We start from the raw sequence: 57,671 nt of genomic DNA, 5'->3' as shown, positions 1-57,671 counted from the left end.
TTCAGTTTCTTGTGAAGCCAACCGTGGGGGGCGGGGCTAAGGCCACTGACGTTAGTGTTATCGGGGCTTAATAGCTGATACGACGTTGATGCCTTGGTTTTGATCGTTCCAAATACCTTGATAAGGGAGTACCTGTGGCGAGGGAGCAAGCTCCTTCGCTACGACTGATCTCTATTGCATCGGCATTTTTGCTTGGGGAGGTAGTGGCATTTTGGTAGAGTCCGCTGCATTGGCTACATGGACGAAATCAAGAAGGGAGTCTGGCGTTGTGAGTTTCGGCAAAAAGATTTTGGGGCTGACGGCATTCCTGCTGATGCTGACCCTGTGGGCGGGTTACATCTATGTGTTCCAGGAAAATCGTGGCGGGCAGTTGGGCGGCGCCTACGACAGCACCGCCTGGTGCGGTACGCCGCCATCAGCCGACGCGCTGTCACTGGGCAAGGATCAACTGACCCTGCGCGTCACCAACAACCTGCGCGGCGAGTTCATGGTTGGCGGTTCTGTGATCGTTTCCGAACGTACCTTCAACCGCTATGACCTGGGCCGCAACGAACTGCGCCTACGCTTGGAACCGCTGCAATGGTCGTTCGGCGCCACGCCGATTTTCCTCGAACAGGTCAGGATCAAACCCCTGAGCCGCAACCTCGCCGCTGACAACAAAAGTGCCTACGCCGAACTGGAGTCGCGCCCCATCAGTGTGCAGGGCCGTGCCACCGAGTTTCCCTTCGACACCTATCGCTACGGCTATAAACCAGTGCTGTATTACCTCAAGGGCAACGAGCGCATCGACCTGCGTTTCCGCCACATCACTACCGTGATGGAGATGTCGAATACCTTCACGCCGATCCAGAAATACAACCGCGCCGAGTACATCAACGAGAAAAGTCCGCTGGTGCGCGATGAGGATTACAAGCCTTACGCGACCACGGAATGCGCGTTCAGCGTCGAGCGCAAAGGCTCGTTCAAGGTGATCGTTCTGCTGCTGTTGCTGGTGATTTGCCTGCCGCTGATGCATGTGTTTTATCGCGATGAGCCGGGGATCGACTTTCTCGCAACGCTGGTGGGGGTTGCTGCGGTGCGGGTGTTGCTGGTGGGGCCGCTGGAGGATTTCCAGCTGTACACCATCGACTTTTTGTTTGGTGCGGCGATTTTGCTGGTGGGGACGGTGTCATTGGTGAAGGCGATGCGGGCTAACAGTCGGCGGGCATTGGCAGCTCAGAGTGGGTCGACCTGGTAAACCAAGGGCAGGATTTTCGTGGCGTGTTACGCCGCCTTCGCGAGCAAGCCCGCTCCCACAGTAGATCTGGTCGGTCGCACATTCTGTGTACACCAGAAAACCACTGTGGGAGCGGGCTTGCCCGCGAAGGGGCCCTCGGATCAGCCCCCCATCATTTCAACGCCGGATCCCCCATGTTCATTTTCTTCCAGCCCTGCAACAACACCTGGGCTTTCGGTTCCTTGCCGTTCTCCAGGTAATACTGGATCAGCGACAACCGTGCATTCCGATTCGCCGGCTGCACCTTCAACAACCTTTCCAGCTCCTCGCACGCCTCATCCACCTTGCCACTGTCATGCAACGCCACCGCCAGCACATACCCGTACTGCGCGCTCTGGGGTTCCAGGGTGGCGGCTTTGTGCAGCAACGGCATGGCTTGCGCGGTTTTCCCGGCTCGAATCAGCGACAGACCCTGGGTGTGCAGCAATAGCGCGGCATCCGGGTGATCCTTGACGCTCTGCTCCAGCAGCGCTTGCGCCTCTTGCGCGCGCCCACTGGCCTCCAGCCATTGCACCAGCGTCACCAGCGCCGGGTAGAAGTCCGGATCCCGTTTCAGGGCCGTGCGCAGCAGTGGTTCGACTTCTTCCGTACGGCCGCTGGCCTGATACAGCATCGCCAGGTTGAGGTTGGCTTCGGCCCGTTCCGCCAGGCTTTTCTGCACGTCCTCGTATTCGGCGATGGCCGCGTTCCAATTGGCCTGGGCGTTGCCCAAACCGTTGCGGGCCACGCTCAGCAGGTCCCGGGCAGCGACGATCCGTACGGCCTTCACCGGATCCCCGAGCAACGGCGTCAGCAGCGGCGCGCGCTCGGGTGGCGGCAGGAACGCACTGATTGCCCGCACCGCGCTTTCCCGCACTTGTGGCGCCGGGTTGTTCAAGTCCTGGGTTGCCAGTTTCAGCGCTTGGTCGCTCGGGTACAGCGGCAGTTCGGCCAGCAGGGTCGCGCGCTGGATCGCTGGCAGGTTGCTGCGCTGTAACTGCTCGTACAAGGCTTGTGCCGCGCCTGGTTGACCATTGCGGATCAGCCACAGGCTTTCGTCGTAGCGCGGAGCCTGAACCGGTGAAGCGTTGGCGGTGTTCCACAGTTTGAACTGCTCGGTGACCTTGTTCCCGGCCTTGCCCTGATGACACGTCAGGCAAGCGTCCGGCGTGCCGAGTTTCGTTGCCCGCTCAGGGTTGGGAATGCTGAAGCTGTGGTCATGCCGGAAGTCGTTGCCCATGTAGAACTTGCCCGGCATGTGGCAATCCACGCACTGCGAACCCGGCTGGCCCATGGTGTGGCGGGTGTGTTCGATGGAATCGTAGTTCTTCGCTTGCAGGCCTTTGCCGTCGACGCCTTCCACTGCTGTCTTGCCGGCGGTGTTGTGGCATTGCAGGCACACGCCGTTGCCCGGCGCCTTGAGTTCGGTGCTGTGGGGGTTGTGGCAGTTGCTGCACCGCACGCCCTTGTCGAACATTTTGCTCTGGGTGAAGGAGCCGTGTTCGAACACTTCGTCCTTGATCTTGCCGTCCAGTGCATACAGTTCCCGGGTGAGGGTGCTTGGCAAATAGTCGTCCATCAAGCGCTTGCCGACGGTGTAGCCATCGCCCAACGGTGCGCGGCGCGAGTGGCAGCGGGAGCAGGTTTCCAGCTCGACGGTGGCGTTCTTGTCCTTGAGATCGACGGCAAAACCAGCGTGGATCAAATCACCTTTCTTCGCGGTCCATTCCAGGTGATTGGAGGCTGGACCGTGGCACGCCTGGCAGCCGACACCGAGGCTGTTCCAGTGACTTTCAAAGGTGTTTTTTGCCGCATCGAAATTGCGCTTGTAGCCGGTGGTGTGGCACTCGACGCACATGAAATTGGCGTTCTGGCTCGGTTTGCTCCAGTGCAACGGATTCTTGAAGTTCACGCCCTGGCCTGGATACAGATGAAACCAGCGGTGCTTCTCGGTATCCCAGGCCACGCCGAGGGCTTGCAACCGACCTTCGCCGACCTCGATCAGGTATTGCTGCAGCGGCGCGATGCCGAAGGTGTAGGCCACCTTGAAATCCGCATTCTTGCCGTCGATCCCCGGCGTGTTGACCCAGAAATCCTCGTCCTTGCGCGAGAACACCGTGGTCTCTTTTTCGGCCTTGAAGGTAACGTTGTTGAAGTCCCCCAGCATCGTCTCGGCGGTGGCGGGCTGCATCGCCAATTGGTGATGGGAACCTTGCCAGTCCTTGACCTGCTCGGTGTGGCAGCCTTGGCATTGTTGTTCGTCGACCATCATCGCCGGCGCCGCAGCCACCACAGGTTTAACTGGTTGCACGACCGGCGCGCTGACCGCCACAGGCTTGGGCGGGGCCGGCGTGCTGCTGCTGAAAAGAAACCAGCCAATCGCCGCCACGGCCAGCAGCAAGACGCCGATGGTGACGGGAAACAGGTAGCGGTTAATCAGGGGCGGTTGCGAATCAGGGTTTGGGTTTACAGCTTTATTTTTATGCTTCGGCATTGCGACTTCCGTAGTCCGAGTGCGTTGGCCATTCAGGGCGCGCTTTGAAGCTTGATGCAGCTTTGCCGGATGGCACGCGTCTGTCAAATAGGCTTTGTGCGGTGAGCCACAGCCTTAGATGAATCTTCCGTGATGATGGCGGCAGATGATGGATATTTGGCTATAACTACCTAGTCCCGTTGCGTTACCGATCCTCTTACAGGAGTTACAGCATGAAGCTTGCGTTAATGATGAGCACACTGTGCATCGCCTCGATCGGGGTGGTCGGCTGCTCCAGTAAAGTGGTCGAACCTGACCAGTATTCGGGGTTTCTCAAGGACTACAGCCAGCTCAAGGAAGCCAAGTCGCCGTCGGGCGCCGAGGTCATGCGCTGGATGGACCCTAAACTCAAAGTCGATAAATTCACCAGCGTCTACATCGAGCCGACCCAGCTCTACCCCAAGCCGCAAGCGACGGTGAAAATCCCCCAGGCCACGCTCAATGGCATCACCGGTTACTACGATCAGGCGCTCAAGCGCGAACTGGGTAAATCCCTGCCCTTGGCCGCCGGTCCCGGGCCAGGCGTGATCGTGGTGCGTGCGGCCATCACCGCTGTCAGCAGCAAGACCGAAGGCCTTAAGCCCTACGAAGTGATCCCGATTGCCCTGGTGGCTGCGGCGGTGAGTACGGCCAGCGGGATTCGTGATCAGGAAACTACCCTCGCCACCGAAGCGGTGTTTCTCGATGGCGGCAACAACAGCGTGGTGGCCCAGGTCGTGCGCAAAGGCACCGGCAAACCGCTGGAGAACGATACCCAGGTGATGAAGGCTGATGACGTCAAAGGCGTGATCGATGGCTGGGCTTCGGATTTGCATCAGTCGTATCTAAAACTCAAATCCAAGTAAAAGCCTAGAAGCTTCGCGAGCAAGCCCGCTCCCACATGGGATCTCTGGTGTACACAAAATGTGTGATCAAAACAGATCCACTGTGGGAGCGGGCTTGCTCGCGAAAGCGGTCTATCAGGCAAAGCATCACTCCCCGACAAACCACCGGTAATACGGATTCCCCCCATCCCCGCGCATCACCTCGCCAATATCCCTGGCCCAGGCATCACGATCCCCGTCATAGGCATGCAAACTCGCTCGATAAAACTGCATCAGGCGCTGGCGATGGGTGTTCATCCGCTCATTGAAACCCGCATCGGCATTCACCAGGGTTGGCGCAACGTGCAGGTCCAGCAATGCCGGTAACACGCGGCTGATTTCCTTGGAACGCACCCACGGCGCGTACTCGATGCGCGGTTGATCGTCGGTCACCGGTGCAGCGTCAGCGGCAAAACGTTCGAGGCCCGGGCGGTCGGTTACCCAAGTGGCAAGCAACGCGGCGGCGGAGCCAATGCCCACGTCCTGCAAGGTGCTGCGAACGCTGTCCTGCTGGAAGCGCTGGGTGATTTTCGCCGCGTCCAGTTCGATCGGCTGCATCGAGCCCACCAGCAGCATTTCGTGGAACTCGCTGGTCCACAGGGTGGCGTAGGGGTAGACGTCGAGGAAGCTGCGCACCAGTGAGCGCGAGTCGTCGATGTTCTGGGTCGGCAGCGGCAGCCACTGGGCGACCAGGCCGTTTTTCTCCAGGCGACTGGCGGCCAATTGGTAGAAGTCCCGGGAATACAGGTTCACCACCCCGGCAGCAGAGGGCGGTGGTGGTTCAAGGGTGATCAGGTCGTAGGTCTGCGGGTTGCGCAGCAGTTCCTGACGGCCATCGCGCAGACGCACGTCGACGCCCGGATTGGCGGCGGCATTGAAGTTGCCCTTGAACAGCTGCGCAGCCTTGACCACCGACGGCAGCAACTCGGCGACTACCCGGTGTTCCAGCCCCGGATAGCGGGTCAGGGCACCGGCGGTGATGCCCGTGCCGAAACCGATCACCAGCGCCGAACGCGGCTCGCCGTTGTGGATCAGCAGCGGCAACAGCGCCTGGATGCGCATGTAGCGCAGGGATGGCATGGCGTCGCCAGTATTGGAGACACCTTGGATATACAAGCGCTGGAAGGCCTTGTTGCCCTTGCCTTGGGTGACCACCGCCACGGTGCCGCCGCGACCTTCTTCGTAGAACGCCAGGGTTGCATTACGCGCGCCGGGCAGCAGGCTCGCGAGTTTGTTGACCGGGGTGAAAACCGCCAGCGCCACGGACAACAGACCAATGGCGACGACAGCCTGACGCCGGCCCTTCTTCACATGATGACCTTTGCGCACCGCGAAATAACCGATCCCGGCGGCAACAATCGCCAGCAAACCGAGGGTGCGTACCAAGCCCAGCAACGGGATCAGCAAGAAACCGCAAAGCATCACCCCGACAATCCCGCCGAGGGTGTTGAACGCCACCACCGCGCCGACATCCTGGCCGACGCGTTCGCGACCCACGCTCAAGCGCAACGCCAATGGAAACGCCGCACCCAGCAGCAGGGTCGGCACAAACACAATGCTCAACGCCGCCACCGCAAACCGCGTGCTCATGCCCAGCAGTTCACTGGCGCCGAACGACAACACCCAGGCTTCGGCGACGCTTTGCGCGACGATCAGCCAGCGTCCGAGCAGGGCGATTTCCAGCAGGGCGATCAATCCAGCGCCAGCAATCAGCAAGCCGAACACGCCCCAGGGATCGCGAATGCGCTCGACCCGACGGGCCAGCAATGCGCTGCCCAGAAACAACCCGGTGAGGTACGTCGCCAGCACCACGGCAAACGCGTAGGTGCGGGTGCTCATGAACTGCACGATGGATTGCGACCAGACCACTTCATAACCCAAGGCCACGCCACCCGCGATGGAATACAGCCACAGCGCCAGGCGATCCGGCGCTTTGTCGACGTGATGCTTCACAGCGGCGACGGGCGGCGCCGAACGCTGGCGTTGAAACCATAACGCACCAGCAGCGGCCAGCAGATTGAGCATCGCGGCGGCCAAGGCACTGCCACGCACGCCGAGGGTGGCGATCAGCACAAATGCCGCGAGCAGGGTGCCGGCGATAGCGCCCGCAGTGTTAGCGGCATACAACTGGCCGCCAGCCTTGCCCAGTTGCTGCGGGTCGGCGGCCAGCGAGCGTACCAACACCGGCAACGTGCCGCCCATCAGCAATGCCGGAATACCCACCAACGCAAACGGCAACACCCAGGCCAGCAGGCCGACATGCTGTTCCAGCCAGGCGAAGGGACTCGCGGCCAGGCTCATGGCGAACGTCGCGCCGACGCCGATCACGGCGACCAATACCTCCAGCCCCGCATACAGCAACACCGGCTGCTGCAAACGATCCGCCCAACGCCCGAACAGCAAGCCACCCAATGCCAGCCCGGCAAAAAACGCGCTGATCCCGGTGGTGATCGCATACACCTCGACGCCCACCACCAGCGACAGTTGCTTGATCCACAGCACCTGATACACCAGCGCCGCGGCGCCGGAGACGAACAGCAGCAGGGCGGGAATCAGCAGCGCCGGGGAGGCGACGTGAGAGGCGGGTATGGCCGACGACTTACTGGCGACACGTGAGGACATTGCGGGGTGCCTTGTTCCGATCTGAAAAAACCTGTGACGGTGCTGGCCTCTTTGCGAGCAAGCCCGCTCCCACAGGGGAATGCATTCCAAATGTGGGAGCGGGCTTGCTCGCGAAGGGGCCAACGCGGTCACAAGCCAAAAATAGAGCCGCCCGCCGATGAAGGCGGGCGGCAGTCAAGCGTCTTACTGTGCAGCCGGTGCCGCTTTCATTTTTTCTGCGATTTTGGCATCTACCGCAGCACGGATCTGGTCAATGCTGAAGCTCGCCGGTTTCTGGCTTGGTGGATACTCGATGAAGGTCTGCAGGAACGCTGCAGCCTTGCCCACCGCGACAGCCGCGAGGTAGACGTTTTTGGTTTGCCAATCGTAATACTGATCGGAAACCACGTCGGCGCGTTCATACGGGTCCATCCTCAAGTTGAGGATTTTCGGCACCCGCAGGCACACGAACGGTTCGCTCCAGACCTTGAAGCCACCCGGTTCCCGTTGTTCGCAGAACACCACTTTCCAGTTGTCGAAGCGCATGGAAACCAGCACGCCGTCATCGTTGAAGTAGTAGAACTCCTTACGCTCACCTTTAGGCTGTTGGCCGGTCAGGTACGGCAGTTGGTTGAAGCCATCCAGGTGAACCTTGAAGTTGGTGCCGCCCGAGGTTGGCGCCCAGCCTTTGAGCAGTTTGTCTTTCACCTGGTTATCGCCTGCCGCCGCGAGCAAGGTCGGGAACCAGTCCATGCCCGAGAACATCTCGTTGGACACTTCACCGGCCTTGATCTTGCCCGGCCAACGGATAATCGCGGGCACCCGATAAGCGCCTTCCCAGTTGGAGTTCTTCTCGTTGCGGAACGGCGTGGTCGCCGCGTCCGGCCAGGAGAACTGGTTCGGCCCGTTGTCGGTGGTGTAGACGACAATGGTGTTGTCGGCGATTTTCAGGTCGTCGAGGGTTTGCAGCAGTTTGCCGACGTCGCCGTCATGCTCCAGCATGCCGTCCGCGTATTCGTTGCCGGGCATGCCGCTCTGGCCCTTCATCGAATCGCGCACGTGGGTGAACACGTGCATGCGCGTGGTGTTCATCCAGACAAAGAACGGCTTGTCCGCCTTGGCCTGTTTCTCGATGAACGCTTGCGCGGCCGCGGTGGTTTCGTCGTCGATGGTTTCCATGCGCTTGGTGGTCAGGGCGCCAGTGTCTTCGATCTTGCCATCGGCGAAGCTGTGGATCACGCCGCGCGGGGTGTTGGCCTTGACGAAGTCAGGGTCGTCCTTGGGCCAGTACGGGCGTTCGGGTTCTTCTTCGGCGTTGAGGTGGTACAGGTTGCCGAAGAACTCGTCGAAACCGTAATTGGTCGGCAGGTATTCATCCCGGTCGCCCAGGTGATTCTTGCCGAACTGGCCGGTGGAATAGCCGAGGCCTTTAAGGGCCTGGGCGATGGTGATGTCACGTTTTTGCAGGCCGACCGGGGCGCCCGGAATGCCGACTTTCGACAGGCCCGTACGCAGTGGCGTCTGGCCGGTGATGAAGGATGACCGTCCTGCGGTGCAGCTGTTCTCCGCGTAGTAGTCGGTGAACATCATGCCTTCCTTGGCAATGCGGTCGATGTTCGGAGTCTTGTACCCGACCACGCCCATGGAATAGGCGCTGATGTTGGTCTGGCCGATGTCGTCGCCGAAGATCACGAGAATGTTGGGTTTTTCAGCGGCCCCGGCAGTTGCCGAAATCGCCATGACCGAGGCTGCCACCAGGGCGAGTTTCGGTAGCCACTTGCGTATGCGAGTCATCTGACTTGCTCCTTTTGCTCACTTGCGTCGCCTCAAGGCGACATACGTTTTTTGCGGTCCTGCGTAACGCTTTTTTTATTGCACTTGCTCGGGTGTGGCGGACTCGAACGGGTAGACCCGGCGCCATTCGGCGGCCATGTCCACGATAGTCCAGCCACGGAATTTTGCTTCGTCGAGGGCCTTGTCCAGCTTGCCGACCGGGGATTGGCGGTCATAAGCCCACTCGCGTTTGGCGTCGGTGTGATGCACCAGGCCCATGAAACGCTTGCCGGTGCCGGCGGCGGTCCACTGCAACATTTGCAGGTCGCCGTCGGAGTTGCCGAACGCCAGGATCGGACGGCGGCCAATCACCGCGTCGATGGTCTCGGGTTTGCCCGGGCCGTCATCGTTGTGCGCCAGTTTCGGCGTGCGCACGATCGAGGCCTTGCCGTCCTTGAACTGGTAAGCGGTGACGAACGTGGTGCCGATCACTTGCTCCGGCGGGATGCCGTAGACCTTCTCGGCGAAGGCGCGCATGAACGCGGTGTCGCCGCCGGAGACGATGTAGGTCTTGAAGTCCTGGCTGCGCAGGTAATCGAGCATTTCCAGCATCGGCTGGAAGATCATCTCGGTGTAGGGCTTGCCGGTTTTCGGGTGCTTGGCCTGACTGAGCCAGGTCTTGGCGTAGTCATCGAAGGCCTCGGTGGTCATGCCGGTGTGGGTGGCGCCGAAGATTTTCAGGATCCCTTCCATGCCAGCGGCGGCCAACGCCTGGTGATCGTTTTCCAGCACAGCCTTGAACGGTTGGGTGGTTTTCCATTCCGGGTGCTGCGGCGCGGTGCGCTTGACCTCGTCGAAGGCGAACAGCAACTCGAAATACGCCGGTTGCTCGCTCCACAGGGTGCCGTCGTTGTCGAACACGGCGATGCGTTCGGCGGGTTTGACGAAGTCCTTGCTGCTTTGATCAGTGACCGCCTGGACGAATTCGATGATGTTTTTTTTCGCTGGACCGTCGTTCCAGGAGGGCAGCGGTTCGTTGGCCTGTGCCAACAATGGCAGGGCCAAGGCCAGTAACAGGGTCAGCCCGTAGCGGTGGCGGATCGATAGCGGGTTCGTCATGGGAATTCCTTCTCGTGGACGGGGTTGAGTGGCCGTAACGCGGGAGGCGCCGGGGCCCGGTGAGACTCGGCCTGACTATGCAGCGTAGCCAAGGATTGCTGGAGTTGGCTCAGCGCCTGATCTTCGGTCGGTGCGCGGCCGTAACAGGCGCGCAACAGGGTTTGCAAACGTGGCCCGAGATTGGTCAGTTTCAGGCCTTTGCCTCGGCGCCTGACCCACAGGTAAAGAGCGCTCAGTTGCGCCGGCCGGCCTTCGATTTGTGCTGGAATCTGCTGCCAGGCGCAGTCCGCCGATTGCAGCCACGCGGCGTGCCGGGCCTGGCGTCTCGTTTGCCGGCCGAGCCAGACGCGATGGATGAGTGGACGGGCGAAGTAAGCGAGCAGGGAGACAATCACGAGGATTGCCAGCCAGCCCAGCCAATGTCCGGAGAGGTGAATACGGCTTTGCTGGCCGAGTTTTTTCAGGTCTTCGGCGATGGAAAACACTGGTCGATAAGCGCTGTTGGCCGTCGCTGCAAATGTAATGGCCGGCACTTGAGCGGTGCGGGTCTGTTGGCTGCCGGTGTCCCACCATTTCACCTCGATGGCGGGCAGGGTGTGGCTGCCTTCGGTGTCGATCCGGTACGTCACGGTATCGATGCGCTGCCCGCCATTGAAGTTGCCGCGACCGTCGTCCAGGGCACTGACCTGCGGGGCTTTCGGGTAGCGGCTGAGGCCCGCGACCTCGGCCAATGTCGGCACCGGTAAAGACATCGCCAGGGCACCGTCGGCTTGCAGCGTGAGTTGTCGCGTGAGGCTGTCGCCGACTTTCAACGGTGTCGCTGAGTTGATGGTTTTTTGCGTGAAGCGCACTCCGCTGGCCACCAGCACCGCTTCACCGGCGCTGAATCCCGGCGGCTGCGTGGCGCTGAAGTGCAGCGGCTCGCTCTGGGCGCTCAACGCTGTGCTGGCCTGGGCGGGCGTGGCGCGTACGGTCAACGCCGGAATGTCGAAACCCTGGGCCAGGTTCGGCGTGATCAGGTAGCTGTAGCGCATGCCGCTGAAGGATTTGCCGTCGATGGTCTGGTTCAGGTGCTGGGCGTGGCCGTTGGGCGGCATGACCAGCGCGCCGTTGAGCTTGAGGTCGGGCAGGGTCGGAGCGTCGGTGAACCAGGTGTCGGTGAGGACGTCGAGTTGCAGTTCGACGAGGCTGCCGACCATGATTGAATCGGTGGGTTGCAGGCGGGACTGGATCTGGAGTTCGGCGGCCAGGGTTTGGAAGCTGATCAGGCAGAGGAGCAGGGGGCAGAGTTTTGTGGTGACTGGGCGGGCCTCTTCGCGAGCAAGCCCGCTCCCACATATGGAATGCATTTCCCCTGTGGGAGCGGGCTTGCTCGCGAAGAGCGCGACTCGGTCTAGAAGGGTCATGGTTTACCCCCAACCTGATCCTGCAAACTGAACTTCTGCTTCAAGAACTTCGCCGGCGACGTACTCAGGTTCTGCAACCACAACGCATCCGACGCCGCCTGCTCGGTCTGCACCGCTTTGCTCTGGCCCTTGCCCGGTGCCTTGTCCATTTTGATCTCGTCCGGCTTGGTCTCCGGCGCGTTCTGCTCGGCGCTGTCGGTGTCTTTCTGCAAGGCGATGGCCAGCGCCAGGTTGGCCGTGGCTTCCGGGAATTGCGGCTGCAATTTCAACGCTTGGGTGTACGCCGCGATGGCCTGATCGAACTTGAAACGCTTCACGTAAATATTGCCGAGGTAGAAATACGCCTCGGGTGTTTGCAGTCGCGCAAAACTCGCCAGCGCCAGGTCGTAATCGGCCGCGTGATAAGCGGCAATGCCTTTCCAGTACGGGTCGACAAACAACGCCGCTGCCTGGGGCAGATGCTCATGCTCGAAGGCCCAGCGACCTTGCTGGTCCCTGGTGAAAAACGCGTCGGTCAGGCCGTTGGCTTCGGCTGTGGTCGGTTGCAGGCCAATGCCCAGCGCCAGCAGCACACCGGCCATCCAGTTCAGGCTCCAGCCTTTGCGCACACTGAAAAATGCAATCAGCAGCAACGGCCAGCACAGCCAGTAACCGGCGTCTTTCCAGTGCAATTCCCGCTGTTCATCGCTGGCGCTCTGGAAATGCTGCTGGGCGTGCAACTCGATCCAGTCCAGATCATCGTTATTCAGGGTCAGGCTGCCCAGCGGCGCATCGAGTGCCGAGGCCAGTTGCTTGAGCACAGACTGATCGAAACTGCCGAGCACCGGGCGACCGTTGCTGTCGGTGCGCGGCTGGCCATTGGCGTCGTGGATGATCCCGCCGTCTTCACTGCCCACGGCGAGGATCAGCACCTGCAACTGGCTGTCATCGAGTTGTTTGTCGAGGCCGCTGAGTTGGGTGGTGTCTGCGCCATCGGTGATCAGCAGCAAGGTGCCCGGGGTTTTCTCGGCGACCAGCAGGCGTTTGGCTTGCTCGACCACCGCGCCAACGTCTTTCCCGGATTTGCCGATCAGGTCGGTGCTCAAGGCCTGGATAAAGGTGTCGAGCAACGCCGGATCGTCGGTGGGCGGCAACACCAGATGCGCGCTGCCGGCATAGGCGATCAACCCGCTGCGGGCCCCGGCGCGGCGCTGGATCAGGTCGTGGAGTTTGTGTTTCGCCGCTTCGAGGCGACTCGGTGGCACGTCGTTGGCGTCCATCGTCGGCGACAGGTCGATGGCGATGATCAACGGCGCACGGTTTTCCAGGAAGTCCGGGCGATCCTGCTCCCAGGTCGGTCCGGCCGCCGCAAGCGCACCGAGGATCAGCAAGGCGCACACCAGATGCACCGGGCGCAGCCGCTGTTGATCCTGGGGCGTGATCAGCAGATGTGGCAGCAAGTGCTCGGCGATATTGCCGCGCAAGCGCCGCTGCAAGTCGTGGCTGCGGCGCCACAGCAACGGCAACAGTGAGCCGAACAGTGCGAGCAACAGCCACAACGGTCGCAGGAAATGGAAGTCGCTGAGATTGATCTCCATCTCAGGCCTCCTGCCGCTGGCGCGCAATCGACAAGCGCGGACGCAGCAGCGCGCCCAAGTGATACAGCGCGAGCAAACCGATGGCCGCGCCCAACGGCCACCAGAACAGATCCCGTTTCGGCTGATGGCTGAGGGTTTTCACCTGATGCGGGGTGAGTGTGTCGAGGGTGCTGTAGACCCGGTCCAGCGCCGTGCGGTCTTCGGCGCGGAAGAACTGCCCGCCGGTGGCCTCGGCGATTTGCTGCAAGCCTTGCAGGTTGACCTTGGCTTCGCCTTCAGCGGTCGGGTCGCCGATGCCGATGGTGTGAATCACCACGCCTTTGGCCGCCGCCATGGCTGCGGCGTGGTCCGGGGTGATGGCGCTGCTGGTGTCGTTGCCGTCGGTGAGCAGGATCAGCACTTTCTCTTGTTCGTGGGCCTGATCCAGCAGTTTCAGGCTCAGGCCGATGGCATCGCCAATCGCGGTGTTGGGGCCGGCCATGCCGATGCCGGTGTCGTCGAGCAACAGCGACAGGCTGGCGTGATCGAGGGTCAGCGGCGCTTGCGGGTAGGCGCCGCTGCCGAACACGATCAAGCCCAGGCGATCCTCTTTGCGCTTGTCGATAAAACCGAGCAGCAATTGCCAGACGTTACTGCGGCTGCCCGGTGCACTCGGCGCCTGGCCAATCGCGCGGCTCATGGCACTGAAAAACGGCACACGCACCGCGCTGCGGGCCTCGCGATACGCGGGCAGGTAGCGGTAACCCAACCACGGCAGCGGCAGCAGCAGTAACAGCCAGGGATAATCAAGCTGCCACATGATGATGCTCCACCCAGCGTTTGCAGGTGTCGAACAACTGCTGCCGGTGTTCGGCGGGCAGGGCGCGTAGGATGGCGTCCGGGGCGTAGGCGAGTTGGGCGAGGTGTTGGCTGAAGTCTGCGGGTAAAGGCTTTGCGCTATGGGCCTCCAGAAAGGCTTGCCACTCTTCACCAGACAGCGCACCAACCCCCTGTGGGAGCGGGCTTGCTCGCGAAGGGGCCTTTACATTCAACATTGATGTCGACTGACCCGGCGCCTTCGCGAGCAAGCCCGCTCCCACAGGGGTTGTATTCCAGGTTTTGGATGGCATCGACAGGGCCACTCGCTTGAGCAGTTCCGGCAATTCCCGCAACGCACTCAAATCATCACTACGCCGCTGCAACTCCGCCAACCGCACCAACGCCTCCCGCCGATACCGATCCCGCCGCCACTGCCACACCTTGCGCGCACTCGCCAGCAGCACCGCGAGCACCAACAACCCCAGCAACACCCACCAACCCCAGGTCTGCGGCGCATAGCTGACCGGCGCGGGCAATGCCAACTCCTTGAGCTGCTCAATGCTCGGAACGTTCGGGTTCATCGCCGACCACCGCTGAGCTTGCCCAGTTCAACCCGTAATTGTTCATGCGCCTCGGTGGCGGTGCTGAACATCATCAGCGGTACCTGGCTGCGGCGCAGCAGCGTGGCGACGTCCTTGAGCCGGCCACTGAGGAAGTCCACCAACGGCTCATGCACCCGGCGCTGTTCCACCGCCAGTTCCACTTGCAACTGGCCTTGGGTTACCAGCAAGCGCCCGTTTTTCGGCAGGTTCAGGGCCAACGGGTCGAAGACCTGCATCGCGATCACATCGTTGTGCGCCGCCAGTTGCCGCATCAGTTTCAGGGTGCGTTCGCCGGCCCCGGCGAAGTCGCTGACGATGCAGATCAAGTGATCGTGCCCGGCCACCGCCAGGCAATGCTGCAAGACCTTGTCGAGCTGGTCTTCGTCTTCGGCGTCCGGTTTGGCCGCGTTCAACTCTTGGTTCTGCTGGGCGATGCGGCTGCACAGCGCTTCAAGCCGTTTACGGCTGCGCAGCGGGGCGATGCTGTCGATGCGCTGGTCGTTGAACACCAGGCCGCCGACCCGGTCGCCAGCGTTGAATACAATCCACGCCGCCAATGCGCCAAGCTCCGCCGCAATGGCGGATTTGAAGCTGCGTTGCGAGCCGAAGAACATCGACATGCGCTGGTCCACCAGAATCAACGCCGGGCGATCGCGCTCCTCGGTGAAGGTGCGCACCACCGGTTTGCCAGTGCGCAGGGACGCACGCCAATCCAGATGCCGCAAGTCGTCCCCCGGCTGATAGCGGCGCAGCTCATCGAAATTCAAGCCACGGCCACGCAACCGCGAGGCGTGGTTGCCGGCGAGGATGCTGCCCTGGGGCTGGCGCGCGAGGAAACTCAGGTCACGGGCCTTGAACTCCAGCGCCATCAACTGCGCCAGAGAGACATAGACCAGACCGTCGACATTCATGCAGGAATCGCCACTTTGTCGAGCAAACGGTCGAGCACTTGATCCGCCGTCACGCCATCGGCCACTGCGTCATAGCTCAGTTGCAGGCGATGGCGCAGCACCGGATGCACCACGGCGCGCACGTTGTCCGGCGAGACGAAATCCTGCCCTTGCAACCAGGCGTCGGCGCGGGCGCAACGGTCCAGGCCGATGCCGCCCCGTGGGCTGGCGCCGATGGCGATCCAGCGTCCGAGGTCGGCGTCGTAATCCGCCGGGTGGCGAGTGGCGTTGATCAGGTCGACCAGGTAAGTGTCGATGGCCGGGGACACATGAATGCCGCTGACCTCACGGCGTGCGGCGAAAATCACCTCCTGGGACAGCGCAAACCCTGGCACCGGCGCGGTTTTGGCGCCCAAGGCAAACTCTTCTTCGCGCAACAGGCGCAGCACCTGGCTTTCATTTTCTGCGCTCGGATAGTCCAGCAGCACTTTCATCAGGAAACGGTCCATCTGCGCTTCCGGCAACGGGTAGGTGCCTTCCTGTTCGATGGGGTTCTGGGTCGCGACCACGATGAACAGTTCCGGCAACACATGGCTGTTGCCGGCCACGGTGATCTGCCGTTCTTCCATGGCTTCGAGCAGCGCAGCCTGGACCTTGGCCGGGGCGCGGTTGATTTCATCGGCCAGGATCAAATTGCCGAACAGCGGCCCGGGCTGGAAGCGGATTTCGTTCTTGCCTTCGACCTGGTGCAGCACCTCGGCGCCGGTGATGTCCGACGGCAGCAAATCCGGGGTGAACTGGATGCGGCTCATCTTCGCGTCCAGGTGCTTGGCCAGGGCCTTGACCGTGCGGGTCTTGGCCAGACCGGGCAAGCTTTCCAGGAGCAAATGGCCGTTGGCCAACAGACCGAGGAGGATCTGCCGGATTACTTGATCCTGGCCGAGTACGGATTCGGCGATGCTGGCTTGCAGGGCGTTGAGATCGTTGAGTGCGGTCATGGCTGTTCCCTGGCTCAAAACATAAAGGTCGGAATGACCGGGATGAATGACAAACGGAAATTCCAGTGGCTGCTGATCAGGTCTTCCGGGTGGATGGCCGAGTACTGAATCTCCCCGGAAATCCGCACCGGCAACTTGCCGAAGTTGAAGATTCGCCCTGCGCCGATCCCGATGGGGAAGGTGACCTTATTGCCGCCTTCGGCTTTCCAGTTGACCGTGACGTTCGGCGTCATGCCGACCCGCCATTGCTCCGGGCCGGGGATGGTGCGCTGGATGAAATACTGGATGTTGGTCAGGCTCACGTCCTTGCGCTTGCTGTCACCCGCCACCGACCACCAGTGCTGCGGGAACAGGCCGAGGGTCCAGTCTTCGCCCAGGTACGCCGCGACGAACGCCGGGCCGATAGAGTATTTGCCGGTGCCGAGCACATCGTATTCAGCGGTGGGGAACATCGCGGTCGGGCCGAAACCCCAGACCATTTTGCCGCCCCCGGCGAAGCGGATCGGCTCCTTGGGCGAGAACACCCCGACATAGGCCAGGTCGCCGAAACCGCTGGTGCGGTCGAACGGGTCCTGCACCACGGGGGTGAAGTCGCCGCGATCATGCAGCAATTCATTCGGGCCCATACCGATCAGGTTGCCGGCCTTGTGGTTGACCGGGGCGCTGACGTAGCTGACGGGTAAGCGGTTGATCAGGTTCCAGTCTTCGCCGAGAGAAATCGGGAAGGTCGGCATAAAGCTGTATTTGCCGAGCATCCGCGTGCCATTGCTATGCGGACCTTTAAGCGCGGTGTAGTCGTACTGGTTGAACAGCAACACCAGGTTGCCCACGGGGTTGTCCATCAACTTGGCGATTTGCTCGGTGGACGGATCGCACCCGGCGGCCACGACTTTTTTCAGGTCGATGTCGAAGTCTTGCTGCAAGCGATGACAGGTTTCCGGATCGCCCTTGACGGCCGGTTGCGCGGGTGTGCTGCCGAGGGCCGGCAGGTTGCCGGCGGCGCAGGCCATGCCGCTGAGCATCGCTCCGCAGAGGGTCAGGTGGGGGCGCATCCATGCCGTCATCATCGATCAGCCTCCGTTACCAGGCGTATTGCAGTCGCAGGGTCCAGGTGTTCACGTCCGGCGAGCCGGTACGCTCCGACACCGTGTCCGAGTAGGCGATCAGCCCGCCGAACTGTGGCGAGAGCATGAAACCGACACTGGCACCGAACAGGCCGTTTTCCTGTTTGTTGTCCTGCCAGTCGCCGTTGATTTTGGTTTCGCCGCCACGGTTGTACGTGGCATCAAGCGAGGCCCACAACGCACGGTTGATGGTGTAGCTATAGTGGGTTTCGATGGCATAAAGCGGCTTTTGCTCGAGCTTGCCGTCACCGTGGTAGTCGTTGTTGTCGCCGTACATCGACACGTAGGTGTTGAACTCCAGCCAGGTCGGGCCGATGGGCGTGCCAAAAGCGATTTCCGGCTTGAACGCCCAACGGTTGGAGCCGATGTTGATGATCCGGTCCTTGTCGTAATCCCCGGTGGGCGCGGTGATCCAGATGGCGCCGGTGAGGAAGGTTTCCGGGGTCCAGTTGGCGAACTCTTCCTTGGTCAGCGCCGGGCCACCGAACAGGTTGTGCACCAGCACGAATTGGGTATCGGCCATGCCGCCATTGTGCTTGGTGCCGTCGAAAAACTGCGCGTTGTCGAACGACGCGGAAATGTCGGCGTAAGGTTGCAGGATCTGGATCGCACTGTTGCGCCCGTCCACCGCGAACGAGCGGGCATATCGGGCGATATATAGGTCAGCGTTCAGGGACAGGCCATCGATCGGCAGCGCGGTGTCGATCGGCGTGTTTGTGTCGATGCGGTTGTAATAACCGAACACCATGTTCAGGTCGGTCGGCAGGTTCTGCCAGTCCCGGGCGTTATCGGCCTGGCTCAGCAACGGGGTCATGGCCAACGTCAGTGCCGTCATCCTTGATGTGTTCAAACGCATGCTTGTGCTCCTGCAAAGTTCTGTATGACGGGTTACGGCTTACTGGCCAATCGGCGTCAGCAACGGGATCTGCCACTGGCCGCTGACCATTTCCGGCTTCGGCAGGTAGATCCGCAGCACGGCATAAAACGGCCCGTGGGGCGCTGGCAGCCAGTTGCTTTTCTTGTCGCCCACCGGCTCCGAATGCTGCACGTACAGGGTCAGCCCACCGTCGGCATCGCGCTTGAGCTTGGGCAACATCCGCGAGTTGATCAGGTAGCGCTTCATGTGGTTGGCCACCAGTAACTTGGTCTTGCCGTCGTACATGGTCAGCGACCAGAAGGCGTCGGCCGGCGGCAATTCGTCCTTGTTGAAGTGCAGGGTGTAGCTGTGGCGGGCGCCGTTGACCGGTTTGCCCTGGTTGTCGACGAAGTAGCCGATGTAATTCGCCTCTTCGGCGGAGTTACCGAAGATGCCGATATTGGCGCCAACGTAGCGGTACAGGTAGTTGCCTTTGAGGTGGTCGCGGGTGCCGAAGAAGTCACCGCTGGTGACTTGGTGCGTGTCGATCTTGTCCTTCTTGAACTGGGCGAATTCAGCCTTGGCGTCGGCGATGCCGTCCTCCAGTGCCTTGCGTTGCTCGGCGGTGAGGGAGACAAGTTTGAATGGCTGGCCGCCGACGATGCCGATCTTGGCGAAGCGCGCCAGCAGGTCCTTTTCCACGTCCTGGGGCGGGGCGAAACCGAGCATGAAATTCAGGTAGCGGAACAGGTCGGGCGTGTCGCTCATATCGGCGGTGGGCTTGGGCCAATCAACCTTCGGCGCGGCGGCTGGCGCCGGTTGCTTGAGGTATTGGCTCAGCGTCTGCACCTTGTAGGCGTTCTGGATCAGCTTGACCTTGGCCAAGTCGGCATTGTCGAACAGCTGCGTGCGATACAACGCGTAGGCGATGTTGCTTTCGCTGCGCACCAGCCGATCGATGTTCACCGGTTGCTGGCCCTGCCAGTCCGGGCCGGCAATCATGTACGTGCCGCCCTTGTTGCCGGTGCTGCGGGTGCCGAGGTAGGCGAAGTTCTGGGTGTAGAGATCGATCAACTGCACCGAGTAGTAACGGTTTTCCGCAATCGGCGGCAGGGTCAGCACCACCGGTTCGGCGCGCAGGTCCATCCAGACGAAAGAGTAGGGCGTGTCGGAGTTGGGCGTGACAAACGCGGTGTCCGCCGGGGTGAAGACCTTGGCGGTGTTGCCGATCTTGTTGAACGGCGCCTTGAAGTTCGAACCGGCCTTGTCCACGGCCTGGGTTTAGAGCGTCTTGTACATCTCCACCACCGGGAAACCGTAGAGGTAGGCTTCCTTGGCGATGCCCCGGGCTTCTTCCGGGGTGGCGCTGAAGTCGGCCCAGGCGCTGCAACTCAGCAGGAGTGAGAGGCTGGCGAGCATCAGGAGGTGGGCGTTCTTAATGCGCATAGGGTGTCCTTTGTATTGAATGCTGCACAATTCCTGTGGGAGCGGGCTTGCTCGCGAAGAGGCCGGCACATTCAAAAGCAGTGTTGGCTGACCCACCGCTTTCGCGAGCAAGCCCGCTCGCACAGGTCTTGAATTCGCCGCCAATATGGGGATCGAGGCCTTGGGCTTGAGCGCCCACGCCACAACTGACGAACGTCGCCATGATGCTGAACCCGGCTGCACGCAATGCAATGTTCATAAAGATGTCCTCATTTGCCGAAAGTGACGTTGATCCCGGCGAACAGCGTGAACTGCGGCAGGCCATCGCCCTTGCGTTCAACGGTCCACTGGGGTTCGACGAAAGCGTTGAAAATGTTGGTCCCGGACTTCCAGACCTTGCCGCCACCGAAGCCGATGGGGATGTAATGGGTGTCGTTCTTCAGGTCGAAGGTCCAGGTACCGGTCGAGCGCAGATACCAGCCCTTTGGCAGGTTATGAATGATGAAGGGTTGCATCGTCGCGGTTTCAACGTGGGCGCGATCATGGTCCCCGGCGAACGAACTCTGGTATTGCACCAGCGCGCCCAGCAGGCCCCGGGGCGAAGAGTCGATCGCGATGGCGGCCAGGCCGGCCTGCCATTTGCCGGTGCCCAATTCGTCCTGCTCGGCAGTGGGCGCAGTGATTTGCGGGCCGATGCCCAACTGAATGCCGTCGGTCTTGAGCAGGAAAATATCGAACAGGTTCAGGTCACCGATGCCGGTGCTGTAACCGTTGTGCGGGTCGGGGCGGGTGCTGATCGGCAAGGTCGCGCGCAGCAATTGCGGGACGCCGATGAAATCGTTGGGGGCCACCGGCAAAGTGCCACGCAGCAACGCGTCATTGGTGTGGACGTTGGTATCGTAGAGTTTGGGCGTGTAGTAGTCCTGCAGGTTCGCGCCCGGCGCCAGGTTCAGCGGGTTGTTGCTTTTGTTGGCTTCCTCGGCGTTATCGGCGTAAGCACAAAAGGCAGACGTCAACAGTGCCGCCAGCAAACAGGCGTGCGCTCCTTGATTTTTCGACATGATTCCCCGGTTCCTTGGTGGCTCAGCGGACGAACTTGGCCATATTTTTGGCCTTTACTGCGTAGTCTCTTTCCTAATCAAGCCTGTAGGACACGTCAGTTGAAGCTAGCAGCTAACCATGAGTTATCCAGTCGAAAGGGTTAATTCTTTGGTTTTGTGAGCGGATTGGCGTTTTTTCTGTGTACTAAAAAGTTAATGCGAATCAGAAGGTTGGGGAGGGGAGCTGAGGAGGAGAGTGAGTATTCGTGCGGGTTTATCGGGGCGGGACGGGCACAATTGTTGTGCCCGTTGAATATTCAATGTGGGAGCGGGCTTGCTCGCGAAAGCGGTATATCAGTTGACAGAGATGCTGACTGAAACGACGCCTTCGCGAGCAAGCCTGCTCCCACAGTGAATCCTGTTCAGGTGGATCGAGGTTATCCAGTACTAGCTAATTTTTAGTATGTTTTTTTCATTACTGTTATAGAGAAAAAGTATGAATAACTGTCAGCTCTGACAGTCGTTGAACTCTAACAGTATGTGTACTGTCGGCTCTGTCAGCTTGATAGAGGAAAGGTATTTATCAAGTTTAGAGCGTTGATGAGGAGGTCATAGTCATGACCGATGCAAAGATTCTGGAGAATGAACTCGAACCGAAGTCAGGTGGTTACAAAGATTTTGTGGTAGAGCTCTCAAAGATGGAGCAATACCATTTCAGGGGTGGGGCTCGGGTGGAGTGGGCTATTAGCGGTGGAAGTATCACCCTCACTACGACGAGGTATGGAATCACCATTTACACTGGCCGAGGGGGAAATAATGCCAATGTCATTGTTACGGCGGGCGGCAGAAAACTGTGGGAGAAAGATGATTGTCGGCAGGATGGTGTATGGCACAGTTGGGTCAACTCAACGACTTTCGCTTATTCCGGTTCTCTGACAGTAAAAGTAGAGATCATCTTTGACAGAAGTGGCGCCGGTGATCCGCGAGGTAGCGAGTCATTTACAATTCATGGTTAGTAAAGGTAATAAAAGGAAGTGTCAGTGGGATAGAAAAATAATAATTTCCTCCGAATGATCGGATTCAAAGTAATTATATTTTTGCCTAGAGCGTTTCGAAACTCACCCACTCCATGAGAGTGGGTGATCTTCAATTATTTGAGCGCAGGAAGACAGTTCTGATTTGAGGTGTTCGAGATTAATAGTCTCCCGATAATCTTTCGTAACCTCATTAAAAAAACCTTAAACGGGTCTATGCATTTACCGGACCTTTTCAAATTTTCTTCGCCTGCGCCCGTATCCGTTCTTCCTGCTCCCGCAGCTCTGGCGTGAACTCGGCACCAAAATCCTCAGGCCCGTACACCGGGCGAATCTCGATTTCAGCCTCGGTCCCCGGCATCGGGTTCGGGCAGCGCTTGACCCACTCGATGGCTTCCTCTTTTGACTTCACTTCCCACAGCCAATAGCCGGCAATCAACTCCTTGGTTTCGGCAAACGGGCCGTCGATCACGATGCGTTTGTCGCCGGAGAAACGTACCCGGGCGCCTTTGCTGCTGGGTTGCAGGCCATCGCACGAAAGAAGGATGCCGGCCTTGGCCAGTTCTTCGTTGTAGTTGCCCATCGCCGTCAGCAGTTCCTCGGTGGGCATGACGCCGGCTTCGGAATCCGGGCTGGCTTTGACAATGATCATGAATTGCATGGTTTTATCTCCGCTGGAGGTGAGTGATTCCCTGCCTAGTCGAATGGAGGTTTGCGGAATCGACAAATTCTTCGACATTATTTTCGTTATTAAGTATTCCTGCGCTGCGACGCCACTCGTCAATGGAATGCCCATGCCCGTTCTTGAACTCACGACGCTGATCCCCGGCCGCACGCCCACGCAGGTTCTCGATTTCTGCCTGGAAGGCGTCAACTTCCCGAAGATCTTCCCCGAACGCATCACGCCATTGGGCGATATCGACCTCAATAATCTGCGTGTCGAAACCGGTCGCCAGTTTCGTTTTCGGCACTGGCTGTTCAACGTCATCCCGTCGAACTGGATGGTGGTGATTCGTGAGGTCAGCGCCACGCATTTCATCGACGAAATGCTCAAGGGTCCGATGTCTGCCTTTCGTCATGAACACCGGGTGGTGGCGGGAGAGGGCGGTACGCTATATACCGACCGCGTGACGTATGCGGCGATTGGCGGCGCGGCGGTGGAGTGGTTGCTGGTCAATGCCTACATGCGGCGGATTTTCGAGGCGCGGCATCGGAATATGTTGCGGTTGCTGAAATAACACGATGTGCACGCGGACCACTGTGGGAGCGAGCCTGCTCGCGAATGCGGTTTTACATTCAACAGTGACGGTGACTGACAGTTCGCCTTCGCGAGCAGGCTCGCTCCCACAGGGTTTTGTGTGTCATTTGTGCGAGTTGTATCCAATTTAGCCAGCGACACTTCACAATTTGTATCTGGCCATAGGTCGTCGGGCCATTTCGTGGTTAACTTCGGCCTCTTCAGATTTCCAACAACACCATCAGAAGGACTCCGTTCATGGCTCAAGTCACTCTTAAAGGCAACCCGGTTCAAGTCAACGGCCAACTGCCACAAGCCGGTTCCAAGGCGCCAGCCTTTTCCCTGGTTGCCGGCAATCTGTCGGACGTGACCCTGGCGAACTTCGCCGGCAAGCGCAAAGTGCTGAACATCTTCCCAAGCGTCGACACCCCGACCTGCGCCACTTCGGTTCGCAAGTTCAACGCCCAGGCCAACGACGTCGCCAACACTGTCGTACTGTGCATCTCTGCTGACCTGCCATTCGCCCAAGCCCGTTTCTGCGGCGCCGAAGGCCTGGAAAACGTCCAGAACCTGTCGACCCTGCGTGGCACCGAGTTCATCGAAAACTACGGCGTAGCCATTGCTGACGGCCCGCTCAAAGGCCTGACCGCCCGTGCCGTCGTGGTGCTGGATGAAAACGACAACGTGCTGCACAGCGAACTGGTAAGTGAAATTGGTCAAGAGCCTAACTACGAAGCGGCACTCGCCGTTCTGAAGTAAGGTTTTTACAATTGTTAACGGCCTGGCTCTGTCCAGGCCGTTTTCATTTGTGCTTCAGTGTCTTAGATAAATCTCCTGTTACGTAAGCCGAAGGTAAATTGCCGGTAAAGCCGCTTTGCTTAATGCGCGCCAGTGCTTATCGTTCAGCCTCCCGTAGAAGAAGCCCACGCGCCCAATGGTTGATCATTCAATGCAATCCTCCTCCCGTAGTCCCCGTCGCTGGCTGTTCGGCCTGCTTGTCCTGTTGGTCGTCGCTGCCGTGTGCTGGAAATTCTGGCCTGCCGGTACCGACCATAAAACGGGTGAAAAGCCGAAAGCCGTCGCCGGGCATACGGGCAAGGCCGGGGGCATGCGTCCGGGTTTTGGCGGCGCGACCGGGCCGATCCCGGTGCGAGTGGCTCCGGCGGTCAAGGGTGACTTCCCGCTGTATTACAAGGCGCTGGGTACGGTCACGGCGCTGAACACCATCAACGTGCGCAGCCGCGTGGCGGGCGAACTGATGAAGATTGCCTTCGAGGAAGGGCAAATGGTCAAGGCCGGCGACCTGTTGGCCGAGATCGACCCGCGTCCTTACCAGAACGCCTTGCTCCAGGCCGAAGGCACCTTGCTGCAAAACCAGGCACAACTGAAAAACGCCCAGGTCGACGTCGAGCGCTATCGCGGCCTGTTCAAAGAAGACAGCATCGCCAAGCAGACCCTCGACACCGCCGAGGCGCTGGTCGGCCAATACCTGGGCACGGTCAAGACCAACCAGGCGGCGGTCAACGACGCCAAACTCAATCTCGAATTCACCAAGATCCGCGCGCCGATTACCGGGCGCGTCGGTTTGCGTCAGCTGGACGTCGGCAACCTCGTCGCCGCCAACGACACCACCGCGCTGGCGATCATCACCCAGACCCAACCGATCAGCGTCGTCTTCACCTTGCCGGAAAACAGCCTCGACACGGTGCTGGCCCGCTATCACACCGGCGCCAAACTCCCCGTTGAAGCCTGGGACCGTGGCGACATGAAGATGCAGGCCAGTGGCGTGTTGCAGAGCCTGGACAACCAGATCGACGTCACCACCGGCACCCTGAAATTCAAGGCGCGCTACGATAACCGCGACCTGACCCTGTTCCCGAATCAGTTCGTCAACGTGCACCTGCTGGCCGACACCCTCAAAGGCGTGGTGCTCGCACCGTCGGCGGCGATCCAGTTCGGCACCAACGGCACCTTCGTCTACGCCATGGACGGGGACAACAAGGTCAAGATTCGCCAATTGAAAGTCGGCGCCAGCGATGGCGACAACACCGTGATCACCGAAGGCCTGGCTGTCGGTGATCGCGTGGTCCTGGAAGGCACCGATCGCCTGAAGGAAGGCAGTGAAGTGGAAGTGGTCAACGACAGCCAGGATGTGCCGACCACCCCGACCGAACACCTGCAAGGCAAATCTGCGGCGAAAACCACTGAAGCGACCGCCAACGACAAGGTGAAGAAGGGCGCATGAACATCTCGCGGCTGTTCATCCTTCGCCCGGTCGCCACGACCCTGAGCATGCTGGCCATTATCCTGGCCGGCATCATCGCCTACCGTTTGCTGCCGGTGTCGGCCTTGCCCCAGGTCGATTACCCGACCATCCGCGTCATGACGTTGTATCCCGGCGCCAGCCCGGACGTGATGACCAGCGCGGTAACGGCGCCCCTTGAGCGCCAGTTCGGGCAGATGCCCGGCCTGACGCAAATGGCGTCCACCAGCTCGGGCGGTGCCTCGGTGCTGACCCTGCGCTTCAGCCTCGACATCAACATGGACGTCGCCGAACAGCAGGTCCAAGCCGCGATCAACGCCGCGGCCAACCTGTTGCCCAAGGACCTGCCGGCACCGCCGGTGTACAACAAGGTCAACCCGGCGGACACCCCGGTGCTGACCCTGGCCATCACCTCCAAGACCATGCTGCTGCCCAAACTGAATGATTTGGTCGATACGCGCATGGCGCAAAAAATCGCCCAGATCAGCGGTGTCGGCATGGTCAGCATTGCCGGCGGCCAGCGTCAGGCCGTGCGAATCAAGGTCAATCCGGAGGCCCTGGCGGCCAATGGCTTGAACCTGTCGGACGTGCGCACCTTGATCGGCGCGTCCAACGTCAACCAGCCCAAGGGTAACTTCGACGGCCCGACCCGGGTGTCGATGCTCGATGCAAACGATCAACTGACTTCGCCCAAGGACTACGCCAACCTGATCCTCGCCTACGCCAACGGCGCGCCGTTGCGTCTCAAGGACGTGGCCGAGATTGTCGACGGTGCCGAGAACGAACGACTGGCGGCGTGGGCCAATGAAAACCATGCCGTGTTGCTGAACATCCAGCGCCAGCCCGGGGCCAACGTCATCGAAGTGGTGGACCGGATCAAGGCCCTGCTGCCGAGCATCACCGACAACCTGCCGGCGGGTCTTGACGTCACGGTCCTCACCGACCGCACCCAGACCATCCGCGCCTCGGTCACCGACGTGCAACACGAACTGCTGATCGCCATCGCTCTGGTGGTGATGGTGACGTTCCTGTTCCTGCGCCGGGCCAGCGCCACGATCATTCCATCAGTTGCGGTGCCGTTGTCGCTGATCGGCACTTTCGGCGTGATGTACCTCGCAGGGTTCTCGGTCAACAACCTGACCTTGATGGCCCTGACCATCGCCACCGGTTTCGTGGTGGACGATGCGATCGTGATGCTGGAGAACATTTCCCGATTTATCGAAGAGGGTGACAGTCCGCTAAATGCCGCGCTCAAGGGCGCCAAGCAGATCGGCTTCACGCTTATTTCCCTGACTCTGTCGCTGATTGCGGTATTGATTCCGCTGCTGTTCATGGCCGACGTAGTAGGGCGGCTGTTCCGTGAATTCGCCATCACCCTGGCGGTGGCGATCCTGATTTCCCTGGTGGTGTCCCTGACCCTGACGCCGATGATGTGCGCGCGGCTGCTCAAGCGTGAACCCAAGGAAGAAGAGCAGGGCCGTTTCTACCGGGCCAGTGGCGCGACCATCGACTGGATGATCGCCGCCTACGGGCGCAAATTGCAGTGGGTGCTCAAGCACCAGCCGCTGACCTTGCTGGTGGCCATCGCCACCCTCGGGCTGACCGTATTCCTTTACATGGTCGTGCCCAAGGGCTTCTTTCCGGTGCAGGACACCGGAGTGATCCAGGGCATTTCCGAGGCGCCGCAGTCGATTTCCTTTGCGGCGATGAGTGAACGTCAGCAAGAACTGGCGAAAGTGATCCTCGCGGACCCGGCGGTGGAAAGCCTGTCCTCCTACATCGGCGTGGACGGCGACAACTCGACGCTGAACAGCGGTCGCATGCTGATCAACCTCAAGCCCCACAGTGCGCGGGACCTCAGCGCGACCAAGATCATTGCGCGCCTGCAACCGGAAGTGGACAAACTGGTCGGCATCCGCCTGTTTATGCAGCCGGTGCAGGACCTGACCATCGAAGACCGGGTCAGCCGCACCCAGTACCAATTCAGCATGTCGTCGCCGGATTCGGAATTGCTCAGCCTGTGGAGCGGGCGTCTGGTGGAAGCCCTGGCCCAGCGGCCGGAACTAACCGACGTCGCCAGCGATTTGCAGGACAAGGGTTTGCAGGTGTACCTGGTGATCGACCGCGACGCGGCGTCGCGGGTCGGCGTGTCGGTGTCGAATATCACCGATGCGTTGTACGACGCCTTCGGCCAGCGGCAGATTTCCACGATTTACACCCAGGCCAGCCAGTACCGCGTGGTCCTGCAATCGCAATCCGGCGAGAAAATCGGCCCGGACGCGCTGAACCAGATTCACGTCAAGACCATCGATGGTGGCCAGGTTCGCCTGTCCAGCCTCGCACATGTGGAGCAGCGCCAGACCCAATTGGCGATCACTCACATCGGCCAGTTCCCGGCGGTGATGATGTCGTTCAACCTGGCGCCCGGCGTGGCGCTGGGGCATGCGGTTGAAGTTATCGATCAAGTGCAGAAAGACATCGGCATGCCGATTGGCGTGCAGACCCAGTTCCAGGGTGCGGCGGAAGCGTTCCAGGCATCGCTGTCGAGCACCTTGCTGCTGATCCTCGCGGCGGTGGTGACCATGTACATCGTGCTCGGCGTGCTCTACGAGAGCTACATTCACCCAATCACCATCCTCTCGACCCTGCCCTCGGCGGCGGTCGGCGCCTTGCTGGCGCTGCTGCTGACCGGCAACGACCTGGGGATGATCGCGATCATCGGCATCATCCTGTTGATCGGCATTGTGAAGAAGAACGCGATCATGATGATCGACTTCGCCCTCGACGCTGAGCGTAACCAGGGCATGGCCCCGGAGCAGGCGATTTATCAAGCGGCGCTGCTGCGGTTCCGGCCGATCCTGATGACCACCCTTGCCGCGTTGTTCGGTGCGGTGCCGTTGATGCTGGCCACCGGTTCCGGCGCGGAATTGCGTCAACCCTTGGGTCTGGTGATGGTTGGCGGGTTGCTGGTGAGCCAGGTGCTGACGCTGTTCACCACCCCGGTGATCTACCTGTACTTCGATCGTCTCGGTCGACGCTGGGGCCGCAGAGCTGAAACCGTGGAAGCGGTAGAGCAGCCATGAACCTGTCCGGACCTTTCATCAAGCGCCCGGTCGCGACCATGTTGCTGAGTCTGGCGATCATGCTGCTGGGCGGGGTGAGCTTCGGCCTGTTGCCGGTGTCGCCGCTGCCGCAGATGGACTTCCCGGTGATCGTGGTCCAGGCCAGCCTGCCCGGTGCGAGCCCGGAAGTGATGGCTTCGACCGTGGCCACGCCCCTGGAACGTTCCTTCGGCGCCATCGCCGGGGTCAACACCATGAGCAGCCGCTCCAGCCAGGGTTCGACCCGGGTGATTTTGCAGTTCGACCTCGACCGCGACATCAACGGCGCGGCGCGGGAAGTGCAAGCGGCGATCAATGCCTCGCGCAACCTGCTGCCGAGCGGGATGCGCAGCATGCCGACCTACAAGAAGGTCAACCCGTCGCAAGCGCCGATCATGGTGTTGTCCCTGACCTCGGACGTGCTGGAGAAAGGCCAGCTCTACGATTTGGCCTCGACGATCCTGTCCCAGAGCCTGTCCCAGGTGCAGGGCGTGGGTGAAGTGCAGATCGGCGGCAGCTCCCTGCCGGCGGTGCGCATCGAACTCGAACCCCAGGCGCTCAACCAGTATGGCGTGGCCCTGGACGATGTGCGCAACACCATCGCCAACGCCAACGTGCGCCGCCCGAAAGGCTCGGTGGAGGACGACCAGCGTTTGTGGCAGGTCCAGGCCAACGATCAACTGGAAAAGGCCAAGGACTACGAGTCGCTGATCATCCACTACAACAACGGCGCGGCCCTGCGCCTGAAGGATGTGGCGTCGGTCAGCGACGGCGTCGAGGACCGTTACAACAGCGGTTTCTTCAACGACGACGCGGCGGTGTTGCTGGTGATCAACCGCCAGGCCGGCGCCAACATCATCGAGACGGTCAACGAGATCAAGGCGCAGTTGCCGGCGTTGCAGGCGGTGTTGCCGGCTAGCGTCAAGTTGAACCTGGCCATGGACCGTTCGCCGGTGATCAAGGCCACGTTGCACGAAGCGGAAATGACCCTGCTGATCGCCGTGGCCCTGGTGATTCTGGTGGTGTTCCTGTTTCTCGGTAACTTCCGCGCCTCGCTGATTCCGACGCTGGCGGTGCCGGTGTCGCTGGTCGGCACTTTTGCGGTGATGTACCTCTACGGTTTCTCCCTGAACAACTTGTCGCTGATGGCGCTGATCCTTGCCACAGGGCTGGTGGTGGACGACGCCATCGTGGTGCTGGAGAACATTTCCCGGCACATCGACGAAGGCATGCCGCCGATGAAGGCCGCGTACCTCGGCGCCCAGGAAGTCGGGTTCACCTTGCTGTCGATGAACGTCTCGCTGGTGGCGGTGTTCCTGTCGATCCTGTTCATGGGTGGGATCATCGAAAGTCTGTTCCGCGAGTTTTCCATCACCCTGGCGGCGTCCATCGTCGTCTCGCTGATTGTGTCGTTGACCCTGACGCCGATGCTCTGCGCCCGTTGGCTCAAGCCGCACACGCCGGGGCAGGAAAACCGGTTGCAACGCTGGAGCCAGCGCGCCAACGAATGGATGGTCGGCAAGTACGCCACCAGCCTCGACTGGGTATTGCGCCACCGTCGACTGACGTTGCTCAGCCTGATCGTGACCGTTGGTGTGAACGTCGCGCTGTATGTGGTGGTGCCGAAAACCTTTATGCCGCAGCAGGACACCGGCCAGTTGATCGGTTTCGTGCGTGGCGACGATGGTCTGTCGTTCAGCGTGATGCAGCCGAAGATGGAAATCTTCCGCCGCGCCGTGCTCAAGGATGATGCAGTACAAAGCGTGGCCGGGTTCATCGGCGGCACCAACGGCACCAACAACGCCTTCATGCTGGTGCGCTTGAAGCCGATCAAGGAACGCAATATTTCCGCGCAAAAGGTGATCGAACGCCTGCGCAAGGAAATGCCCAAGGTTGCCGGTGCTCAGTTGATGTTGATGGCGGACCAGGACCTGCAATTCGGCGGCGGTCGTGAGCAGACCACCTCGCAGTATTCCTACATCCTGCAAAGCGCCGACCTCGGTTCATTGCGCGAGTGGTACCCGAAAGTCGTCACGGCGCTGCGGGCCTTGCCTGAGCTGACCGCGATTGACGCCCGTGAAGGACGCGGTGCGCAACAGGTCACGCTGATTGTCGACCGCGACCAGGCCAAGCGCCTGGGTGTGGACATGGACATGGTCACGGCGGTGCTGAACAACGCCTACAGCCAGCGGCAGATTTCGACGATCTACGACAGCCTCAACCAGTATCAAGTGGTGATGGAGGTCAATCCGAAATACGCCCAGGACCCGATCACGTTGAAGCAGGTCCAGGTGATTACGTCCACAGGCGCGCGGATTCCGCTGTCCACCATCGCTCACTACGAAAACAGCCTGGAAGACGACCGGGTCAGCCACGAAGGCCAGTTCGCTTCCGAGAGCATTTCCTTCGACATGGCCGAAGGCGTGACGGTGGAGCAGGGCACAGCCGCCATCGAGCGGGCAATTGCCAAGCTCGGCATGCCGGAAGACGTGATCGTGAAAATGGCCGGCACCGCCGACGCCTTTGCCGCGACCCAGAAGAGCCAGCCGTTCATGATTCTCGGCGCGCTGGTGGCGGTGTATCTGGTGCTGGGCGTGCTGTATGAAAGCTACATTCACCCGCTGACGATTCTCTCGACCTTACCCTCGGCCGGGGTCGGCGCGTTGCTGTCGATCTACGCCTTGGGTGGAGAGTTCAGCCTGATCTCGCTGTTGGGGCTGTTCCTGCTGATCGGCGTGGTGAAGAAAAACGCCATCCTGATGATCGACCTGGCATTGCAGCTGGAGCGGCATCAGGGCATGACGCCGCTGGATTCGATTCGCAGCGCCTGTCTGCAACGTCTGCGGCCGATCCTGATGACCACCCTGGCGGCGATCCTCGGCGCGTTGCCATTGCTGCTTAGCCGTGCCGAAGGTGCGGAAATGCGCCAGCCGTTGGGCCTGACCATCATCGGCGGGCTGATCTTCAGCCAGGTGCTGACCCTTTACACCACCCCGGTGGTTTACCTCTATCTCGACAAACTGCGCCATCGCTTCAACAAATGGCGTGGGGTACGTACCGATGCAGCTCTGGAAACTCCGCTATGACTGACCGTTCGCTTATCACTCTGGCTGCACCGATTGCCACGGCCCGGGGCTCGCGCCTGTTGAGCCTGGCGCTGTGTGTGGCGATGCTCAGCGCCTGCGCCGTCGGCCCGGACTATCAGCGCCCGGCAACCGCCGAGCCGGCGCAGTACAAGGAAGCCGAAGGCTGGCGTCAGGCCAGCCCGAGCGATTCCCTGGCCCGCGGTGCCTGGTGGGAGTTGTACGGTGATCGCCAGCTCAACGGCCTGATCGAGCAACTCAACAGTGCCAACCAGACCGTCGCCCAGGCGGATGCCCGTTATCGTCAGTCCCAGGCCCTGGTGAAAAGCGCCCGTGCGGCGTTCTACCCCACGGTTGACCTGAGCGCGGGCAAAACCCGCTCCAGCCAGGGCGCCGGCAGCAGCAGTTCAAGCCTGAGCAGTTCCGCCAGCGGTATCCGCAATACCTACAGCACCGAGTTGGGCGTCAGTTGGGAAGCGGATATCTGGGGCAAGCTTCGTCGCGGTCTGGAAGCCGATAACGCCAGCGCACAGGCCAGCTTCGCCGATCTGGCGGCCATGCGCTTGAGCCAGCAGTCCGAGTTGGTGCAGAACTACTTGCAGCTGCGGGTGATCGATCAGCAGAAGCGCTTGCTGGAATCGACAGTCGCGGCCTACGAGCGCTCTCTGCAAATGACCCAGAATCAGTACCGCGCCGGCGTCTCCGGACGTGACGCGGTAGCCCAGGCCCAGGCGCAGTTGAAAAGCACCCAGGCAGATCTGGTGGATTTGATCTGGCAGCGTGCGCAGTTCGAAAACGCGATTGCCGTGCTGATCGGCAAGGCCCCGGCGGAGTTCAACCTGGCGGAGACCCAGGACATCCCGAAACTGCCGCAGATTCCCCTGAGCCTGCCGTCGCAACTGCTTGAACGCCGGCCGGACATCGCTTCCGCCGAGCGTTCGGTGATCGCCGCCAACGCCAACATCGGCGTGGCGAAAGCCGCTTACTACCCGGATCTGAGTTTGAGCCTGAGTGGCGGCTACAGCAGCAGTACCTCCAGCAACCTGATCAGCTTGCCGAACCGTTTCTGGTCGGTGGGGCCGAAGCTGGACTTGCCGTTGTTCGACGGCGGCGCACGTTCGGCGGAAGTCGATCGCAACGAAGCGCTCTACGACGAAACCGTGGCCAAGTACCGCCAGACCGTGCTCGATGGTTTCCGCGAGGTGGAAAACTACCTGGTGCAGCTCAAGGTGTATGAGAACGAAGCGGCGGTCCGTCAGGAAGCGTTGGACGCTGCCCGGGATTCCTTGCGCCTGACCGAGAACCAGTACAAGGCCGGGTTGATTGCTTATCTGGACGTGGTGGTGGTTCAAGCCACGGCGCTGAGCAATGAACAAAGTGTGTTGAACGTGTTGCAGAGCCGGTTGATTGCCAGTGTGCAGTTGATTGCGGCGCTGGGCGGTGGGTGGGATGGGCAGCTTGAGATGAGCGATAACAAATAACCCTAACGCTACCTCCCCCGTAGGAGCTGGCGAAGCCTGCGATCTTTTGATCTTGAAAACAAAAGTCAAAAGATCGCAGGTTTCGCCAGCTCCTACAGTGACCGCGTACGGCTGCTGATTGGGCGTAAGACGGAGGCCGCACAAGACGGGGTTTTGGCGTCAAACAAGCGTTTCATCGGCTTGATGGCCAATTGATAATTTTGTCAGTGCGTTCTTCCGCGCAATCAGTACAATCGCCGACTTTGCCCCCCGAGAACGGACGCAGTACGGTGGGCTGTCACGAGAAATAACATGCTCATTGGCACCTTTTCCCCCACGCTGGTTTTCATCTCGCTGTGCGTGGCGATACTCGCTTCCTATACCGCCCTCGACCTGACGGGCCGGATCGCTACCACGAAGGGCCGGGCTGTTCATCTATGGACCGTCGGTGGCGCGGTCGCCATGGGCATTGGCGTCTGGTCGATGCATTTCATCGGCATGCTCGCCTTCAAATTACCGATTGATCTGGGCTACGACCTGAGCCTGACCGTGCTGTCGCTGGCGATCGCGATCCTGTCTTGCGGCTTTGCCCTGTGGCTGGTCAGTCAACCGAAACTGCCGCTGTGGCAACTGGCATTTGGCGCGCTGGTCATGGGCAGCGGCATCAGCGCCATGCATTACACCGGCATGGCGGCCATGCTCATGCAACCGGGGATCGATTACGATCCGACGCTGTTCAGCGCGTCGCTACTGATTGCCGTCGGCGCGTCGGCAGCGGCGTTGTGGATCGCCTTCCGCCTGCGCCAGCACACGCCATACGTCGGCCTGTTCCGTGGCGGCGCGGCGGTGATCATGGGCTTCGCCATCGTCGGCATGCATTACACGGGCATGGCGGCGGCGCGTTTTCCGGACGGCAGCTTCTGCGGCGCCGCCCTGACTGGCTTGAGTGGCAAGGGCCTCGACAACCTGGTGTTGATCACCACGTTGGCGGTGTTGAGCATCGCTCTGCTGACCTCGATTCTGGATGCGCGCCTGGAAGCCCGCACCGCTGATCTTGCGCAATCGCTGACCGAAGCCAACCGCGAACTCACCCAACTGGCCCTGCACGACACCTTGACCGGCCTGCCTAATCGCATGTTGCTGGCCGACCGCATTGAGCTGGCCATGTCCAAGGTGAAAGAGCAGGGTGGCTGTTTTGCGTTGATGTTCATCGATCTGGACGGTTTCAAACCGGTCAACGATGCCTTCGGCCATCACATGGGCGACCAATTGTTGCGTGAGGTTGGCTTGCGGTTGCGCGAGGACCTGCGCAGCCAAGACACCCTGGCGCGGATCGGTGGCGACGAATTTGTGTTGCTGGTGCGCTTGAATGAGCCCAACGATGCGCTGAACCTGGCAGCGCGGCAGGTCAGCCTGATCGCACGCTCGTTCCGAGTAGCCGAACATGACCTGCAGATTTCCGCGAGCGTCGGCATCGCGCTCTATCCGGGCAACGGCCAGACCGCCCAAGAATTGCTGATGAACGCCGACGCCGCGATGTACCACGCCAAGGGCGCGGGGAAAAACGGTCACAGCTTCTTCGACGCCTCAATGAACAGCAACGCCCGCAAACAGTTGCAACTGTTGCAAGACCTGCGCGCTGCCCTTGAGCAACAGCAATTCAGCCTGTATTACCAACCCAAATTCGATGCCAGCAATGGTCGCCCGGTCGGCGCCGAAGCGTTGTTGCGCTGGGTGCACCCGACCCAGGGCATGTTGCTGCCGGACAAGTTCATCGACCTGGCGGAAAAGACAGGGCTGATCATTCCTATCGGCGAGTGGGTGTTGAACGAAGCCTGCCGGCAGATGCGCGAATGGTATGTGCTCGGCTACACCGACTGGCGCATTGCGGTGAACCTGTCGGCCTTGCAGTTCTGTCATGTCGGCCTGGTCCAGAGCGTCGCCAAGGCCTTGGCCACGCACCATTTGCCGGCCAACAGCCTGACCCTGGAAATCACCGAAACCACCGCCATGAGCGACGCCGATGCGAGCATGACGGTGCTGCAGGAGCTGTCGGACATGGGCGTTGATTTGTCCATTGATGACTTCGGCACCGGTTATTCGAGCCTGATGTACCTCAAGCGCCTGCCGGCCAACGAACTGAAGATTGACCGCGGCTTTGTCCGGGATCTGGAACACGACAGCGATGACGCCGCCATTGTCTCGGCCATCGTTGCCCTCGGCCAGGCGTTGGGTTTGCGGATCGTGGCGGAAGGTGTCGAGACCGGCGTGCAGCAGGACTTCCTGACCAAACTGGGGTGTGATTCGCTGCAGGGTTACCTGCTGGGGCATCCGCTGCCGGCGGAGCGCTTTATGCACGACATCCATCGTGGCGAGCAACAGGCTGCCGGCTGATAGACCTGTGGCGAGGGGGCTTGCTCCGCTAGGGCGCGAAGCGGCCTCCTTCGTTATCCCTGTTGCACCCGAATTGTCTGGATTGACGACTGCTTCGCAGCCGAACGGGAGCAAGCTCCCTCGCCACAAAAAAGCACCTCATCACACATCTGCGTTGTCACCCCGATAGATGCAGGTCATGCAAAACCCACCAATGACGGTTATTCTTGGCCCCGACCGCTAAAGCTTGAAACGGGGGAACGTCAGCATGGAAAAAGTCATCGTGATCACCGGGGGCAGCCGGGGCATCGGCGCCGCCACGGCGCTGTTGGCCGCCGGGCAGGGTTATCGGATCTGTATCAACTACCTGGCGGACGAAGTCGCGGCCCAGAGTGTGCTGGAGCAAGTCCGCGCCCTCGGTGCGCAAGCCATTGCGGTGCGGGCCGACGTCAGCATCGAAGACGAAGTGATCGCCATGTTCCACCGCGTCGACACCGAGCTGGGCCGGGTGACCGCGCTGGTGAACAACGCCGGCACCGTCGGGCACAAGTCCCGGGTCGACGAAATGTCCGAATTCCGTATTCTCAAAATCCTCAAGACCAACGTCCTGGCGCCGATCCTCTGCGCCAAGCACGCGATCCTGCGCATGTCGCCCAAGCATGGCGGGCAGGGTGGCAGCATCGTCAATGTGTCGTCAGTCGCGGCTCGCCTGGGTGCGCCGAGTGAATACGTTGATTACGCGGCGTCCAAAGGCGCGCTGGATACCTTTACCTTGGGCCTGTCCAAAGAAGTGGCGGGCGAGGGGATTCGCGTCAACGCGGTCCGGCCCGGCTACATCTATACCGATTTCCATGCCTTGAGCGGCGATCCGGATCGGGTCAGCAAGCTGGAATCGGCGATTCCGATGGCCCGTGGCGGGCGGCCGGATGAAGTGGCGGAAGCGATTGTCTGGTTGTTGTCGGACAAGGCTTCGTATGCGACCGGGACTTTCGTTGATCTTGGGGGTGGGCGTTAACCCTCGAGGTTTGCGTCGTCGGAGCGGGCCTCTTCGCGAGCAAGCCCGCTCCCACAGTGGATTGGTGTGAATACATAATTTGTGAACAACACCGATCCCTGTGGGAGCGGGCTTGCTCGCGAAGGCGATAGCCCAGACACCATCGCACTGTCAGAAAGACCTGACGATCCTGCCCAACGTCTCCATCGCCTTTTCCGCCGCCTCATCCCAAGGGCTGCCGTAATTCAACCGAATACAATTCCTGAAGCGCTGGGTCGGTGAAAAGATCGGTCCCGGCGCGATGCTGATGCCCTGCGCCAGCGCCATCTGGAACAACTTCAGCGAATCCATCTGCGGTGGCAGTTCCAGCCACAGGAAGTAGCCGCCGGCCGGTTGGCTGACGCGGGTCTGTGCCGGGAAGTAACGGGCGATGGCGGCGAGCATCGCGCTTTGCTGTTCTTCCAGGGCATAACGCAATTTGCGCAGGTGACGGTCGTAGCCGCCGTGTTGCAGGTAGTCGGCAATCGCGGCCTGGGCCGGCATCGAGGCGCAGAGCGAGGTCATGAGTTTCAGTCGTTCGATTTTCTGCGCATAACGCCCGGCGGCGACCCAGCCGATGCGGTAGCCGGGGGCCAGGCTCTTGGCGAACGAACCGCAATGCATCACCAGTCCCTCGGTGTCGAACGCCTTGGCCGGTTTCGGCGCTTGCTGGCCGTAATAGAGTTCGGCGTAGACGTCGTCCTCGATCAGCGGCACCTGATGGCTGCGCAACAATTCCACCAATTCCTGTTTTTTCGCCTCGGGCATGGTCGCGCCCATCGGGTTCTGGAAACTGGTCATGCACCAGCAGGCCTTGATCGGGTGGCGTTCCAGGGTTTGCGCGAGCACGCCAAGGTCGATGCCGTCACGCGGGTGCACCGGGATTTCCACGGCTTTGAGCTTCAGGCGTTCCAGCACTTGCAGGCTGGCGTAGAACGCCGGGGCTTCGATGGCCACCAGGTCGCCGGGTTCGGTGACGGCTTGCAGGCACAGGTTCAGCGCTTCGAGGGCGCCGTTGGTGATCAGCAGTTCTTCCATCGGCAGCATCAAGCCGCCGACCATGTAGCGCAGGGCGATTTGCCGGCGCAGTTGCGGGTTGCCCGGTGACATGTCGGTGACCACCATGCGCGGGTCCATTTCCCGGGCGGCGCTGGCCAGGGAGCGGGACAGCCGTTGCAGCGGGAACAGGGTCGGGCTGGGGAAGGCCGAGCCGAACGGCACGGTGTTCGGGTCCTTGATCGAGTCGAGGACCGAGAACACCAGCTCGCTGACATCGACTTCGGTGGACTCGTTGACCTGGCTGCTGATCACCGGCTCCGAAAACGGGCTCGGCGCGTGGGTGTTGACGAAGTAGCCGGAGCGCGGCCGGGCGCGGATCAGGCCGCGACGTTCCAGCAGGTAATACGCCTGGAATACCGTGGACGGGCTGACCCCGTAGGTCTGGCTGGCGTAGCGCACCGACGGCACGCGCTGGCCGGGGCCGAGCACCCCGGAGCGGATCAGTTCAGCGATGTCATCGGCGAATTTTTCGTAGCGTTTCATCGGGTGCCTGGGTTGATGTCAGTCTGGGAAATAGGCGGTGCGGCCATTCGCGAGCAAGCCCGCTCCCACATTGGAATGCGTTTCAAATGTGGGAGCGAGGCTTGCCGCAGTCTAAAGGTTCAACGATTCATCGGCGCAACAAACCGGCTCTGGGCCACGCTGTAGATGTCCGGCTCATCGCTGTCGACAATTTTGAAGCTGATCGTCTGAGAGCTGCTGCTCGGCCGTTCCGTGGTCATCGCCACCGACACCGGCACGTCGATAATCTCGCCCGGAGCCAGGCTCAGCCCGGTCTTGCCTTGCAACTGGAAGCCCTCGCCATCTACCAGGCTCAGGCGGTATTCCTGGCGCTGCTGGGTCTTGTTGATGACTTTCAGACTGTAGATGTTCTCGATCTGGCCCTCACTGTTCTCGCGGTACATGCCACGGTCTTTGGTGACGTCCAGGGACACCATCGGCCGTTCCACCAGCGCCAGGGCCAGTGCGCCGATCATCACCAGCAGCACCGCCGTGTAACCGATCAACCGTGGCCGCAGCAGGTGGGTCTTGCCGCCTTGCAATTCATGCTCCGAGGTGTAGCTGATCAGGCCGCGAGCGTAGCCCATTTTGTCCATGATCGAATCGCAGGCGTCGATGCACGCCGCGCAGCCGATGCATTCCATCTGCAAGCCGTCGCGGATGTCGATGCCGGTGGGGCAGACCTGCACGCAGACCTGGCAGTCGATGCAATCACCGAGGCCAACGTCCGCCGGTTTGACCTCGCGTTTGCGCGGGCCACGGTTTTCGCCACGGGACACGTCGTAGGAAATGGTCAGGGTGTCCTTGTCGAACATCACGCTCTGGAACCGCGCATACGGGCACATATGCATGCACACCGCTTCGCGCAGCCAACCGGCATTGATGTAGGTGGCGCCGGTGAAGAAGATCACCCAGAACAGACTGACGCCGGCCATTTGCAGGGTCAGCAGTTCTTCGGCCAGTGGCCGGATCGGAGTGAAGTAGCCGACAAAGGTCAGGCCGGTGAGCAGGCTGATGCCCAGCCATAACGTGTGCTTGGCCGAGCGGCGCAGCAATTTGTTCAGGCTCCACGGCGCGGCTTGCAGCTTGATGCGCTGGTTGCGTTCACCTTCGGTGACTTTCTCGCACCACATGAAGATCCAGGTCCAGGAGCTTTGTGGGCAGGTGTAACCGCACCAGACCCGGCCGGCGAACACGGTAATCGCGAACAGGCCGAACGCGGCAATGATCAGTAGCGCCGAGAGCAGGATGAAATCCTGGGGCCAGAAGGTTGCGCCAAAAATGTGGAATTTGCTTTCCGACAGATCCCACAGCACTGCCTGGCGGCCGTTCCAGTTCAGCCACACGGTGCCAAAAAAGGCGAGGAACAGGAAACCGGCACCGCTCATGCGCAAGGTGCGGTACAGGCCGGTGAAGCTGCGGGTGTGGATCAGGTTGTCGCTGGATTTGGCCTTCATCTTTGGACGCGAAGGCTCATAGCGCTGGACTGCCGGGGCGCTTTCTACGGTTCGGACGGGGATTCTCTCGCTCATGGTCGTTCGCTCATCAGCCTCCATCAGGCCGGTGCACTATGAGCGGCGATCTGTTTGCATAACAGACTCAGGTATTGCAATAAAAAGCGGATCAGATGGACTTTTAACGAATGCCTGCGACAACTTGATGCACCCGCCAACGCAGGCCGCGAGCGCCTATCCCAGACGCTCGCGGCGGTTGTTGATGCGGGTCAGTCAAATCACCGAATCACTGTCGGTAGCCTTCAAATGCTTACGACCGTCGACCGCACCTGCTACGGTCAATGCGTCGGCTTCTGCTTCGGTGATGTAGACGCGCTGGCCATTGAGTTCCACGGCCGACATGGCTTTTTCCGAGTCGGTGATGATGGTGACGTCGGGGCACAGACGAATCTCTTCGCCGTTTTCGATAGTGAAAAAGCAGGTCTGGTTTTCGATGCGCACGGTCATGGGACTGTCCTTTTTTCAGCGGAGACTAAAACGTTAGGTCACGCGGGACGGGCATCGTTCTGTGCAACCGATTAATGGTCGGCGCGGTCCATCGTCTATCAATCATTACAAGGACTGCGCCATGAATGCTTGGTGGCATGAAGTTTGGGTGACGTTGCAAGCGGAGTTCGCCGACGTTGGCGACGCTTCGCAACTGACGCGGATAACCGTGCGCCTGCTGATGGCCGCCGTGCTGGGGGGCATTCTCGGTTTCGAGCGCGAGCACAAGGGCAAGGCTGCCGGGGTGCGCACGCACATGCTGGTGGCGTTGGGCGCGGCGCTGTTTGTGCTGGTGCCGCAGATGTCCGGCAGCCAGGCCGATGCCATGAGCAGGGTGGTGCAGGGCGTGATTGCCGGGATCGGCTTTCTCGGCGCCGGGACGATCTTGAAGAACACCGAGGGCGACGAGGGGCACGTAAAAGGACTGACCACCGCCGCCGGGTTGTGGATGACCGCGGCGATTGGTGTTTCCGCCGGATTGGGGCGCGAAGCGACGGCGGTGCTCAGTACGTTGCTGGCATTAGCGATATTCAGCGTCATGCCAGCGGTGGTGCGCATGCTCGACAGAGATCGTAGCCCCAGGGACTGATCGTTCCCACGCTCCGCGTGGGAACGATCAGAGCGTTATGGACTGACGATCACCGGCGGCATGGTGGCCGGTGGCTCTTCCATGGGCGGCGGGGTCGTGCCAGGCGGCTCTTGCTCGGGCACCGGGTCCGGTTCGGTGGGCGGAATGGTCGGGTTGTCGATGTTCGGATCAGGGGTTTCAGCCGGGATTGGAATACTCATCAGTCAAGCTCCTTGTGGCACATGGCGTAACTCGTGCTTAAGTTTGTTGACCACCGCGCACAGGATTTGATTCCCGCTAACACTCAGGCAAATCCCCGTGAACTTTTACCGGCGCCTGTCGCTCGGAACCTAAGTGAGTTCATTCCGGGACGGAACGCCCCATGTGGATGAACATCAAGCAAAAGAGCGTCCTTGGGGCGTAAAGGAGAGATGCTCGATGATCGCTGAAAAACCGACCGAACTCAGTTACAACCCGCATATGCCGCTGTCGCAGGCTTTGTTGCTGCCGCGCATTGCGATTGAAAATGTGATGCCGACCCTCGATGGCGGACTGTTTGCCGTCAAAGCGGTGGTGGGGCAGGACGTGCTGGTCACCAGCAAAGTCTTCGCCGACGGCCACGACAAACTGGCCGTGCGCATCCGCTGGCGTGGCGAGGGCGAGGAGTCCTGGCACAGCGAAACCATGGCTGACCTGGGCAACAACGGCTGGCAGGGACGCTTTCGCGTCGAGCGCCAGGGTCGCCACGTGTTCTGCATCGAGGCCTGGATCGATCAGTTCGCCAGCTTCTGTTATGAGCTGGAAAAGAAACACACCGCCCGCGTACCGGTGAGCCTGGAGTTGCAGGAAGGCCGGACCATGGTCCAGCAAGCCGCCGAGCGCAGCGAAGGGCAACTCAGCGAGCAACTGGCCGGGCTGCACCATGAATTGTCCGGGCTGCTCGAAACCGAGCAGGTGGCGCTGTTCCTGCACCAGCGTAGCGCCGACCTGATGGCCCAGGCCGATCACCGCGCCTACCTGAGCCTGAGCCAGGAATTCCCGCTGGATGCCGAACGGGACATCGCCCAGTTCGCCAGTTGGTACGAGTTGTTTCCCCGCTCGATCACCGACGATCCGGCGCGCCACGGCACATTCAACGATGTGCACTCGCGGCTGCCGATGATCCAGGACATGGGTTTCGACGTGCTGTACTTCCCGCCGATCCACCCGATCGGTCGCAGCTACCGCAAAGGTCCGAACAACTCCTTGACCGCCGGCCCCGACGATCCGGGCAGCCCGTACGCTATCGGCAGCGCCGAAGGCGGGCACGAGGCGATTCATTCCGAGCTCGGCACCCGTGAAGACTTCCGCAGGCTGGTGGTTGCAGCGGCGGAACACGGGCTGGAAATCGCCCTCGATTTCGCCATCCAGTGTTCCCAGGATCACCCGTGGCTGCAGCAGCATCCGGGCTGGTTCAACTGGCGCCCCGACGGCACGATCAAATACGCCGAGAACCCGCCGAAGAAATACCAGGACATCGTCAACGTCGATTTCTACGCCGCCGACGCGATCCCCAGCCTCTGGGTGGAATTGCGCGACATCGTGGTCGGTTGGGTCGAGGAGGGCGTGAAGATCTTTCGCGTCGACAACCCGCACACCAAGCCGCTGCCGTTCTGGCAATGGCTGATTGCGGATGTGCGGGCGCTGCACCCGGAAGTGATCTTCCTCGCCGAAGCCTTTACCACCCCGGCGATGATGGCGCGCCTCGGCAAGGTTGGTTATTCCCAGAGCTACACCTACTTCACCTGGCGCAACACCAAGGCGGAATTGGCCACCTACTTCAGTGAACTCAACGAGTCGCCTTGGAGTGAATGCTTCCGTCCGAACTTCTTCGTGAATACCCCGGATATCAACCCGGCGTTCTTGCACGAATCCGGGCGCGCCGGTTTTCTGATTCGCGCGGCACTGGCGACCATGGGCTCTGGCCTGTGGGGTATGTATTCGGGTTTCGAACTCTGTGAAGCGGCGCCGATCCCGGGCAAAGAGGAATACCTCAACTCCGAGAAGTACGAGATCCGTCCACGGGACTTCAATGCGCCGGGCAACATCATTGCCGAGATTGCCCAGCTCAACCGCATCCGCCGCCAGAACCCGGCGCTGCACACGCACCTGGGCCTGAAGATCTACAACGCCTGGAACGACAACATACTGTATTTCGGCAAGCGCAGCGCCGATGGCAGCAACTTCATTCTGGTGGCCGTCAGCCTGGACCCGAATAACGTCCAGGAAGCGAATTTCGAACTGCCGCTGTGGGAAATGGGCTTGCCCGACGACGCCCAGACCCAGGGTGAAGACTTGATGAGCGGCCATCGCTGGACGTGGTACGGCAAGTACCAGTCCATGCGCATCGACCCGGCCCACCAGCCGTTCGGGATTTGGCGGATTACCGTCTAGACCACTGCTTTGATCGTTCCCACGCTCCGCGTGGGAATGCCGCCCTGGACGCTCCGCGTCCGCCGCGGTGACGCAGAGCGTCACTGGATGCATTCCCACGCAAAGCGTGGGAACGATCTCGGTCAGGGCGCTCTCTCGTTTCAACAGGAGTTTCAAATGGCGAAGAAACCCAAGGCCACAACGTTCATCAAGGATCCGCTCTGGTACAAGGACGCTGTGATTTACCAGGTTCACGTTAAGTCTTTTTTCGACTCCAACAATGACGGGATCGGCGACTTTCCCGGTCTTATCGCCAAACTCGATTACATTGCCGATCTCGGCGTCAACACCATCTGGCTGTTGCCGTTCTACCCCTCGCCACGCCGGGACGACGGCTACGACATCGCCGAATACCGTGGCGTGCATTCCGACTACGGCACCATGGCCGACGCCAAGCGCTTTATCGCCGAGGCGCACAAGCGTGGCTTGCGGGTGATCACCGAGCTGGTCATCAACCACACCTCCGACCAGCACGCGTGGTTTCAGCGTGCGCGCAAGGCCAAGAAAGGCTCGGCGGCCCGGGACTTCTATGTCTGGTCCGATGACGATCAAAAGTACGACGGCACCCGGATCATCTTCCTCGACACCGAAAAGTCCAACTGGACCTGGGACCCGGTCGCCGGCCAATACTTCTGGCACCGTTTCTATTCCCACCAGCCGGACCTGAACTTCGATAACCCCCAAGTCATGAAAGCGGTGTTGTCGGTGATGCGTTACTGGCTGGACATGGGCATCGACGGCCTGCGCCTGGACGCGATCCCGTACCTGATAGAGCGCGACGGCACCAACAACGAAAACCTGCCCGAGACCCACGACGTCCTCAAGCAGATCCGTGCCGAAATCGATGCGAATTACCCGGACCGAATGCTGCTGGCCGAGGCCAATCAGTGGCCGGAAGACACGCAGCTGTACTTCGGTGACACCGATAAAAAAGGCCTGAACGGCGACGAATGCCACATGGCGTTCCACTTCCCGTTGATGCCGCGCATGTACATGGCGCTGGCCCAGGAAGACCGCTTCCCGATCACCGACATCCTGCGCCAGACCCCGGAGATCCCGGCCAACTGCCAGTGGGCGATTTTCCTGCGCAACCACGATGAGCTGACCCTGGAAATGGTCACCGACAAGGAACGCGATTACCTGTGGAATTACTACGCCGCCGACCGTCGGGCGCGGATCAACCTGGGGATTCGCCGCCGTCTCGCGCCGTTGATGGAGCGTGATCGTCGCCGCGTGGAATTGCTTAACAGCCTGCTGCTGTCGATGCCCGGTACGCCGACGATGTATTACGGCGATGAAATCGGCATGGGCGACAACATCTACCTCGGCGACCGCGACGGTGTGCGCACGCCGATGCAATGGTCTATCGACCGTAATGGCGGCTTCTCCCGCGCCGACCCGGCCAGCCTGGTGCTGCCGCCGATCATGGACCCGCAATACGGTTACCTGTCGGTCAACGTCGAAACCCAGGCCGGCGACCCGCATTCGCTGCTGAACTGGACCCGCCGCATGCTCGCCGTGCGCAAGCAGTCCAAGGCCTTCGGGCGCGGCACGCTGAAGATGCTGTCGCCGAGCAACCGGCGGATTCTGGCCTACACCCGTGAATTCACCGGGACCGACGGCAAGCACGAAATCATTCTCTGCGTGGCCAACGTGTCCCGCAGTGCGCAAGCGGCGGAACTCGACTTGTCGGCCTACGCCGGCATGGTCCCGGTGGAAATGCTGGGCGGGAACGCCTTCCCACCGATCGGCCAGTTGAATTTCCTCCTGACCCTGGCGCCGTACGGCTTCTATTGGTTTGTACTGGCAGCGGAGAATCAAATGCCGAGCTGGCACGTGGAACCGGCGCAAAGCCTGCCGGACTTCACCACCCTGGTGCTGAAGAAACGCATGGAAGAACTGCTCGAAGCGCCGTCTCGCGGCACGCTGGAGCAGGGCATCCTGCCGAACTGGCTGCAAAACCGTCGCTGGTTCGCCGGCAAGGACGCGGCGATCGAGAAGGTCAACCTGGCCTACGGCGTGCGCTTTGGCGATCCGCAGCATCCAGTGCTGTTGAGCGAAATCGAAGTCACCAGCGGTGGCCAGACCAGCCGTTATCAATTGCCGTTCGGTTTTATCGCCGAAGATCAGGTCGGTGCGCCGTTGCCGCAACAATTGGCGCTGTCCCGGGTTCGGCGCGGGCCGCAGGTCGGTTTGATCACCGATGCGTTTGCCCTGGAAAACTTTATCCGCGCCGTGGTCGAGGGCATGCACAGCAACACTGTGTTGCCGTCCGATGGTGGCGAAATCCGTTTCGAGCCGACCGCGCAACTGGCCAAGCTTGGCCTGACGGCAGAGTCGGAAGTGCGTTACCTGTCCGCCGAACAGTCCAACAGTTCGGTGGTGGTCGGTAAAAGCATGGTGCTCAAGCTGATCCGCAAAGTCGCCTCGGGCGTGCACCCGGAACTGGAGATGAGCGCCTACCTGACCAGCGCCGGGTTTGCCAACATTTCCCCGTTGCTGGGTTCGGTGATTCGCCGCGACGGCCAGGGCGAAGACAACCTGCTGATGATCGCCCAAGGCTACTTGAGCAATCAGGGCGACGCCTGGGAATGGACCCAGAACAACCTCGAACGCGCCCTGCGGGATGAACTGGCCGACGCCATGTCCGAGCAGGAGCAGCACTACAACGCTTTGGGTGAATTGAAAGATTTCGCCGGCATGCTCGGCCAGCGCCTCGGGGAAATGCACGTGGTGCTGGCATCGGCCACCGACGACCCGGATTTCGCCCCGCAGGTCACCACGGAGAAACAAGCCCTGGCCTCGGCCAAGGACGTGGCGGCGCAACTGGAACATTCGCTGAAGTTGCTCAAGCAGCATCAAAACGAATTGAACCCGGCGGACAAAGCACTGGTCACTCGCTTGCTGGACAACAAAAAAACCATCCTCGGGCATGTCCAGGAACTGGGCAGAAAAGCCGCGGGTGGTTTGCGGATTCGGGTCCATGGCGATTTGCATTTGGGCCAGGTGCTGGTGATCAAGGGCGATGCTTACCTGATCGACTTCGAAGGCGAGCCGGCACGGCCGCTGAGCGAACGTCGCGGCAAGCACAGTCCGTATAAAGATGTCAGCGGCGTGTTGCGATCCTTCGACTACGCCGCCGCGATGGCGATCAACGTGCACAACGTCGACAACACCGCCGATGCCCAAGCGGCGCGGCAACGGGTCGCTGATCGCTATCTGAATGAAGCGCAACAGGCATTTATCGACGCTTATCGGCTGGCGGCAGCTAGTCTTGGTCATGCGTGGCAAGATCCTGAAGGCGAGGACGCCGCACTGGCGTTGTTCGGCCTGGAGAAGGCGGCCTATGAAGTGGCTTATGAGGCGGAAAACCGCCCCACTTGGCTGCCGGTGCCGTTGCACGGTTTGTATGGGTTATTGAGTGGGCTCAAACCCTTTTCCGATCTTGGTGGAGAGTAGTCATGAGTTTCTCGAACAAGGAACAGGGGCATCACAAAGAAGCGCTGTTGCCCAAGGCGCGGGACATTGACGCGCTGGTACGCGCAGAACACCACGATCCGTTTTCCATCCTCGGCCCCCACGGCGATGACCATGGCGGGCAATTCATCCGGGCCTATCTGCCGGACGCACTGAGCGTCCAGGTATTGGCCAAGGATTCCGGCGAAGAGCTGGGCAGCCTTGAAGCCACCCAGACGCCGGGGCTGTTCGTTGGCCACTTCGACCGGGCGCAGCCGTACCTGCTGCGCACCCGTTGGGCCGGCGGCGAGCAAGTCGCCGAAGATCCCTACAGTTTCGGGCCGCTGCTCGGCGAGATGGACTTGTACCTGTTCGCCGAAGGCAATCACCGCGACCTCAGCGCCTGCCTTGGCGCGCAACTGAAAAACGTCGATGGCGTGGACGGCGTGCGCTTTGCCGTATGGGCACCGAATGCGAAACGGGTGTCGGTTGTAGGCGATTTCAACGTCTGGGACGGTCGCCGGCATCCGATGCGCCTGCGTCACCCGACCGGGGTCTGGGAGTTGTTTATCCCGCGCCTGCAAGCGGGGGAGGCGTACAAATACGAAGTCCTCGGTGCCCAAGGGATTCTGCCGCTCAAGGCTGACCCGATGGCCCTGGCCACACAAATGCCGCCGGACACCGCGTCGAAAGTCGCCGCGCCGCTGAGCATCGACTGGCAAGACCAAGAGTGGATGCAGGCTCGCGCGGACAAGCACAAGCCGAGCGCTCCGCTGTCGATCTACGAATTGCACGCCGGTTCGTGGCAATGCGAGCTGGATGATCTGGGGGAAGTCGCCCGTCAGTACACCTGGCACGAGTTGGGCGATCGACTGATTCCGTATGTGAAGGAACTCGGTTTCACCCACATCGAACTGATGCCGATCATGGAACACCCGTTCGGCGGTTCCTGGGGTTATCAGTTGCTGTCGCAGTTTGCCCCGAGCGCCCGTTACGGCTCGCCGGATGACTTCGCCGCGTTCGTCAACGCCTGCCACCAGGCTGACATCGGCGTGATCCTTGATTGGGTGCCAGCGCATTTCCCGACCGATACCCATGGCCTGGCGCAATTCGACGGCACGGCGCTGTATGAATACGCCAACCCGATGGAAGGCTTTCACCAGGATTGGGACACTCTGATCTACAACCTCGGTCGCACCGAAGTGCACGGCTACATGCTGGCGTCGGCGTTGCACTGGCTCAAGCATTTCCACATCGATGGCCTGCGGGTCGATGCCGTGGCGTCGATGCTTTATCGCGACTATTCGCGCAAGGCCGGCGAATGGGTGCCGAACCGTCATGGCGGTCGCGAAAACCTGGAAGCCATCGACTTCCTGCGCCACCTCAATGATGTGGTCAATCTGGAAGCGCCTGGCGCGCTGGTGATCGCCGAGGAGTCCACCGCTTGGCCGGGTGTCAGCCAGGACACGCAACAGGGTGGCCTCGGTTTCGACTACAAGTGGAACATGGGCTGGATGCACGATTCCCTGCATTACATCCAGCAGGATCCGGTGTACCGCGCGCATCATCACAACGAACTGAGTTTCGGCCTGGTCTACGCCTGGTCCGAGCGTTTTATCCTGCCGATTTCCCACGATGAAGTGGTGCACGGCAAGCATTCGCTGATCGACAAGATGCCTGGCGATCGTTGGCAGAAATTCGCAAACCTGCGGGCTTACCTGAGTTTCATGTGGGCGCACCCGGGCAAGAAACTGTTGTTCATGGGCTGCGAGTTTGGCCAGTGGCGCGAGTGGAATCACGATCAGCAACTGGACTGGTACCTGCTGCAGTACTCGGAACACAAAGGCGTGCAGAAACTGGTGGGCGACCTTAACCGGTTGTACCGCGAAGAACCGGCGCTGCACGATCAGGACGATGCGCCGCAGGGCTTCCAGTGGTTGATCGGTGATGACGCGGTCAACAGCGTCTATGCCTTTATGCGCTGGAGCAAGGACGGCCGGCCTGCGCTGGTGGTGGCCAATTTCACCCCGGTGCCGCGTCAGGCTTATCGCATTGGCGTACCGTTCGCCGGGCGCTGGACCGAGCTGATCAACAGCGATGCCGACACCTATGCCGGTTCCAACTATGGCAACGGCGGCGGGGCGTTTACCGAGGAAGAACCGAGCCACGGCCAGGCGCTGTCGCTGGTGCTGAACCTGCCGCCGTTGGCGGTGTTGATCTTGCGGCCGGAGGGTTGATCCTCTAACACCGCGTCATCGTTCTTCGCGAGCAGGCTCGCTCCCACATTGGAATGTATTTCAAATTGTGGGAGCGAGCCTGCTCGCGAAGGCGTTAGCCCAGGCACTGCAGTTCTTGCGGGTAGCCCCTCACCACCGCATCCGAACCCCCAGACTTCCGATCAACCCATTCAAATCATTGTCATCCACATCACTGCTGTAATCGGCACTGACGTAAAGACTGACCGTGGGCGACACCCTGGCCACCAATCCCAAACCCAATTCGACCGTAGACGAATTGCGGCTGCTGCTGATCTTGTCCACCTGGTCCAGGGTCACGGTATTGCCGGTGTACACCGTGTGCCACAAGTTGGTCCGCACATAGGGTTCGACCGGCAGGCCGTTGATGTCGTAACTACCTTTCAATCGCGCACCGACCCGGCCGCTCCAGGACGACAGGTCGCTGGAGGTCGCGTTATTCGCGCCGGCATAAGGTGTGTCCAGGGTGATGCGCTGATTGATCAATTGCGCCTGGGGTTCCACCACCCAGTTCTCACCCAGGCCGATAGGAAAGCCACCTTCCACCGACACCGTCATCGCGCTGCCCTCGGCGGTCTGCCGCATGCCCTGGGCGTCACGGCTGTAGCCGTTGACCCGGCCACCGCTGGCGGTCAAGTCCACGTGCCAGCCTTGGGGCCCGGTCAGGCTCCAATACGCGCCGAGGCTCTGGCCTTGCAGGTTGAGGGTGTCATTGCCGGGATCGGCCATCGCACGACTGGTCAACAGGCCATCGCTATTGCCCTGGTACTGACTGGTGCCGCCGATCAGCCCGACCCGTTGCACGTGACCGCTGCCGCTTTGCAGGGTCAGCAGGGCCGGGCCTTTGAAATCATCAGAGCCGGGGATTGCAAAACCTTCGGACTGAACATCTGTTTGGGCCTGGCGTGACACCTGCCCGTAGAGTTGATCCCAGGCCGCCGGCGCGGCGTCTTCGATGGTCAGGTGTGAACTTCGCAGGTCCGGGTTGAAGGTGTAGCGTCCCGGGTAGGTGGCGGCGACGTTGGGCAAGGTCAATGTCGGCACCTCCTGGCTGTACCAGGGGGTGGTGTCATCCTCGGCGGGGCCGGCCTGTACGTCCATGGACGAACAGAGCAGGAGGGTGCTCGAGACGGTGCAAAAAGTGATTTTGATCTCTTGTGGGGTGAATGACGTTTTCATGGAGGTCTACCTTGCAAACGCATGCCGTTCTCGCTTTGGCGTCTCTCCTACCCCGAATGAGGGGCGACCGAATGGATTGAGGCAAGCCTGGGGCCGCCCGTTTTAACGGGTGTCTGAAGGTTTGTCCCTGGTGTGTTTCCGGGGGTAGTAACGTGTAGCTAAGAAGACCTGTGACCTTGCGTCAAGAAAATGGCCGATAAATGGTAGGGCTATTTTAGCGATTGCAAGTGTCTGTTTTCTGGCGTGTCCATAAGTGATTGTTTGTACAAAAAATCATCAATAAAACCCCAAGACGCGCGTTTTTGATAGTTGGCTAAACACCTACCAACTCATCCGGATACCGACGTTGCCGACCACGCCACGCAGCTGATTGCTGTCAATATTGCTGGTGTAATCGGCACTGGCGTACACACTGACGGACGGGGCGAGGCTCAGGATCACGCCGACACCGAGATCAGCGCTGGAGGATTTCTGTTCGCTCTCGATCCGGTCTACGTGATCAAACGTTACCGTGTCGGTACCGGAAAAGGTGTGCCACAAATTGGCCCGCACATACGGCTCCAGCGGCCGGCCACTCACGGCGTAGCGCCCCTTGAGGCGAGCGCCGAGGCGACCGGTCCAGGCGCCGTCGGAGTCGAAGGACACCCGGGAAATGCCGTCGTCCTGGCTGTCCAGGGAGATCTTCTGGTGGATCACTTGCGCCTGGGGTTCCACCACCCAGTTGCCGGCCAGCGGGATCGGGTAGCCGGCCTCGGCCGAGAGCGTCAGGGCATGCCCACGGTTGTCGAGCTTGAGGCCGCGTTCGGAACGGTTGTCGCCATCAAACCGAGTGCCCATCACCACCGTGTCGACGTACCAGCCCTTGGGATCGGTCAGCGTCCAGTACAAACCGTAACTGTCGCCTTCCAGCTCGACGCTGCCGGCGCGCTTGCCTTCAAAGCCTTCGTTGAAACCATCGACATCGCCCTGCAAGCGGGTGTGGCCGACAAAGAAACCGGTGCGCTGGGTTTGCCCGCTGTCGGTTTGCGAGCTGTACAAATCGTTGCCCACCTGGAAACCGTTGAGCGAACCGTTGAGCCGTGGCGTCACGGTGCCAGCCCAGGTCTGATCGAAGTTCTTGCCGTAGACCCGCCCCCAACCGGCGCCGAATGCCCCGGTTTCCGTCAGCAGGCGCTGATCGCCCTGGCGATCATGAAACGTGCCGAGGGCGCTCAGGGTCAATTGCGCGGCGGCGGGAGGCAGCACCGACCAGGTTGGGACTTCCGGGCGGTACAAGGGAATCGGCGCCGCACCCGGCACGGCGGCAGGCAACACCGGCAGCGGCGAACTGCCGGCCGGCGCCGCTGGCACTGTGACGAGGGTTGGCGGCAGCGTCGGGTCGGCATTGGGGATGCTGATGACTGTGGGCGTCGCGGCGGCTGCCACGAGGATCGGTGGCAAAGTCGGGTCGGGATTGGGGATGCTCACGATCGTCGGCGTTTGCGCCGCCACGGGTGTCGCCGCTGCCGGGGCGACAATCGGCGGCAGGGCCGGATCGGGATTGGGCGTGCTCAAGATCGCTGGCGCGACCACCGCCGAGCGCAGGTACCAACTGTTCTCGGTGCCCGCCGTCACGCCGCCCTTGAACAGACGGTAATCGTAGGCGCCCGCCGATATCGGGCCGCTGAGGACAAATGCGCTGTTATCGCTGACGGCCGTGCCTTGGGCCAGGACCAGCGGGATGCCGTTCTGCTGGGTCAGAGCGCCGACGCCGCCGAGGTTGCTGACACTGATCACGGTGCTGCCGGTCAAGGTGCCGTTGTTCACCACCAGTTTGTCGCTGGGGGAAGTGTCGTCGCCAACCACGCTTTGCAACAGCAACTGGCCGTTGTTGCCGGCGTAGTTGCCCTGCACCGTGAGGGTGTCGTTGGTGCGGGTATTGCTGCGGGTGAGGTCGATCACCCCGGCGTTGTTCAGGGTTGCGAACTGGCCGGCGGTGAACGGTTGGATGCTGCCTTGGGCAGAGGTCAGGGTGCTAGTGCCATCGATGTTGAACACACCGGTGCCGCTGGCGCTGTCGCCCAGTACGAAGTTGCCGGCAAGGTCCAATTGCGCGCCGTTGCTCAGGTTGACCGTTTCCCAGTTGATGTAGCGGGCGGGGCTGCTGGCGGTGGTGCGGTCGAAGGTCAACACATCGTTGCCGGGGCCGCCGTCGAGGCTCGGGGTCAGGGCGAGGATGCTTTCATCCAGGTTGCTCAGGGTCGCGCGGTCATTGCCGACGTCCATCAGGATCGCCGAGCGGATGATGCCGCCGCCATTCCAGGTCAGGGTGTCGTCGCCCACACTGGCGCGGATTTCACCGACGATCTCGCCGCCGGTCACGGTAATGCTGTCGTTGCCACCGCTGACACTGATGTTGCCGCCGATTCGCCCTCCCGAGACGATGATGGTGTCGGTACCGAACCCGGTCACCAGGTTGCCGATGATCTGTCCGCCGGACAGGTCGAAAATATTGTTGTCGAGCTTCATGTCGACCCGGCCGATGGTGCCGTTGGTCATCCTCGCCACATCGCCGTCCTCGAACGCGCCGGTGATCGTGCCGCCGGTCATCAGGAACGTGTCGCGACCGTCGCCCTGGGCGAGGGACTGGATCGTCCCGCCGCTCATGACGAAATTATCGATGCCGTCACCCTGGCTGACGGCGCCGGCGATTTGCCCTCCGGTGATGCGCAGGCTGTCGTTGCCGTTGCCTTGGTCCAGCGCGCCGGCGAGGGTGCCGGAGTCCATCTGCACCGAGTCGGCACCGGCGCCGAACGTCACGTTGCCGTTGATGCGCCCGGTGCCGTTGGCGGGAAAACTCAGGCTGTTGTTACCCGCCAGATCGGTCAATGGGCCGCTGGTGCCGCTGTCGCAGAGGAAGGAATCGTTGCCGGGACCGGCAATCAACGTGCAGGCACCGGAGGCGGGAGGGCTGATGAATATCAGCAGTGAAGCGGGGACAACAAAGATCTGCGGTACTGACCGCAGTAGCCGGGCATAACGACGCATGGCGAATCCCTACCGAGTTTCGGGGATGTCATCCTTGGTGGTTCGCCGGACTGCGTATTAACCCTAATTCATGAACTACGTGAGGCCTATGCCCTAACGAATTGAATGCGCTGCTCCATAGCTTTTTAAGGTGTAGACGCATTTTCTGCTGTCGGGTAGCGCCGCTGACGAATGGCGCTGTCACAAATGTGACTTACAGGTGTACTTCAACCGCCAGCGGCAGATGGTCCGACAGGTGCGTCCAGGGTCGGGTACCAAGAATTTTCGGGTGATGGCTGGTCGCGTTGCGCAGGTAGATACGGTCCAGGCGCAACAGCGGGAAGCGCGCCGGGTAGGTCTTGGCGGGGCGGCCATGATGGCGTTCGAAAGCTTCGTGCAGGTAGTCGCGCCGCGCGAGGGCGGCATTACCTTGCAACTGCCAGTCGTTGAAATCACCGGCGATGATCACCGGCGCATCGTCGGGCAGGGATTCGAGCAGTTGGCAGAGCAGCTGCAACTGCAACTGGCGATGGCTTTCGAGCAGGCTCAGGTGCACGCAGATCGCATGGACTTCGGCGTGGCCCGGCACGTCCAGCACACAGTGCAGTAAGCCGCGGCGCTCAGGGCCGGTGATCGAAACGTCGAGGTTGCGGAATTCGCGGATCGGGTACTTCGACAGCAGCGCATTGCCGTGGTGACCGTCGGGGTACACCGCGTTACGGCCATAGGCGAAATCACTCCACATGCTGTCGGCGAGGAACTCGTATTGCGACACCTGTGGCCATTCGTTGTAACGGGAAGAATGCCGCTCGTGTTCGCCGACCACTTCCTGCAGGAACACCAGGTCCGCCGAGGTACTGCGCACCGCCTCGCGCAACTCCGGCAGGATGAAACGCCGGTTGAGCGCGGTGAAGCCTTTATGGGTATTGACCGTCAGCACTCGCAGTCGATGAATCGCCGTAGGGGTGTTCAGTGGCACGGATTTAAGCGAATCGCTGGTCACGTTGGCTCCTCTAAATCAGGACTGCTCAAGTAATGCGACTGATGCGGCGGCGGGCAGTTCAGCCCGATTGCAGGGAGAACCGCGATAAAGCAGCCCCCGCAGACCAACTGTTGTGGGAGCGGGCTTGCTCGCGAAGAGGCCGGCACATTCACCATCACCGCTGACTGACACACCGCTTTCGCGAGCAAGCCCGCTCCCACATGGGATTAGCGTCGTACACAAAACCTGTGTCCACCGCAGATTAACTGTGGGAGCGGGCTTGCTCGCGAAGAGGCCGGCAAATTCGCTATTAACGGTGACTGACACACCGTCTTCGCGAGCAAGCCCGCTCCCACAGGGGGACATCGTTGTTTTGAGAATAGCGCTATCAGACAAACACAATTTCATACGGCAATCGAATCCGCTCCAGCAGCACCCTGGGCAGTAGCGGGGCGATGCCGATGGCGGGTTCGCCGTCGAGTTGGCTGGCATAGGCATGGGTGGCGTGGCTTTTGCGGGCGATGGTCCAGGTGTCGAGGCGCACCTTGCGCGCCCGGTGCCAGGGGATCATCCCTTGGTCCCGCGTCGGCCAGTGCCAGGCCCAGACCGGAATTTCGTGGTACGCCACACCGACAATCGCCGCTGCCCTGGCGGCGGCGCGGCCCACCGCATCATGGTCATCGATGCCATCTTCGCGCCAGGTGCAGAACACCACATCCCCCGGGCGCAGGTAGCGCGCGATGTAGTGGCTCAATTGTTGTTCGCGCTCGGCCAGGGCGTTGTCGGTGAAGCCGCCGCGAATCCATTTCAGGCTGTGCATCGGCAGGCCGAGACGGCGCATGGCTTCGACGCTTTCCTGGGGGCGGAACACGCTCAAGCGTTTCTCCGACCACTGCTGCGAGCCTGGATGGCTGGCGCTGCCGTCGGTGATCGAGATCAATTGCAAGGGATGGCCGAGGCCGGAGAGCAACTGCAGCAAGCCGCCGCACATCACCACTTCGTCGCCGGGATGGGGCGCGATCACCACGGCGCGTGCGCCTTCGGGGACCAGGGTCTGAGTGTTGATGACGGGGATGTTGTCGAGTTGTGGAGCGTTGTTCCAGATCTGTGACGGCAGGGTGCTTTCGTTGAGGTAAACCGGTTTCATGGGTTACGTCCTTGTTCTGTCTCGCCCTCAGTCATGCATCGCTTGATAGTTCAAGCCTGGCAGACCCGTGAAGGCTGGTTGATAGCAATGTGCCGCGCTCCGAACCCTGGATTGCAGCGAACAAGAGTATTGCTCATACAACCGTATCCGTCGCCTCGCTGTTGCATCTGATCCGGTTTTTTTTACTCGACTTGCACCATGTTCCGCAAAAAATCACCGAAGCCACCCCGTGCCCGACTGTCCAGGCGCGCGCTGGTCAGCACCTGCGGCTGATGGCTCCAGGCGATCGTCGCGCCGCAGAGTTCGAGCTGGCGCACCAGTTGCACATCTTCATCGCAGGCCAGGGGTTCGAACCCGCCGGCGCGCTGATACGCCTCGGCGCTGATGCCCAGGTTGGCGCCGTGGATATGCCGGTGACCGTCGCGAGCCTGGTAATGCTGGCGATAGCGAATCTGTGCCGACTCGTCGAAATCCGCGGTCCACTGATCCACCGTGACCGTGCCGCACACCGCGTCGGTGCCGAGGGCCAGTTGCGCCACCAGCCAGTCCTTCGACACCAGGCTGTCGGCATCCGAGCAGGAAATCCAGCGTGCGCCCTGTTCCAGCAGATAGCGCGCCCCGGCGGCCCGGGCCTCCCCGACATTCCGGGCTTCGATCGCCAGGCTGTGCACCGGGTATTGCGCGACGATCTGCGCCGAGCGGTCGGTGCAACTGTCGAGCACCACCAGCACCAGCACCGGCTCACCCTCAAGGCGCTCATGACAGCCGGCACGCAAGGCCGCGCGGATGCAGGGTTCGAGCAAGTCTTCTTCGTTGTGCGCCGGGATCAGGATTCCAATCATCGCAAGCCCTCCAGAGCCGCCACGGAGCGAGGTTCTCTGCTCCAGAGTTCCAACAGGAAATCCGCTTCCTGATGCAGGACCAGGCGCGGCAAGTGCAAATGTTCGTGCAGCAAGTCATGGACCTGGCGGGCGTTCAGCGGGCAACCGTCGATGGGCGGGCGCCAGTGGCAGGCGAGCAGTTGACCGTCAGCGGTCAGGGATTGTTCGGCCAGGACGATCAGGCGTTTCAGGTCGTCGGCGTCCAGGTAATAGCCGATCTCGCTGATGACAATCAGGTCGAATTTTTCTTCGGGCCACTCGGCGGGCAAACGGCTCTGGCGGACTTCAGCGTTATCGAACAGGCTCAGTCGTGTGCGGGCCAATGTGACGGCGGCGGCTGCAGTGTCGCAGCACAGCAAGCGGTCGCAGCGGCTGGCCAGCTCGGCGCTCAGCTCTCCGTTGGCGCAACCGGGTTCGAAGATCGACCGGTAATGCGGTCGGGGCAGGGCGGCGAGGGTGATCGCGCGTTTGCGTTGTTCGTACCAGCGTTGGCGAAACGCCCAGGGGTCATCGTTGCCCGAGAACAACCCGTCAAAATAGCGATCCTCGACACTCATACAAACACCACTTCGAAGGGTTGCAGCAGTCGGTCCAGCACATAAGGCGCGAGCACCGGCGGCAGGCCGATTTGCGGATCACCTTCCAACTGACTGGCGAAGGCATGGATGGCGTGGCGTTTGCGGGCGACCAGGCGCGGGTCGAGCAGAATCTTGCGGGCGCGGTGCCAGGGTACAAAGCAGTCTTCCGGGGTTGCCCAGTGCCAGGTCCACACCGGCAGTTCATGCAACGTCGCGCCGACCCGATTGGCCGCGTCGGCACTGGCCCGCCCCACGGCTTCGTGGTCGCAATGACCGTCCTCACGCCAGGTGGTAAAGACCACGTCGTCGGGTCGCAAGTGACGCTCGATGAACACGCTCAATTCCGCTTCCCGCGCCGCGACCTGACTGTCGGCAAAACCGCCGCGCAACCATTTCAGGCTGTGCAGCGGCAAGCCGAGCCGACGCAGGGCTTCGGCGGATTCCTGAGGCCGCACGGCGCTCAAGCGCTCCACGGGCCAACGCCGGGAACCGGGGTGACTGGCGCTGCCGTCGGTGACCGAAATCAGCTGCAATGACCGGCCCGCATCGGCGAGAAGTTGCAGAAAGCCGCCGCAGCCGAGTATTTCGTCATCCGGGTGCGGGGCGATGATCACGGCGCGCGAGCCTTCGGGCACCAGTTCAAGAATGTCGACCACCGGCAATTGCGCCAAATGTTGAGAGGTTTGCCAGAGGTGCAGCGGCGTGCCCTGGCCGACGATGGGATTGGCTTTCATAGCGACCATGCCCCGTTGACGACCCGTTCGCCGAGGGCGGCGAGGTCCCGTTCGGCGTGGCTTTGCCGCAGGAACACCGGCAAATCAGCGATCAATCGGGCGAACTGTCGATCCTTGCAATAAGGGCCGGCACCGAGGGCATGGCCGACGTGCTGGATCACTTGTTCGGCGCTGTGCTCGACCACTGCGCGGGCGCGTCGGGCGAGCAGTTCGGCGTCTTCCAGCGGTGTGGCGTCGATGGTCATGGCACTCACTCGCAACACTTCCGCCGCTGCGTGCAAGGCACTGTCCACCGCGCCGAGATGCGCCAGGGCATGGGGTTCCGGCCGTTGCGCGCAGTGACGGCGCAAGCGCTCGGCAATGCTCTGCGCCGCGCCGTACCAGCACGCGGCAATCCCGATCCCGCCTT

The 57,671-nt window shown here is 61.1% G+C and carries 43 protein-coding genes and 1 pseudogene (2 of these 44 only partly in view); 16 read left to right on the top strand and 28 right to left on the bottom strand.

Annotated elements, in window-relative coordinates:
* Both ACIQY3_RS10390 and ACIQY3_RS10385 read left to right on the top strand, forming a co-directional pair.
* Positions 1-71 carry the final stretch of a cold-shock protein gene (locus ACIQY3_RS10390; protein WP_403019084.1) on the top strand. The gene continues 139 nt to the left of window position 1, outside the view, so the window shows 71 of its 210 coding nt (coding positions 140-210); its start codon lies beyond the left edge, outside the window; the stop codon is at positions 69-71.
* A gap of 197 nt (positions 72-268) precedes the next feature.
* On the top strand, positions 269-1,237 hold the full coding sequence (locus ACIQY3_RS10385; RefSeq protein WP_403019083.1) for a hypothetical protein: 969 nt from the start codon (positions 269-271) through the stop codon (positions 1,235-1,237).
* Between the two features lie 151 nt (positions 1,238-1,388).
* Here the strand turns inward: ACIQY3_RS10385 and ACIQY3_RS10380 are convergent, their stop codons facing one another.
* A complete protein-coding gene (locus ACIQY3_RS10380; protein WP_403019082.1) occupies positions 1,389-3,749 on the bottom strand; it encodes a tetratricopeptide repeat protein in 2,361 nt (786 codons plus the stop codon).
* A 212-nt stretch (positions 3,750-3,961) separates the two neighbouring features.
* Between ACIQY3_RS10380 and ACIQY3_RS10375 the strand changes: the two genes are divergently transcribed.
* Positions 3,962-4,633 carry a DUF3313 domain-containing protein gene (locus tag ACIQY3_RS10375; RefSeq protein ID WP_403019081.1) on the top strand — a complete coding sequence of 224 codons (672 nt, stop codon included), beginning with the start codon at positions 3,962-3,964 and terminating at the stop codon, positions 4,631-4,633.
* A 126-nt stretch (positions 4,634-4,759) separates the two neighbouring features.
* Here ACIQY3_RS10375 and ACIQY3_RS10370 read toward each other — a convergent pair whose 3' ends face one another.
* The 14 genes and pseudogenes from ACIQY3_RS10370 to ACIQY3_RS10305 all read right to left on the bottom strand — a co-directional run bounded on the left by ACIQY3_RS10370 (position 4,760) and on the right by ACIQY3_RS10305 (position 20,881).
* Positions 4,760-7,273, bottom strand: coding sequence for a fused MFS/spermidine synthase (locus ACIQY3_RS10370; protein WP_403019080.1), 2,514 nt, complete (start codon positions 7,271-7,273; stop codon positions 4,760-4,762).
* Between the two features lie 183 nt (positions 7,274-7,456).
* Positions 7,457-9,046, bottom strand: a complete 1,590-nt coding sequence (locus ACIQY3_RS10365; protein WP_403019078.1) for an arylsulfatase — start codon at positions 9,044-9,046, stop codon at positions 7,457-7,459.
* Between the two features lie 75 nt (positions 9,047-9,121).
* Positions 9,122-10,144, bottom strand: coding sequence for an HAD family hydrolase (locus tag ACIQY3_RS10360; RefSeq protein ID WP_403019076.1), 1,023 nt, complete (start codon positions 10,142-10,144; stop codon positions 9,122-9,124).
* A complete protein-coding gene (locus tag ACIQY3_RS10355) occupies positions 10,141-11,550 on the bottom strand; it encodes a hypothetical protein (protein WP_403019074.1) in 1,410 nt (469 codons plus the stop codon). Before ACIQY3_RS10355 ends, ACIQY3_RS10360 begins: the two co-directional genes overlap by 4 nt.
* Positions 11,547-13,127: a VWA domain-containing protein gene (locus tag ACIQY3_RS10350; protein WP_403019073.1), complete on the bottom strand. Its 1,581-nt coding sequence runs from the start codon at positions 13,125-13,127 to the stop codon at positions 11,547-11,549. Before ACIQY3_RS10350 ends, ACIQY3_RS10355 begins: the two co-directional genes overlap by 4 nt.
* Position 13,128: 1 nt before the next feature.
* Positions 13,129-13,926 (bottom strand): VWA domain-containing protein, encoded by a 798-nt coding sequence (locus ACIQY3_RS10345; RefSeq protein ID WP_403019071.1) that lies wholly within the window; start codon positions 13,924-13,926, stop codon positions 13,129-13,131.
* Entirely contained in the window at positions 13,913-14,506 is a 594-nt protein-coding gene (locus ACIQY3_RS10340) for a DUF4381 domain-containing protein (protein ID WP_403019070.1), read from the bottom strand. Before ACIQY3_RS10340 ends, ACIQY3_RS10345 begins: the two co-directional genes overlap by 14 nt.
* Positions 14,503-15,438: a DUF58 domain-containing protein gene (locus ACIQY3_RS10335; RefSeq protein ID WP_403019068.1), complete on the bottom strand. Its 936-nt coding sequence runs from the start codon at positions 15,436-15,438 to the stop codon at positions 14,503-14,505. The genes ACIQY3_RS10340 and ACIQY3_RS10335 overlap by 4 nt, the downstream gene beginning before the upstream one ends.
* Complete coding sequence (locus ACIQY3_RS10330) at positions 15,435-16,415, bottom strand: AAA family ATPase (protein WP_403019067.1); 981 nt, start codon at positions 16,413-16,415, stop codon at positions 15,435-15,437. The genes ACIQY3_RS10335 and ACIQY3_RS10330 overlap by 4 nt, the downstream gene beginning before the upstream one ends.
* Before the next feature lie 14 nt (positions 16,416-16,429).
* Positions 16,430-17,467, bottom strand: a complete 1,038-nt coding sequence (locus ACIQY3_RS10325) for a hypothetical protein (protein ID WP_403019146.1) — start codon at positions 17,465-17,467, stop codon at positions 16,430-16,432.
* Between the two features lie 28 nt (positions 17,468-17,495).
* On the bottom strand, positions 17,496-18,395 hold the full coding sequence (locus tag ACIQY3_RS10320) for a transporter (protein WP_054614920.1): 900 nt from the start codon (positions 18,393-18,395) through the stop codon (positions 17,496-17,498).
* 39 nt (positions 18,396-18,434) lie between these two features.
* Positions 18,435-19,841 (bottom strand): annotated as a pseudogene (locus tag ACIQY3_RS10315) (DUF1254 domain-containing protein).
* On the bottom strand, positions 19,831-20,079 hold the full coding sequence (locus tag ACIQY3_RS10310) for a hypothetical protein (RefSeq protein WP_403019065.1): 249 nt from the start codon (positions 20,077-20,079) through the stop codon (positions 19,831-19,833). The pseudogene ACIQY3_RS10315 and the gene ACIQY3_RS10310 overlap by 11 nt, the downstream one beginning before the upstream one ends.
* Before the next feature lie 10 nt (positions 20,080-20,089).
* Positions 20,090-20,881, bottom strand: a complete 792-nt coding sequence (locus tag ACIQY3_RS10305) for a hypothetical protein (protein ID WP_403019063.1) — start codon at positions 20,879-20,881, stop codon at positions 20,090-20,092.
* A gap of 596 nt (positions 20,882-21,477) precedes the next feature.
* On the opposite strand from ACIQY3_RS10305, the gene ACIQY3_RS10300 reads away from it, so the two are divergent.
* Positions 21,478-21,876 carry a hypothetical protein gene (locus tag ACIQY3_RS10300; RefSeq protein WP_403019061.1) on the top strand — a complete coding sequence of 133 codons (399 nt, stop codon included), beginning with the start codon at positions 21,478-21,480 and terminating at the stop codon, positions 21,874-21,876.
* Positions 21,877-22,129: 253 nt separating this feature from the next.
* On the opposite strand, the gene ACIQY3_RS10295 is transcribed toward ACIQY3_RS10300, so the two are convergent.
* On the bottom strand, positions 22,130-22,555 hold the full coding sequence (locus ACIQY3_RS10295; protein ID WP_403019059.1) for a YciI family protein: 426 nt from the start codon (positions 22,553-22,555) through the stop codon (positions 22,130-22,132).
* A gap of 133 nt (positions 22,556-22,688) precedes the next feature.
* On the opposite strand from ACIQY3_RS10295, the gene ACIQY3_RS10290 reads away from it, so the two are divergent.
* The 8 genes from ACIQY3_RS10290 to ACIQY3_RS10255 all read left to right on the top strand — a co-directional run bounded on the left by ACIQY3_RS10290 (position 22,689) and on the right by ACIQY3_RS10255 (position 36,426).
* Entirely contained in the window at positions 22,689-23,132 is a 444-nt protein-coding gene (locus ACIQY3_RS10290) for a polyketide cyclase (RefSeq protein WP_403019058.1), read from the top strand.
* Positions 23,133-23,389: 257 nt separating this feature from the next.
* The gene (gene tpx, locus ACIQY3_RS10285; protein ID WP_403019055.1) at positions 23,390-23,890 is read left to right on the top strand and encodes a thiol peroxidase; all 501 of its coding nucleotides are present in this window, start codon (positions 23,390-23,392) and stop codon (positions 23,888-23,890) included.
* A 175-nt stretch (positions 23,891-24,065) separates the two neighbouring features.
* Positions 24,066-25,376: an MdtA/MuxA family multidrug efflux RND transporter periplasmic adaptor subunit gene (locus tag ACIQY3_RS10280; RefSeq protein WP_403019053.1), complete on the top strand. Its 1,311-nt coding sequence runs from the start codon at positions 24,066-24,068 to the stop codon at positions 25,374-25,376.
* On the top strand, positions 25,373-28,477 hold the full coding sequence (locus ACIQY3_RS10275; protein WP_403019051.1) for an MdtB/MuxB family multidrug efflux RND transporter permease subunit: 3,105 nt from the start codon (positions 25,373-25,375) through the stop codon (positions 28,475-28,477). The genes ACIQY3_RS10280 and ACIQY3_RS10275 overlap by 4 nt, the downstream gene beginning before the upstream one ends.
* Positions 28,474-31,581 carry an efflux RND transporter permease subunit gene (locus tag ACIQY3_RS10270; RefSeq protein ID WP_403019049.1) on the top strand — a complete coding sequence of 1,036 codons (3,108 nt, stop codon included), beginning with the start codon at positions 28,474-28,476 and terminating at the stop codon, positions 31,579-31,581. The genes ACIQY3_RS10275 and ACIQY3_RS10270 overlap by 4 nt, the downstream gene beginning before the upstream one ends.
* Positions 31,578-33,059, top strand: a complete 1,482-nt coding sequence (locus ACIQY3_RS10265; protein ID WP_403019047.1) for an efflux transporter outer membrane subunit — start codon at positions 31,578-31,580, stop codon at positions 33,057-33,059. The genes ACIQY3_RS10270 and ACIQY3_RS10265 overlap by 4 nt, the downstream gene beginning before the upstream one ends.
* Before the next feature lie 291 nt (positions 33,060-33,350).
* A complete protein-coding gene (locus ACIQY3_RS10260) occupies positions 33,351-35,432 on the top strand; it encodes a putative bifunctional diguanylate cyclase/phosphodiesterase (protein ID WP_403019045.1) in 2,082 nt (693 codons plus the stop codon).
* A 247-nt stretch (positions 35,433-35,679) separates the two neighbouring features.
* On the top strand, positions 35,680-36,426 hold the full coding sequence (locus ACIQY3_RS10255; protein ID WP_403019044.1) for an SDR family oxidoreductase: 747 nt from the start codon (positions 35,680-35,682) through the stop codon (positions 36,424-36,426).
* 150 nt (positions 36,427-36,576) lie between these two features.
* Here ACIQY3_RS10255 and mapR read toward each other — a convergent pair whose 3' ends face one another.
* The 3 genes from mapR to ACIQY3_RS10240 form a co-directional block, all read right to left on the bottom strand.
* Positions 36,577-37,986, bottom strand: a complete 1,410-nt coding sequence (mapR, locus tag ACIQY3_RS10250) for a GntR family transcriptional regulator MpaR (protein ID WP_403019043.1) — start codon at positions 37,984-37,986, stop codon at positions 36,577-36,579.
* A 119-nt stretch (positions 37,987-38,105) separates the two neighbouring features.
* Positions 38,106-39,536, bottom strand: coding sequence for a cytochrome c oxidase accessory protein CcoG (ccoG, locus tag ACIQY3_RS10245; protein WP_403019042.1), 1,431 nt, complete (start codon positions 39,534-39,536; stop codon positions 38,106-38,108).
* A 195-nt stretch (positions 39,537-39,731) separates the two neighbouring features.
* A complete protein-coding gene (locus tag ACIQY3_RS10240) occupies positions 39,732-39,965 on the bottom strand; it encodes a DUF3203 family protein (protein WP_403019041.1) in 234 nt (77 codons plus the stop codon).
* A gap of 121 nt (positions 39,966-40,086) precedes the next feature.
* Between ACIQY3_RS10240 and ACIQY3_RS10235 the strand changes: the two genes are divergently transcribed.
* Positions 40,087-40,593 (top strand): MgtC/SapB family protein, encoded by a 507-nt coding sequence (locus ACIQY3_RS10235; RefSeq protein WP_403019040.1) that lies wholly within the window; start codon positions 40,087-40,089, stop codon positions 40,591-40,593.
* Between the two features lie 35 nt (positions 40,594-40,628).
* Here ACIQY3_RS10235 and ACIQY3_RS10230 read toward each other — a convergent pair whose 3' ends face one another.
* Positions 40,629-40,793 (bottom strand): hypothetical protein, encoded by a 165-nt coding sequence (locus ACIQY3_RS10230; protein ID WP_177331432.1) that lies wholly within the window; start codon positions 40,791-40,793, stop codon positions 40,629-40,631.
* A 217-nt stretch (positions 40,794-41,010) separates the two neighbouring features.
* Here ACIQY3_RS10230 and ACIQY3_RS10225 point away from each other — a divergent pair, with 217 nt between their 5' ends.
* The 3 genes from ACIQY3_RS10225 to glgB all read left to right on the top strand — a co-directional run bounded on the left by ACIQY3_RS10225 (position 41,011) and on the right by glgB (position 48,737).
* Positions 41,011-43,005 carry an alpha-1,4-glucan--maltose-1-phosphate maltosyltransferase gene (locus tag ACIQY3_RS10225; protein WP_403019038.1) on the top strand — a complete coding sequence of 665 codons (1,995 nt, stop codon included), beginning with the start codon at positions 41,011-41,013 and terminating at the stop codon, positions 43,003-43,005.
* 156 nt (positions 43,006-43,161) lie between these two features.
* Entirely contained in the window at positions 43,162-46,503 is a 3,342-nt protein-coding gene (treS, locus tag ACIQY3_RS10220; RefSeq protein ID WP_403019037.1) for a maltose alpha-D-glucosyltransferase, read from the top strand.
* 2 nt (positions 46,504-46,505) lie between these two features.
* On the top strand, positions 46,506-48,737 hold the full coding sequence (glgB, locus tag ACIQY3_RS10215; RefSeq protein WP_403019036.1) for a 1,4-alpha-glucan branching protein GlgB: 2,232 nt from the start codon (positions 46,506-46,508) through the stop codon (positions 48,735-48,737).
* Positions 48,738-48,866: 129 nt separating this feature from the next.
* On the opposite strand, the gene ACIQY3_RS10210 is transcribed toward glgB, so the two are convergent.
* From ACIQY3_RS10210 to ACIQY3_RS10175, 8 genes are all read right to left on the bottom strand, one after another.
* Positions 48,867-49,934, bottom strand: coding sequence for an autotransporter domain-containing protein (locus ACIQY3_RS10210; protein ID WP_403019035.1), 1,068 nt, complete (start codon positions 49,932-49,934; stop codon positions 48,867-48,869).
* Positions 49,935-50,255: 321 nt separating this feature from the next.
* Positions 50,256-52,961, bottom strand: coding sequence for an autotransporter outer membrane beta-barrel domain-containing protein (locus ACIQY3_RS10205; RefSeq protein WP_403019033.1), 2,706 nt, complete (start codon positions 52,959-52,961; stop codon positions 50,256-50,258).
* Positions 52,962-53,154: 193 nt separating this feature from the next.
* Positions 53,155-53,943: an endonuclease/exonuclease/phosphatase family protein gene (locus tag ACIQY3_RS10200; RefSeq protein WP_403019031.1), complete on the bottom strand. Its 789-nt coding sequence runs from the start codon at positions 53,941-53,943 to the stop codon at positions 53,155-53,157.
* Positions 53,944-54,310: 367 nt separating this feature from the next.
* Positions 54,311-55,069, bottom strand: coding sequence for a PIG-L deacetylase family protein (locus ACIQY3_RS10195; protein ID WP_403019030.1), 759 nt, complete (start codon positions 55,067-55,069; stop codon positions 54,311-54,313).
* A gap of 182 nt (positions 55,070-55,251) precedes the next feature.
* Entirely contained in the window at positions 55,252-55,911 is a 660-nt protein-coding gene (locus ACIQY3_RS10190) for a glycosyltransferase (protein WP_403019029.1), read from the bottom strand.
* A complete protein-coding gene (locus ACIQY3_RS10185) occupies positions 55,908-56,507 on the bottom strand; it encodes an SAM-dependent methyltransferase (RefSeq protein WP_403019027.1) in 600 nt (199 codons plus the stop codon). Before ACIQY3_RS10185 ends, ACIQY3_RS10190 begins: the two co-directional genes overlap by 4 nt.
* Positions 56,504-57,262 (bottom strand): PIG-L deacetylase family protein, encoded by a 759-nt coding sequence (locus ACIQY3_RS10180; protein ID WP_403019026.1) that lies wholly within the window; start codon positions 57,260-57,262, stop codon positions 56,504-56,506. Before ACIQY3_RS10180 ends, ACIQY3_RS10185 begins: the two co-directional genes overlap by 4 nt.
* Positions 57,259-57,671, bottom strand: partial view of an acyl-CoA dehydrogenase gene (locus tag ACIQY3_RS10175; RefSeq protein WP_403019024.1) — the end only. It continues 577 nt past the right edge of the window; only the last 413 of its 990 coding nucleotides appear in the window; its start codon lies off the right edge, out of view; it ends in the stop codon at positions 57,259-57,261. The genes ACIQY3_RS10180 and ACIQY3_RS10175 overlap by 4 nt, the downstream gene beginning before the upstream one ends.

The sequence above is a fragment of the Pseudomonas sp. NPDC096950 genome (assembly GCF_044762525.1).
Lineage (GTDB): Bacteria > Pseudomonadota > Gammaproteobacteria > Pseudomonadales > Pseudomonadaceae > Aquipseudomonas.
Note: the sequence above shows the minus strand (reverse complement) of the source record. Positions and strands in the feature narration are given on the sequence as shown.

Bases quoted from the DNA above. Each gene is read 5' to 3' on its own strand.
- ACIQY3_RS10380 (WP_403019082.1), bottom strand. From the start codon at position 3,749: ATGCCGAAGCATAAAAATAAAGCTGTAAACCCAAACCCTGATTCGCAA.
- ACIQY3_RS10375 (WP_403019081.1), top strand. From the start codon at position 3,962: ATGAAGCTTGCGTTAATGATGAGCACACTGTGCATCGCCTCGATCGGG.
- ACIQY3_RS10370 (WP_403019080.1), bottom strand. From the start codon at position 7,273: ATGTCCTCACGTGTCGCCAGTAAGTCGTCGGCCATACCCGCCTCTCAC.
- ACIQY3_RS10365 (WP_403019078.1), bottom strand. From the start codon at position 9,046: ATGACTCGCATACGCAAGTGGCTACCGAAACTCGCCCTGGTGGCAGCC.
- ACIQY3_RS10360 (WP_403019076.1), bottom strand. From the start codon at position 10,144: ATGACGAACCCGCTATCGATCCGCCACCGCTACGGGCTGACCCTGTTA.
- ACIQY3_RS10355 (WP_403019074.1), bottom strand. From the start codon at position 11,550: ATGACCCTTCTAGACCGAGTCGCGCTCTTCGCGAGCAAGCCCGCTCCC.
- ACIQY3_RS10350 (WP_403019073.1), bottom strand. From the start codon at position 13,127: ATGGAGATCAATCTCAGCGACTTCCATTTCCTGCGACCGTTGTGGCTG.
- ACIQY3_RS10345 (WP_403019071.1), bottom strand. From the start codon at position 13,926: ATGTGGCAGCTTGATTATCCCTGGCTGTTACTGCTGCTGCCGCTGCCG.
- ACIQY3_RS10340 (WP_403019070.1), bottom strand. From the start codon at position 14,506: ATGAACCCGAACGTTCCGAGCATTGAGCAGCTCAAGGAGTTGGCATTG.
- ACIQY3_RS10335 (WP_403019068.1), bottom strand. From the start codon at position 15,438: ATGAATGTCGACGGTCTGGTCTATGTCTCTCTGGCGCAGTTGATGGCG.
- ACIQY3_RS10330 (WP_403019067.1), bottom strand. From the start codon at position 16,415: ATGACCGCACTCAACGATCTCAACGCCCTGCAAGCCAGCATCGCCGAA.
- ACIQY3_RS10325 (WP_403019146.1), bottom strand. From the start codon at position 17,467: ATGCGCCCCCACCTGACCCTCTGCGGAGCGATGCTCAGCGGCATGGCC.
- ACIQY3_RS10320 (WP_054614920.1), bottom strand. From the start codon at position 18,395: ATGCGTTTGAACACATCAAGGATGACGGCACTGACGTTGGCCATGACC.
- ACIQY3_RS10310 (WP_403019065.1), bottom strand. From the start codon at position 20,079: ATGAACATTGCATTGCGTGCAGCCGGGTTCAGCATCATGGCGACGTTC.
- ACIQY3_RS10305 (WP_403019063.1), bottom strand. From the start codon at position 20,881: ATGTCGAAAAATCAAGGAGCGCACGCCTGTTTGCTGGCGGCACTGTTG.
- ACIQY3_RS10300 (WP_403019061.1), top strand. From the start codon at position 21,478: ATGACCGATGCAAAGATTCTGGAGAATGAACTCGAACCGAAGTCAGGT.
- ACIQY3_RS10295 (WP_403019059.1), bottom strand. From the start codon at position 22,555: ATGCAATTCATGATCATTGTCAAAGCCAGCCCGGATTCCGAAGCCGGC.
- ACIQY3_RS10290 (WP_403019058.1), top strand. From the start codon at position 22,689: ATGCCCGTTCTTGAACTCACGACGCTGATCCCCGGCCGCACGCCCACG.
- tpx (WP_403019055.1), top strand. From the start codon at position 23,390: ATGGCTCAAGTCACTCTTAAAGGCAACCCGGTTCAAGTCAACGGCCAA.
- ACIQY3_RS10280 (WP_403019053.1), top strand. From the start codon at position 24,066: ATGGTTGATCATTCAATGCAATCCTCCTCCCGTAGTCCCCGTCGCTGG.
- ACIQY3_RS10275 (WP_403019051.1), top strand. From the start codon at position 25,373: ATGAACATCTCGCGGCTGTTCATCCTTCGCCCGGTCGCCACGACCCTG.
- ACIQY3_RS10270 (WP_403019049.1), top strand. From the start codon at position 28,474: ATGAACCTGTCCGGACCTTTCATCAAGCGCCCGGTCGCGACCATGTTG.
- ACIQY3_RS10265 (WP_403019047.1), top strand. From the start codon at position 31,578: ATGACTGACCGTTCGCTTATCACTCTGGCTGCACCGATTGCCACGGCC.
- ACIQY3_RS10260 (WP_403019045.1), top strand. From the start codon at position 33,351: ATGCTCATTGGCACCTTTTCCCCCACGCTGGTTTTCATCTCGCTGTGC.
- ACIQY3_RS10255 (WP_403019044.1), top strand. From the start codon at position 35,680: ATGGAAAAAGTCATCGTGATCACCGGGGGCAGCCGGGGCATCGGCGCC.
- mapR (WP_403019043.1), bottom strand. From the start codon at position 37,986: ATGAAACGCTACGAAAAATTCGCCGATGACATCGCTGAACTGATCCGC.
- ccoG (WP_403019042.1), bottom strand. From the start codon at position 39,536: ATGAGCGAGAGAATCCCCGTCCGAACCGTAGAAAGCGCCCCGGCAGTC.
- ACIQY3_RS10240 (WP_403019041.1), bottom strand. From the start codon at position 39,965: ATGACCGTGCGCATCGAAAACCAGACCTGCTTTTTCACTATCGAAAAC.
- ACIQY3_RS10235 (WP_403019040.1), top strand. From the start codon at position 40,087: ATGAATGCTTGGTGGCATGAAGTTTGGGTGACGTTGCAAGCGGAGTTC.
- ACIQY3_RS10230 (WP_177331432.1), bottom strand. From the start codon at position 40,793: ATGAGTATTCCAATCCCGGCTGAAACCCCTGATCCGAACATCGACAAC.
- ACIQY3_RS10225 (WP_403019038.1), top strand. From the start codon at position 41,011: ATGATCGCTGAAAAACCGACCGAACTCAGTTACAACCCGCATATGCCG.
- treS (WP_403019037.1), top strand. From the start codon at position 43,162: ATGGCGAAGAAACCCAAGGCCACAACGTTCATCAAGGATCCGCTCTGG.
- glgB (WP_403019036.1), top strand. From the start codon at position 46,506: ATGAGTTTCTCGAACAAGGAACAGGGGCATCACAAAGAAGCGCTGTTG.
- ACIQY3_RS10210 (WP_403019035.1), bottom strand. From the start codon at position 49,934: ATGAAAACGTCATTCACCCCACAAGAGATCAAAATCACTTTTTGCACC.
- ACIQY3_RS10205 (WP_403019033.1), bottom strand. From the start codon at position 52,961: ATGCGTCGTTATGCCCGGCTACTGCGGTCAGTACCGCAGATCTTTGTT.
- ACIQY3_RS10195 (WP_403019030.1), bottom strand. From the start codon at position 55,069: ATGAAACCGGTTTACCTCAACGAAAGCACCCTGCCGTCACAGATCTGG.
- ACIQY3_RS10190 (WP_403019029.1), bottom strand. From the start codon at position 55,911: ATGATTGGAATCCTGATCCCGGCGCACAACGAAGAAGACTTGCTCGAA.
- ACIQY3_RS10185 (WP_403019027.1), bottom strand. From the start codon at position 56,507: ATGAGTGTCGAGGATCGCTATTTTGACGGGTTGTTCTCGGGCAACGAT.
- ACIQY3_RS10180 (WP_403019026.1), bottom strand. From the start codon at position 57,262: ATGAAAGCCAATCCCATCGTCGGCCAGGGCACGCCGCTGCACCTCTGG.